Genomic DNA, 56,312 nt, shown 5'->3' on the forward strand with positions numbered 1-56,312 from the left:
AACATCCGCCGGGCGTCGGTTTCATTGAAGCCGATGCGCACGCCAATCTGGCCGGGAAAACGCAGGGCCAGTTCGCGCATGGCCTGTTCCTCTTCCGGCTCGCCGCGTCCGATGATGGCGATCTGGCCACCGTTCTGAACGATGTACTCGGAGACGGCTTCGGTCAGGTCGAGGCCTTTTTGATAAACCAGCCGCGACACCACGGCAAACAGCGGGCCTTCCGAGTCTTTCAGACCAAACAACTCACGTACGTGGGCGGCGTTGACGGCCTTGCCTTCCCAGTCGCCGATGGCAAACGGCGCGAACAGGTGCGGATCGGTGGCGGCGTCCCAGCTCTCGTCGATACCGTTGGGGATGCCGCTGAGCAAACCTTGCTGGGTCTTGGCGGCGAGAAAGCCGTCGAGGCCGCAGCCGAAATCAGGGGTGGTGATTTCCTGCGCGTAGGTGGCGCTGACCGTGGTGATGTGGCTCGAATAGGCCATGCCGGCCTTGAGGAACGACATCTTGCCGTAGAACTCCATGCCTTCCTGCTGCAGGGCATGGGCGGGAATCCCGAGTTCCGGGCACGAGCCGAGGCTGGTCACGCCTTGATAGGCGAGGTTGTGAATGGTGAACAGGGTCGGCGTGCGTTGCCCGCGCCAGTGCATGTAGGCAGGCGCCAGACCGGCCGGCCAGTCATGGGCGTGCACCAGATCCGGGCACCAGTGGATTTGTGCGAGGTTGGCGGCGATATCGGCGGCGGCCAGGCCCAGACGGGCGAAGCGGATGTGGTTGTCCGGCCAGTCACGGCCGTTGTTGGCGCCATAAGGGCCGCCGTCGCGTGCGTAGAGTTCAGGGCAGATCAACACATAAATGACCAGGCCGTCAGGCATGTCCATGCGCCCGATCTTGCACGGTGGCAGCGCGGCGTGGCCGCCCAGTTCGCCGATGATGTGGATCGGATTTTCACTGTTCATCACTTGCGGGTAACCGGGGATCAGCACCCGGACATCATGCAGATGCGCCATCGCGCGGGGCAGGGCGGCAGAAACGTCACCAAGACCGCCGGTCTTCACCAGATCGGCGATTTCCGAGGTCACGAACAACACTTTCTTCTTGTTGGGATTCTGACTGGCTACCGGTGTCAGCGTCTTGGTGCCCGGGACGTTGATCGACCGGCTGCCGGGAACGCTCACGGTGCTCGATTCGCCGACCGGCTGATGAGCACGCTCTCCCTGAATATCCAATGCCGCACTGATCATATGAATCTCCCGTTTTGTTGATCTGATTCTTGTCTTGAACAAGCGATGTCCATGGCCAAATCCTGTGGCCGGGCGCAAACGCGCCACGCATCGGTGAGCAAACGCTACCCAACACGCGCAAGCAGAATGGGTGAAGAGGCCATTGCAAGGAATGAACCAGTCGCCTTGGCCTTGTCTTTCAGATGACCCGTCGCGATCAGCAAAAGTTTCGACAAAATTTCCACATTGTGACCGACCGGTTTCGCCCCGCGAAAACCAGTCTAGGCCAGATCCTAGAGCGGGCCAGGGCAATCGGACGAATTGTTCGACAATCTGTTGCAGGCTCACGGAAACCGTGGCTTTGAGCGGGGGATCGCACCGACGAAGTGCATGTTTGAAGGGGTGGACGGTGCAAAACGGTGACCAGTCGGTCACGTTTTTGGGCGCGAGGAAAGTGCGTGTGCACTGTTGCGGTGCGGACAGTTGTGTTGGCGTGCGGTCAGTGGGTGCTGATTCGCGGGCAGGGGCTGCCCGCGAATTGGAGGAAAGTCAGTTCAGCAGACGAATCGGTTCTCCCGCGGACCAGGCCTGAATGTCCTCGATCATCTGCGAAAAGAACTGCTGATAGTTCTGTCGGCTGACGTATCCGACATGAGGCGTGGCCAGCACATTGTCCAGCGTGCGAAACGGATGCAGCGCCGGCAACGGTTCTTCATCGAACACATCCAGGGCTGCGCCACCGATGCGCTGTTTCTGCAAGGCCTTGATCAGCGCGGCTTCGTCGACAATCGGCCCGCGCGCCGTGTTGACCAGCAGGGCGGTTGGCTTCATCCAGTCCAGCGCCTGAGCATCGACCAGGCCACGACTGCGGTCGCTGAGCACCAGGTGCACCGACAAAACGTCAGCCTGTTCGAACAATTGCTGCTTGCTGACATAGGTGACACCGGCCTGTTCGGCGCGCTCGGCGGTCAGGTTCTCGCTCCAGGCGATCACCCGCATGCCGAACACCTGACCGAACTGCGCCACCCGTTGGCCGATACTGCCGAGCCCGAGAATGCCCAGGGTCTTGCCGTGCAGGTCACCGCCCAGACCCTGTTGCCACTGGCCGGCACGCAGGGCGTTGGCCTCGTTCACCAGGTTGCGGGTGGCGGCCATGATCAGCGCCCAGGTCAGTTCCGGCGCTGCATGCTTATAGCTGTCGGTGCCGCAGACCTTGATCCCGAGCCGGGCAGCGGCCGGCATGTCCAGCGCTGCGTTGCGCATGCCGCCGGTGACCAGCAGCTTGAGGTTCGGCAAACGCTTGAGCAGGTCTTCATCGAAGCGCGTGCGTTCGCGCATCACGCAAATCACCTGGAACCGCCCGAGGCGTTCGGCCAGCGTGGCGTTGTCCGCCGGGTAATCATGGACGAAGGTCACTTCGCCGAGACTGTCGAGCACCGACCAGTCGACTACGCCCCGCGCGACGTCCTGCCAGTCATCGATCACTGCAATCTGCACCGCCATCAGCCTTGACTCCTCAACGAACGGGATTGGTTTTGTTCAGCCAGCCGAGCAGTGCCTGGTGGAACTGCGCCGGTTCTTCCATCTGCGGGGCATGGCCCATGCCGGGGAATTCCACCAGCGTGGACTGCGGAATCAGCTTGGCGACCTGCTTGCCCAGCACCTCGTAATGGCCGATTTTCGCTTTCACCTCGGGCGGCGCAATGTCCTTGCCGATGGCCGTGGTGTCGGAGGTGCCGATCAGCAACAGGGTCGGCATTTTCAGATCCTTGAACTCGTAGTACACCGGCTGGGTGAAGATCATGTCGTAGATCAGCGCCGAGTTCCATGCGACCAGAGTCTTGCCCGGCCCATTGCTCAGGCCCGCGAGCATGTCTACCCAACGGTCGAATTCGGGTTTCCAGCGACCGCCGTAATAGGTGCTGCGCTCGTAGTCGCGAATGCCTTGGGCGGTGACTTTCAGTTCGCGCTGATACCACTGGTCAACGCTGCGATACGGTACGCCAAGGGCTTTCCAGTCTTCGAGACCGATCGGGTTGACCAGCGCCAGTTGCTCGACCTGATCCGGGTATTGCAGGGCGTAACGGGTGGCGAGCATGCCGCCGGTGGAGTGGCCGAGCAGGGTGGCCTTCTGGATGCCCAGCGCCTTGAGCAATTGCTGGGTGTTGGCCGCCAGTTGCTGGAAGGTGTACTGGTAGTGATCGGGTTTGCTGGAGGTGCAGAAGCCGATCTGATCTGGCGCAACCACCCGGTAACCGGCCTCGCTCAGGGCCTGGATCGAACTGTCCCAGGTGGCGCCGCAAAAATTCTTGCCGTGCATCAGCACCACGGTGCGCCCGTTGGCCTTGCCGTGGGCGGCGACGTCCATGTAACCCATCTGCAATGATTTGCCCTGGGACTGAAAGGCAAAATGCTTGAGGGTGTAGGGATAGTCGAAACCTTGCAGTTCCGGGCCGTATTGCGGGCCTTCGGCGTGAGCAAACAGGGGCAGGGCAACGGTCAGCAACAGGCCGGGCAGCCAGCGGGTCAGCGACACAGACATGGGACAACTCCACAGGAAATCGGCCGATGCTGGAACGGCCGGATTAGGGCGACGTTAAACACAGGCAATGCCCGCGCCTGATCGTTCAATCGAGCCAACCCAGCGTGAGCATCGCCAGCACCGCATAACGGGCGCCTTTGGCCAGGGTGACGATCAACAGGAATCGCCCGAGCGGTTCACGCATGACCCCGGCGATCAGCGTCAGGGGATCACCGATGATCGGCAACCAGCTGAGCAGCAGTGACCAGTGCCCATAACGTTGATAGTGAACGCGGGCGCGGTCCATGTGCTTCGGGCTGACCGGAAACCAGCGCCGACCCTGAAACCGCTCCAGTCCTCGCCCCAGCCACCAGTTGACCAGCGAACCGAGGACATTGCCCAGCGTCGCCACCGCCAGCAGCCCCCACAGCCAATAGCGATCGCTGACCAGCAGCCCGACCAGCACCGCTTCCGATTGCAGCGGCAGCAGTGTGGCCGCGCCAAACGCGGCGAAGAACAGCCCGATGTAACCCGCCGTCATCAATGGGCCGGGTAATCCGCCACCACCACATCAGCCCCATCCTTTTTCAGGCCGATGACTTGATAGGCATCGCTCATGCCGTCCATTTCCATGCCCGGCGAGCCCATCGGCATCCCCGGTGCCGCCACGCCAAGCAGATCGTCACGCTTGCTCAGCGCCAGCACTTGTTCGGCGGGGACGTGACCTTCGACGAATTTGCCGTTGATGATTGCGGTGTGGCAGGACGCCAGACGCGGTGGTACGCCGTGTTGTTGCTTGAAGCTGCTCATGTCGGCTTCAACGTGATCCTCGACCTTGAAACCGTTGGCTTCCAGGTGGCTGATCCACTTTTTGCAGCAGCCGCAGTTGGCGTCGCGGTGGACTTCGATCGGGATGAGGTCGGCGGCTTGCGCCAGGGAGGAGATGAATAGCGCGCTCAGGGCGGCCAGACGCAGGTGGTTTCGCATGGAGGGCTCTCGGCTCGGGGTAAAAAAAACGCATTTTGACCGGAATTTTCCGCCCGGCATCAACGGAGTGTTTCCAAGTAATACAAGGCGGGTTGCCAGCATGATCGTAGATCAAGGCTGACAGCCCGCTGAGCGAGAGATGACAGATCTGTCAGGATCAGCGCACCTTGAACCGGCCCATGATCGCGCCGACCCGGCTGTTGGCTTCCAGCAACTGTCGGGTGTTGAGCTCGCTGGCCTGACCACTTTGCACCAGTTCATCGACCATGTGACGGATCTGCACCATGCTGCGGTTGATCTCTTCGGTGACGGCGCTTTGCTGTTCGGCGGCGGTGGCGATCTGCGTGCTGAGGCTGTTGATGTGGCTGACCGAGCCGGCCATCTCGTCGAGGCCGCTGTTGACTCGCGCCGTGGCGTCGGCGGCCGACTGGCAACTGGCCTGGGTGTTTTCCATGGCGCTGACCGACGAACTCACGCCCTGGGTCAGGCGGGTCAACATTTCGTTGATTTCCGAAGTGCTGGCTTGGGTGCGAGCGGCGAGGGCGCGCACTTCGTCGGCCACCACCGCGAAGCCGCGTCCCTGCTCACCGGCGCGGGCGGCTTCGATGGCGGCGTTCAGCGCCAGCAGGTTGGTCTGGCCGGCAATGGCGCCAATCACCCCGAGAATCTCGGTGATGCGCTGCGCGTCCTGTTGCATGCTTTCGACCTTGTGCGTGGCGCTGGCCACTTCGTCGATCAGCGCGACCACGCTGCTCGACGCTTCGCCGACCACCACCCGCGAACGGTCGGCGTTTTCGTTGGCGCGCTGGGTGAAGGCGGCGGTTTCGGCGGCATTCTGCGCGACGCTTTCAGCGGTCGAACTCATCTCGTTGATCGCGGTGACGGTCTGGTCGGTTTCCGAGGCGTGGCGCAGCAGAATCTGACTGGTGTGCGCCGACGTACGTTGCAGGTTGTCGAGGCTCGAAGCCATGGCGCCGGTAGCCTGGGTGACTTCGCCGATCATGTTTTGCAGGTAGGCAATGAAGGTGTTGACCGAGTGACCGATCGCGCCGAGTTCGTCTTCGGCGCGGATGGTGATGCGGCGTGTCAGGTCGGCATCGCCGCTGGACAGCAGATCGATGTTGGCTTTCAGGGCCTTCATGCGCTGGATCAATTGGCGGATCGCATAGACCTGCCACAGCACCAGCAGGATCACCAGCGGGATCTGCAACAGGCTCAGGGTGCTGAGCACGTCATCGCGCTGGGCGGTGATCAACTTGGTCGGCAGGGCGGTGGCGAGGAACCAAGGCGTGCCTTCGATCGGGCGCATGAAGAAGGTGCTGGCCTCGCCGTTGTTGTCGAACTCGACGCGCTGGGCCTGATCACGTTGCTGCAAGCCAGCCTTTACCTGACTCGCGAAAGGTGAACTGCCAGCCAGCTCGCTGATGTTTTTCAGCACGATCGGGCCATTGATGCGCGAACTGTTGCTGATGATTTTGCCGTCGGCCTCGACGATCAGCATTTCGGCGCTGAGGTCTTTTTCCTTGCGCGCCACCAGGTCGTTGAAGAAGCCCAGCGTCACGTCGATGGTCGATACACCCCAGGTCGTGCCGTTCTTCTGGATGGCCATGGCGCAGTTGGTGCGTGGCTCGGCGCTGGCATCGTCTTTATAGGCGGCGGCCCAGGCGCATTGGCCGCGCGGGGTCTGCAGGCCGCCCTTGTACCAGCTCTGGTCGTAATAGTTGGGCGCTGCGTCGCTGTTCCAGAAGGTGTTCACGGCGAGTTTGCCGGAGCTGTCGCGATGCCAGAAGGTGCTGAACTTGTTGCGTCCCGCCTCACGCTGACCGGGCAGTGGCCAGATACCACCGCCAAATACTTTCAATTCACCGTACTGGTCCACCAGCCCCGGCAGCACCGTATCGATGGCGGCACTGTCGAGCAGCGGGATGGTCTGGGTGATGCTGCGTTGCTGCGATTGAACCTTGTTCAGTTCGCCCTGGATCTGCTCGGCGACCTCGGCAATGCGGTTGAGCACCACCTGCTCTTCGGTATGACGCAGTTTCGGCGCGACCAACTGGCTGATGCCTACCACGGTCAGGACCGACAGCAACAGGATAAATAGAACCAGAAACAGCGTGTAGCGAGCCTGAATGGTACGGAATGCGGGCATGGAGACCGGTCCTTGAGCAGCGTTTCTTATTAGGGGCGAGGAGTAAAACAGTAGGGGTATCCCTTACGTATCGTCGCGGCGCGAGGAAGCTTTAGGTACTCACGTGCTAAAAAGTTTTGAAACGCTGACCGGCAAGTAACAGATCCGACACATGCAAACTAACCAGCCCGTTCGTTAGAGTAAAAAGCCGATTTTCGCCGGACTGGCCAAGCGGCTCTGGCTCAATATCTGCGGGGCTTGCAGTGCTTTGTATCGAGAATGTACAAAATTTGTAAAAAAGTGAAAAACAGATTGGTGACATCAGTTTGCCGGCCGATACTCCGGGCAACTCAAGACGTTCCACAAGGATATTTTCATGTTCTTTTCGCAAGGAGCACGCTCATGACCGTTGGTTATACCGGCGCGTGGCAGCCCAAGGCAGGTTTGCTGGTTCGAGATGCAGGGAGCTCGGGCAAACCGGTTTCTCAAAGCGTGAAGGTCAAGCAGATGCTGGCCCTGGTCGGCAACGACCCCACCGTTCTCAACACGGCGGAAATGGACAAGCAGCGTTTGCACAAGAACATCAAGGGGTTCGATCCGGAAAACGTCACTCCCAAGCAATTGGGCAAACTGACTGACTTCCTGCGCAGCCGGGGCCTCATTTCCGAAGTGACCTCGATGACGCTGCTCAATGCCGGTGACAAGTTCGATCGCTTCGGCATTCAGAAAGACCCGGATGCCAAGTTCAATGCGCTGGAATATTTCGCCACGCAACTGGACACCATCAACAACAACAGCCTCAAGGGCAACAAGTACGCCAATACGTTGATCCCGGAGTACAAGAAAGCCATTTATGTGCTGCAGAGCCTGAAAACCTACGGACAGGGCGGTGAACGTCCGCCTCCGACCGACAAAGGCGTCAGCGCCAAGGCTTGATCGCGTAAAACCAGGCCCTCCGATGCGCAGGGCCTGGGCATTCTTGCGTTACACGGACGATGATGGCTTGGCAATGAGCGATTGCAGGTCGTCATGCAGCCGCTGCATCTGCGGGCAAATCAGCGTCAACGCCGGTGGCCTGGCGCCACGATGAAACAACGCCAGCCAGCCAGCTCCTCTCTCATCCGGCACCAGCCCGGTGAACACGAATCCTGCCGTCGTCAGCAAGTGAAAAGCGCTTGCGAATTCCTTTGCCAGCCTGAGCCTGACTGAAATGAGCCAATGCGCCGGCAGTTCCTGCAACTGCTTGAGCAAGCCGCCATCGATCTCTTTGAAAATGCCTTCATACCGGTTCAATTGTTGTTCCAGCTGTACCGGTTCGCCCACCCAGGGCGCGGCCTTGTCCTGTGTTCCGAACACGCTGCACATCTGCCTCATGAAATCCCGGCAGCTTTCGGGCCACGGCTGGGTCGGGAGCGGACGTCGGTTATCGTCGACAGGCGTGTAACCGATGACCAGCGATTCCCGCGCCGAGGCATTAAATGGAGACGGGACATGGTCGGGCAGCCATCCGACACTCTGAAAGCCGAGACTGGCTGCCATGCGCTGTGTGTAGGGATGGCCGGTGACCTGTTTGATCGTCACGCCCCGGTATCCCAACGCTTGCGCATGAATCAACAGCTGCCGTCCCAGGCGAGTAGCAATGTTCTGACCTCGGGTTTCGGGGGCAACCACGCTCAATGCCAGCTCGGCGATGTGCGATCCCTTGGCACGAATCAAGGTCGCGTGTCCCAGCATTTGATCTTCGGCGACGGCGACCAGAGAGTGCCAGCGACCCAGCGCATGGTTGCGATCGATCATGCAGGGCAGATAGACGTGAGGCTGGGCGTAAAGATCGCCGTAGGTTTTTCGGAACAGATTGCTCACGGCAGGAGCGTCGCTGTTGCGGTAACTGCGCAGGGTGACTGTTTCCATCAGCGCTGTTCCATGGGCAGTCTGTCGTAGACGCGCAGATCCAGCACGCGCTGGCGTTTGCCGGAGCGCGGATGGCGTGACAGTTCCTGAACCGTGCAGCAGTGAATCACCACGTCCAGCAAGTGATCGGCATTGAGTTGTTCGATCAACGGGTAGTGTTCAATCAACGCGTGGTGCAGCCTCCGGTCGGTGTCTGCCGAAGCAGGTTGCACAGCGTCCGGAGCCCATTTCAGGCGCAGGATATCTTTCGTTCCGGCCTGTTCGATCACCAGTTGCCAATCGTCACTGCCGGTGAGGCGTTGCACCGTATCGCCGATTTCATCGGGCAGCAGTGTCAGGACTCCCACTCTGACTCGCTGGCTGTCGGCGCTGCGGCCCATCAGCGCGAATTTGCGCGCGGGCGTTCGCTCGAGTTCTCGCCAACAGGCGCGGTCGCCGACCGGATAACGAATCAGCGGCATCAACCGCCGGGTGAGATTGGTCATCACCAGGCGGCCTGTGCGATCGCATTCTTCGATTACCTCACCGGTCTGTTCGTCGAGGATTTCCAGCACGCTGTGGCCCTGCGCCATCCGGTGTTCACCCAAGGCGCAGTCGCGATGACTGGCGCCGATAAAGCCGGCATCGACGCTGGCGTACCCCATGGAGGCGACGCGTACATTGGGGAACACCCGGCCGAGCAGTTGCAACTGCACCGGGAACAGGCTTTCACCGCCGTAGAGCAGGCATTCGATGCACTCCAGCCGGCGTCCCTGATGTTCCAGCCACGCGGCGAAGGTCAACAAATGGGCCGGTAAACCGGCCAGTACATTGATCCGATGCCGGGAAATCGAATCGGCCAGCACGGTCGACTCGACATGGCCGGTGAAAGGGAACTCCACGACGCCCGGCTGAACGTGGGCCAGGGCATCGTGAGTGAAGATGAAACTGGCATACAGGTCGCCGACAAAAAACAGGTTGGCGACCCGGTCGCCCTTGTTCAGTTGCCCGGTGAGGCTGCGACCGAAATCCTCCACCAGCGTTTGCCATTCCCGCCGCTCGAAGACCGACAGTTTGCCATCGCTGGTGGTCCCTCCGGTTTTGAACACCAGTGCGTTGCCCAGGCTTGCGGTCAATACCGGCCAGCGGTCAAGGTCCTGGCTGCCTTTCCAGTAGTGCGCGGGGTCAATCACGGGTAAATCGGTCAGTGCCGTTACCTGCTCGGGGACGCCGGCAAAGTGGCTGGCGTAAAAGCTTGAATGCTTGCGCGCAAAAGCGACCAGCTCCTGCAATTCAATCCTTGGGATCATGGTGTGCTCCTTGCAGAACGGAGGAGGCGCGGGCTCCTCGGTTATCGATCAGCAGTGGCGTCTTGCCGCTGTGCTTGTTTCGGGTGAACCGGTCGATGGCGCAGACCTGCGCGTCCACTGTCAGCAGCCCGGTCTGCACAAGGGTTGCCAGCGTCGGGTAACCCAGCAGTCGACGATGCACGTCCTGGGGTTCGAGCGCACTTAGAAATTTCATGCATTCCAGTCCGTCGGGGGCATGTTCAAGGATCACCTGAAACTCGGTCTGCAGGTGCTGCGCCAGTTCCGAGAGGCAGATGAAATCGGTGCCGATGCGCACCAGCCTGCCGTGGCGCTGAAGCAGTTCGAAGCGCGGCGTCTGCAGACCACAGCCACACCGTCCGGGCACCCAGCGGCCGCTGTCGCCGACGTCATAACGCTGAACGTCCTGACCTTCTCGAGCGAGGGAGGTGAACACCAGGCGACCGGTCTCGTTGTCACGCACTGGCTGGTCGGTTTCGAACGCGACAATTTCCAGGTGCTGGATATCGCTCAAAAGATGAAACACACCGTCGCCGGTGGCTGAACAGGCGTGACCGAGCGGTCCGGCGTCGACGCTGCCGTAGATCGCCGAGCGGATCAGGCTGACGCCGCAGTCTTGCAGCAACTGGCGACTCTGTTCGCCGAGGTGTTCGCCGCCGAGAAATACTTTTTCGACCCCGCCATAGGTGCGCAGACGCGTTTGTTCGTTGAGGAACAAACGGTGCAGGGTGCTTGGCATGCCGATCAGCGTGTTCACCTGCTGATCGACGATCAATTGCGCAATCTCCCGGTAGTCATCATCGGCCGGGGCACCCATCGGCAGGTGAGTGACGTCCAGTTGCTCCAGTACTTTGGAGAAACTGAAAAAACCGCCATACAGACCGCCACTGAAAAACAGGTTCATCACCCGGTCCCGACGTGGATCGAGACCCGCTGCAAACAGACCATCGGCTGTAGCGCGCATCTGTTGGCGAAAGTCCCGATAACTGAAACCAGACAAGGCCGGCACGCCGCTGCTGCCGCCGGAACGGAAATACAGTTGGGCCGAAGCGTTGATCGGGCGGGCGATGAACGCTTCCTTGCTCATGATCGGCAGGTTCATCACACAGGGCGCAATGCCTGAGCCATTGAGCGTGGCGTGGGAGGGCAGTTTTGTCGGCGACAGACTGACCGAGACTCGCCGGCTCAGGCGTTGCAGGGCATAGACGCCGTCGTGAGGTTCGCCGTTGTAGCCATCGTGAATCGCTTCCGTCGGAGCAACCCGGGTGACGCCGGCGGTGATCAGCAGCTGTGAAAGCTCTGCAATCTGCTGCTCCGGGCAGATCTGGGCGCAGCTTTGCAGCACGTTTCGCCATGGCATCAGGGTCTCGATCACCCGTGTGCGCGGCAGTGGCTTGAGCAGCAGGCTGCGAAACAGTGGCGAAGGCTTCAATGGTCGGTCATGGGTCCAGATCACCCGCCAGCCCGGTGCTGTCCAGACCTCGCCAGCCACTTCGGCGAAACTGTGTGCGAGCCTGGCCATGGCGGTGTCGGTGGTGATTTGCGAGGCTTCCTGAATCGTTGGCAGCAATGTCGGCCATTGTCCGGCGCGGCGTTCGAATGCTTTGGCCAGACCCTCACCGATACCGCGTAGTACGGTCTCATCGTCGCTGTCCACCAACAACCATTGCGGGCTCGAGCACGCTTGCTGATCGAGTCGGCAGACTTCGTCCACCACGGCGTCCAGCGCCTGAGGTGAGGCGGCGTCTGGTGTCAGATAAACGAAGCTGATGCGATGTCCCCAATCGATCCAGCGGCATCCGGCGGGGATTTGCTGGCGAATCGCTTGGAGTGCCGATTCGCCGCCCCAGGCCGAGACGCCATTGGCCCATTGGCACAGCTGGCCGATTTGCGCGGTGGTCGCCGGAACGACAGCGACATGTCCTGCGAGTTGGCCGCTTGGGTCGCATTGCGTCAGCGCGAGGAGCAATTGCGCGGTCAGCCCCTGATCGCTGCTGCTGGGGCGCAGCCAGTTGACGTTGCCGGCCAGCAGACTTTCGATCACTGCGCAGAACGCCAGAAGTGCCGCGTTGCCGGGGGTGATGTGGACCACCAGGCCCAGCGGGCTCCAGCGCTCGAAACGTGGTTGGCGATAGTCGAAGCGTCGCAGTGTAGCGGGTTGATCGCCAAGCTCCCGTTCGAGTTTGCGCCGCAAACCTTGAGGCTGGCAGAACTCGAACAGTGACTCGCGTTGTTCGGCGTCGAGCGGCAGGGTCAGGCTGATGTCGCCCAACCGAAGGGCGAGCGTGGCCGCCGCATGGATGACCGTCTCGCTGTGCAGAGGCGAGCTCAGGCGTTGGGGCAGGGCCTGACGCAACTGATCCATGGCGGTATCGAATCCGATGTCCGCGTGAAGTTGTCCATTGATCAGGTACATATCAGTGCCTCCCCAAGAGTTCGGACGCCGCCATCGCGCAGCTTCTGCCAGCGGTGGTGGCGGCGCGGCCATGCAGTTCGAACCAGTCGCTGTCCAGACCGCAGCCGCAGCTTGCGCCGGGGTGCAGGGTGGCGAGGTCGCTCATGACCACCGCATGGGCGGGGCTCGAAGAAATGTAGGGCGAGACCGCACTCAGTAACCCCGGCCGACCATAGGGCAGGACCGTGAAATCGGTTGGGCTACGCACAAATACCTTCGAATAGACCGGCACATGGAAGTGATGGTGAGCGCATTCGAGGTAGGGCACCGGATGCTCGACCGCACCGTAGCCGTCGCGGCAGCGGGACACGTCGATCCCGAGTTGCCGGTTGATGCGCTCGTACAACTGCTGGCGGGGGACCTCCTGCGCGGCGTTGGTTTTCCAGCCGCCGCCAAACAGCGTCAATGAATCCGCTGCCAGTTGCAGGTCGGCCACGCCAGTGGTCTGCATGCGTTGCAGGGTTTGCCAGAGAAATGCAGGAAACCCGAAGATTCGCACCGGCAAGCCTTCTTCGGCAAAGGACTGCAACGCCGAGATGACGCCAAAGCCATCGAACTCGTGACCGCCACCGGTCCGGCGCAAGGCATACGCCACGCGGTTGACCGGAGCGAACCGGCACAGGAACTGGTCGGTGAACGACGTTCCCAGGGTAATGCTGGCTTCGGGCTCGTAGCTCAGGAGCAAGTAGTTGCACGGCGTTTGCGGACTGTCCCAGCCATAGTGGTGGAAGATCCGTTCGACCATGTATTGGGCGGCGGCCAGACTGCGTTCGTCATAGCGCATGCGGCTTTTCTCGCCGCTGGTGCCTGACGATGTCAGTTCCAGTGCGTCTGCACCGGTCGGGCTGAGCAATTGTTGCTGTTTGAAGAAACTGGCGAAGATCGGTGGCAGTCGCGACCAGTCGTCGAGGCTGTCCAGGTCCGTCACGGTCAGTCCGTTGGCGTTCAACCAGTGTTCATACCCGGGCGTATGCTCACTGTGAAACCGGCTGATTTCGGCCATGGCCTGATCGAAAAGCCCCGCCGGCAAGGAATCCGGGCAATAGGGTTGCGTCAACGCACAGAGCGCGTTGCTATGGGGGAAATGGAACATCAGGCGTCCTTATTGATGTGTCGAGGAAGCGGTTTCTGCCGGAGGTTCACGCAGAAACCGGTACAAGAGAGGCAGGCTCAGCAGCCCGCCCAGTGCAGCCCAAAGGGCGAAGGACTCGAGGCGGGCACCGCCGACGATTACCGCGATGAGCGAACCGCCGGTGCCCATCACTGCAATCGAGATCATGCCCACCGCGGCAGAGACCAGGCCTTTGCTGTCATCGCTGGAAAACAGCGCCAGTCGATACAGTGCGGCATTGCTCATGCCCAGCCCCACGGCGTACAGCGCGAGGCCTGAAATCAACAAACCAAGGGGCAGGTCTGTCAGAGCACCCGCCAGCAGGGTCAAGAGCCCGAGGCAAAACGGCCAGAGCGCCAGGCGAATCAATTGCACCAGTTCGCGCGAGGTCAGCAAACGGTCGAGAATCAGATTGCCGACGATGACCGCCGAAAAGATCGGTATCTGCCACAAGGCGTATTCACGCGTGGACAAGCCAAGCCGCTGGATCAACAGCAGGGGCGAGAGCCCGATCCACGCTATCAACGGCAGGCTCATCAGCCCGAGCGCGAGGCTCGCACCGAGGAATCTCGGGTTGCGCAGCAGGGCCAGGTATTGACGAAATGTCTGTCGCCAGGACAACGGAAGCGGCGCCTGCTGGCCGCCGTCTCGGCGAACGACCCCGATGGTTTCCGGCATGCAGACGTAGACCCCGGCCCACGCGATGGCAGCGACCAGGCCCAGGGCCAGGAACAGTTCGCGCCAGCTCAGCCATTCCAGCAACAGGCTGCCCAACAACGGGCCAAGAAGCGGCGACAGCAGCGCAACGTTGCCCAGCAGCGCCATGAGCCGCACGGCATCTGCCTCACAGAACACTTCCTGGAGCGCGGGATAGCTGACAGCCACCACGAATCCCAGTCCCATGCCTTGCAGAAGCCGTAATGCATTGAAGGCTTCAATGCCGGGCGTGGCGATTGCAGCCAGACAGGTCATCGCAAAGAGCGCACAACCGATGAGCAACAAGGGGCGTCGGCCAAACCGGTCGGACAATGGCCCGATCAGCCATTGCAGGCAGACGCCTCCGATCAGGTACAGATTGAACGCAGTGGGGATATGCCGTGGGTCGGCGCCGAAGTCTTCGGTGACGGTGATCATGGCCGGCATGATCATGTCGCTGGCCATGTAGGTCAGCCACTCGAACAGCGTGATGGCCAGACAGAAGCCAAGCGTTTTTAGTGGCGGGATATCGATGAGTGTTCTTTGCATGCGCTTCCATGGCCTTCAAGTGGGAACGCAAAGGCTAGAGGCGAGGGGGCGGGTGTTCTATGTCATTGGTGTGACCACGCATGTCACGGTTTAGCGAAACATTGCAAAAAGAAGATTTGTTACCGCCCAGAGGCGAAACGTCCGACATTTTAATGGGTAGCCCTACGGAAAATGCCCACATACTCGTGGGCATTTTTTACGGCTATTTAATCAATTGTTGCATTTGAAGAAGTGGATATCAGTGTCGTTCAAATCTCGGGTTTACCGATGTTGGTAGTAGCCTGGTCCGGGCGCGCCATAATAGCGATGGTCGCCATGCCAGCCGCCGTGGGGGAAAATGATACAGCCGCTCAGCGTGAGCAGCGCCAATACAGGAATCAGCCAGGTGATTCGACGCAGCATTTCAAAAGTCCTCATGGTTAACGCCGCATGGAGCCAAAGCTCTTCATCGGCTGTAACATGAGACCCCGTTTGCAGCGCCGCATCCCCGTGACACGGTATGCCCATGGCATGAAAGCCGATACAAACCCGATACATTTCAAAGTTTCAGGAATTCGCAATGACTCAGTCGCAACGTTTGAAATACTCGATTCTGATCGCCCTCACCGTACTGGCGATCATGTTCGGTCTGTCCTGGTTGCAGAACGCCGGGATGATCAGCGAAAAAGTGTTCCAGTACATCGCCATTGGCGTGGCGGTGGTCGTGGTGGTGATCAACGGGGTGATGCGCCGCAAGGTCAAACCCTGACGGCGCTCCAGAAGGGGCTCAATCGCTATTGAGGACGGCGGCAGCCTGTGGATGCAGGCTGTAGCTCTTGTCGGCGTTGAAGGTGATCACGCCTTCGGCGCACAGGCGCTTCAACACTTCGCGCACGCTGAGAAAAGACAGCGGAATGCCCAGTTCCAGCAATTGGCTGTGGACACCGCGCACACCCAGACTGCGCTCGCTCTGGGCGGCGACCAGCAGGGCATCGATGACTTTCAGGCGAATCAGGCTGGTGCGCAGGCCGAAACTCTTGAGCAGCAGTCGAATACGTTCATTGCCGTGGCGCTCGACTCGTTGTCCGAATACGCCGGCGTGCGAACCCATGGAAGCTCCTTGTGGTGCCTGGCTACCGTCCGATGGTAGTTGCGGGTTGTACATGCGATTACTCCTTTTCAGAGCCTGATCAGGAAAGGTGTCTGGTGCTCTCTCTAAACAAGACGTTTCAGCCCGACAAATCATGAAGCGAAAAATGTAGAAAATTTGTCGTTGATTCGTCCTTTCTCCGTGATCCGGGCTCGAAACGGGCTTGTGACTGACTAAATTTTTCCCCCCGGCTTCGTTTTCTGGAAAGGCTCATTGCGCGTGGGCGTGTGGGTGATTTCAGGGCGTAGCCGCTGCGCACGTATTCGAACAGGGTGCGCGGCTGCGCTCTTGGGTATTTCGATCAGGAGCGAGCGTGATTATTTCCAGGCAGTTAACCGGACTGACCCTAGCCGGCATGTTTCTCGGGCTGAGTCTGTCGGCGCATGCGTTCAGTCCTTCCACCCAGGCCGGGGCCGACATCCGTCGCACGAGTTTTGGTGTGCCGCATATCCGCGCGGAAAACGAGCGTGGCCTCGGATTCGGCATCGGTTATGCCTATGCGCAGGACAATCTGTGCCTGCTGGCCAACGAAATAGTGACCGTCAACGGTGAACGCTCGCGGTACTTCGGGCCGGATCAGTTCACCGTCGAAGAGCGCGAAAACCGCGTCAGTGACGTGTTCTTCCAGTGGCTCAATACTCCGCAAGCGGTGAATGCCTTCTGGCAGGCGCAGCCGGTCGAAGTCCGTGATCTGGTGCAAGGTTATGCCGCCGGCTACAACCGTTATCTGGTCGAGCGCCGCCAGCAGGGTTTGCCGCAACAGTGCCAGGGTGAATGGGTGCGCGATATCACGGCCGAAGACCTGGTGAAGCTGACGCGTCGCTTGCTGGTCGAGGGCGGCGTCGGTCAGTTCGCCGAAGCACTGGCCGGCGCCACGCCGCCACAAGCCACTGCGCAAAACGACAGCCACGCCCGCGCTTATGACCTCGCCGCCGCACGCCTGCAACGCTTCGCCCTGGACCGTGGCAGCAACGCGGTGGCGGTGGGCAGCGAGCGTTCCTTCAACGGCCGTGGAATGCTGCTGGCGAACCCGCATTTTCCGTGGGTCGGCGGCATGCGTTTCTATCAGATGCACCTGACCATTCCCGGCAAACTGGATGTGATGGGTGCCGCGCTGCCTGGCCTGCCGATGATCAACATCGGTTTCAACCAGCACCTGGCCTGGACCCACACGGTCGACTCGTCCAAGCACTTCACTTTGTATCGCCTGCAACTCGATCCGAAAGATCCGACCCGCTATGTGCTCGATGGCCAATCGTTGCCGCTGACCAAGCAAACGGTGACGGTGCAGGTCAAGCAGGCGGACGGGCAGGTGACGCCGGTATCGCGCGATATCTACAGTTCGCAATTCGGCCCGATCGTGCAGTGGCCGGGCAAGCTCGACTGGGACAATCAGTACGCCTACAGCCTGCGCGATGCCAACCTCGACAACGACCGGGTGTTGACGCAGTGGTACGCGATGAACCGCGCCGACAACCTCAAGGATCTGCAGGATTCGGTGCACAAGATCCAGGGCATTCCGTGGGTCAACACCCTGGCGGTGGATGACAAAGGTCAGACGCTGTACATGAACCTGTCGGTGGTGCCGAACGTCAGTGCCGACAAACTGGCCAAGTGCAGCGATCCGCGTATCGGCCTGAAAATGATCGTGCTCGACGGCGCCAACAGCGCCTGCGCCTGGGACATCGATCCGCAAGCCGCGCAAAAAGGCATCTACGCGTCCAGCCAGCTACCGCAATTGCTGCGCAAGGATTTCGTCCAGCACTCCAACGATTCGGCGTGGCTGGCCAACCCGGCGCAACCGCTGACCGGATTCTCGCCGCTGATCAGCCAGGAGGGCCAGCCACTGGGGCTGCGCTCGCGTTTTGCACTGGATCGTCTGGCGACCCTGAGCAAAAAAGGTTCGGTGTCGGTGCAGGACCTGCAACACATGGTGATGGATGATCAGGTGTTTCTGGCCGCTCAGGTGCTGCCGGATCTGCTGAAGTTCTGCGCATCGCCAACCGGTGTCGAGGCTGCGTTGAAATCGGTGTGCAGCGGTCTCAAGGCCTGGGACGGTCGGGCGAATCTGGATTCGGGAATGGGCCTGGTGCATTTCCAGACCATCATGCAAGCCTTGCAGGAATCGCCGGATGTCTGGCGCGTGGCGTTCGATCCGAAGGATGCGCAGCACACCCCGCGCGGACTGGCGACTGAAAAGCCCGAAGTGGCCAAGGCATTGCGCGAAGCGATGCTGGCGTCAGTCGAATCGGCCAGCAAAATGGGCCTGACCGCACAAACCCGCTGGGGCGATGTCCAGGTGGTCAGCAGTGGTGGTCAGCAAACGCCGATCCATGGCGGGCCAGGGACATTGGGCATCTACAACGCAATCCAGAGCGTGCCGCGTGAAGACGGCAAGCTGGAAGTGGTCAGCGGCACCAGTTACCTGCAAGTGGTGACGTTCGATGACAAGGGGCCGCACGCTCAGGGCCTGCTCGCGTTCTCGCTGTCCAGCGATCCTGCGTCGAAATACTCGCGGGATCAGACAGAAGCGTTCTCGAAGAAACAGTGGAGTGCACTGCCTTTCACCGAACAGCAGATCAAGGCTGACCCGCAGTATCAGGTGCAAAGTGTGCGTGAAGAACTGGATAAAACGGGGAAAGTGGCGGCGCAGTAATCAGTCGTCAGGATGTTGCAATAACCATTGAAGGCCGCCCCCTAAAAGGGGGCGGCCTTCAGCTTTTTGGGGGTTGCTGTGGCATCGGGTTGATCACTGGATTGCCGTCCTTGTTACGGGTGATGAACACCGGCAGGACTTTGGGCATCGAGCCGGTGAAGCTGTTGAGCTCCTTGATGTTGTAGATACCACCGACCCGGATCGACCCCGTGGCGCTGTCGGCCAGCATCAGCGGTTTGTCCAGGTAACGGTTGATCAGCGGCAGGGCTTCGTTCAGCGCCAGATTGTCGAGAATCAACTTGCCGCTGCGCCAGGCCAGCGAGGTGTCGTTGGCGTAGGTCTGGCTGATTTGCGGCATGTAATCGCCGTGTTTGTAGCGAGCCTGCATCGAAGGACCGAGGCGCAGGCCATCGCCGGATAACTGAGTGTTGCTGGTGACCAGCACCGAACCTTCAACCAGGTTCACTTTCACCTGGTCTTCATACATCCAGACATTGAAGCGGGTGCCGGTGACGCGAATCTTGCCTTCGCCGGCCCTGACGATAAACGGATGGCTCAGGTCATGGCTGACTTCGAAAAAGGCTTCGCCCTTTTTCAGGGTGACACGGCGCTCGTCCTTGTAATTGCTGAAGGTCAGATCGGTATTGAGGTTCAGCTCGACCTGACTGCCATCGCCCAAGGTGACGTGGCGGACATTGTCGGTGGCCGCGAAATGCTGATAACTGTTGGGCAGCAGGCCAAGGTTCCATCCCGTCCAGGCTGCCAGTGGCAACGCCAGCGCGCAGACGGATGCCGCTACCGCATACTGCCGCCAGGTCCGGGCCGGTGGGCTGATCGGTACGATCACCGCTGGCTCCGGGCGCGGAAGGTGTTCGGCGACATCCCAGATTTCCAGCATGGCCTCGTATTCGAACGCGTGCAGCGGATGCGCATCGCGCCATTGCTCGAACGCCAGCCGTTCCTCGGCGGTACAGTCGACGGCGTGCAGGCGCATGCACCAATGCGCGGCGGCATCGGTGATCGCATCGTATTCGGCTTCGGAGAGGGTGTTCTGGGTCATTGACTCGTCCTGATTTGCTGCATTCTAACCTTGACGGGAAGGTGGCGAGAACCGTGGTCATGGCGATTTCCCATCAATGGGGCCATTTTCCCTGTCATCCCCCCTGAAACAGGGTGTATTGAGAACAGTATTCATAAACCGAGTGAAAAAATGATCAAAAGCGCACTGTTCGCATTTGCAGTCGCCAGAGACTGTTCTCAAGGAATGCGCGGGCATCGGGCCCGCGCATTTCCATTTCAAGGGGACTGAACCGGATCCAGCTGTCGGCCAATTTCGCAGATCAGGCGGGCGATGGAGTCGGCGTTGCGCAGGATGACGTCGATTCGCACGTCCGGTGTCTGCTGATCGAGAAAGGCGTTGCGAGCCTCCAGAATGGTTTTGCTTCCCGTCAGCTTGAGAACCTCATCACTGATGAGCTGCATGTCCGGGATGTTGTCGATACTGACCCAGGACTTGAGAGTCGTATTCCATTCCGCGAACAGTTGTGACCGGGGAGTGCTCAGTGACAATGCAGATGTCTGATCGAATTCCAGCTCCTGAAACAGCAGCGCACCGGCGGGGGTGATGGTCGAGATCAGGTCGCTGAACGGCTCCCGGGCTCTTAACGAGGCAATATCCAGCGCCTTGCTGTACTGGTGGGAAAACTCGTGAATCAGCGTAGAAGCCTGCGCATGGCCATCGACATCGAACGCCTCCAGCAAATGGTTTTTGAACGGACCCAGTTGCTGGTCGAAAAAATGTTCGGTGAAATGCACCAGTTTCTTCTCGTCGCCGTCCAGTACGAACGCAATCACATCGTGCATGAACCGGTTAGAGCCGACGACGAAGCGATCGGTATCCAGCAATTCATCGGCAGGATCCACCAGTGCCCGACAGATCGGCAGGATCGTGGCGCTGATCTTGGCAAGTAATTCCGTGGTGATGTGAGGTACATCAAAAAAACTCTCGAGGAAACGGCTCACCCGTGGATTGTCAGTGCTGTGACTGAGCGGTGTCAGGTTGTGCAGGCAGTAGAAGGCGTAGCGTCGGGCAAGGTCGATGGCGTTTACCAGCATTCTGGCCTTGTCCGGGTACTTCAGACGGATTTCGTCCATCCCGCGGGCTTCGATGTTCAGCATCGTGCGGCGTAGCCGGGAAATGGTGTTGCGCTCGGCCAGCTTTCTGAAGGCCTGTCCATAATGGACGGTCTGATGAGCCGGTACCTGCACCATGGCCAGACCGTTTTTCTGAAACAGGGGACTGTGTTTTCCTGCGCCTGCCAATTGCCAAGACGAGTCACGTTTTGTGACCTGATAGACCTTGCCGTTGATGGCAGCGTAATCGCGGTTTGTCGTGGGTTGGTGGTAGGTACCCGTCGTTGAACCGTACACAAGATCCTTGAGCGCGAGGTCATTGACCTCGAATGACTGCATCATGGTGCGTATGGGCGAAGTCGGTTCGACTTCGTTGATGTCGGGCGTCGCGACTTCTCCCGTTTCCTGTTCGACAGCCTCTGCATCGGCCGGTACTTCCGGCAACAGCGCCATCTGCACCATTTGCACGCCACCGGCAATAAAGGATTGCAAGGCCCGTTTCCAGTGATGGTCCTGCAAGGCTTCGGCCGAGTCTTTGAAGTCGTCGTAGGCGCGCCAGAGAAAGGGCACAAAAGCCAGTTTGCCCTGCAGTGTTGTCGAGACCTGTTTGATACCTTGGCTGAACAGGGTCTTGGCAGTGTCCCAATCGGACTGTGCTTCGCGCTCGGGCTGTGATTCAAGCTGCTGCTGCAAAAGCTTGAGGTTATCGTTGTACAACTGCTCCAGCAGGTTGCCTTCGATCGGACGGCTGGCAAGCGTCATTTCGCTGGTCTGGCCAGTCGTGGCCGCCAGCAGACTGCGAAAGATGGCTTGTCGTCCGGCAGGCAAGCGCCGAAGCAACAGATTCTGGAGAGGTCCGGGCGTGTTCAGAGCCGCGATCAGTGCCTCTTCGTCCTTGAACTCACGAAACACCTGTTCGGCATACGGTGCGTAAAGCACCAACGGCCCCACGTGCCCCTGACCCGGCGCGAAAACGTAAAGCCCCGATGCGGTTTCTGCATTCGCGCCCGCCGTCTTGACCAGCGCCAGCGGGCTGACGACCGTGTGGGCGCCGGGCACGGTGGCGCGGGCGTATCCATCGGGCATGTCCAGCCCCTGGCAGACTTGCGTATAGGCGCCGGCAGACAGGTGCTGCTGCAGTTTCAAGGCATGGGCGTGTTGCATCAGTTGCCAAGGGATCTGGCGGAAAAAACGCTGCTTGCGCTCGCGCCCCTCCACCGTGTCCGTCGAGAGTGCCGCCGCGATCTTGCGTCCATAGGTGGTCGGAATCTCCAGCGACAGCAGCAATTGATCGACGGCTCTGCGATCCAGACCGGGAGGCAAGGTTTCGGCGGTTTTCGATACCACCCTGTACCCCGTGCCCTGGAGTACGTTGACGTGATTCAGGGCAAACTCGACCAGGTCGCGGGGCGGGCCGGCGAGTGCCAGATTGGGGATGACCTCGATCTGCCGGGGATCGAGATGCTCGTTCGGAAAACGAAGGCCGAGCGAGGCCTTCAATGCTTGTTCGACATGGTCGGCCAGCGGCGAAACACCTGTCAGGTAATCCCTGTCGTCGATGACATTCTGATTCTACCGCTCAAGCAGTTCGACGTGCCGTTTCTGGTCTTTGACCGGGGCCATGCTCAGCCACGCAGGAAACGTCTGTTGGTTCTCGATGGCCTTGGCATGCTCGCTCGCCAGGCGCAGGTTGGTCGGGGGCAGTATCTTGCGTAGCGCTGACAAAGCCTTCTCCCGCTTCACCCCTTTATCCATGCGCTGACGCACTTGTTCGCAACGTGCCAGATAGTGCTCGATGCCCGATTGCATACGCTCCTGCATTACGTTGCGATGGATGATGCGCAACCGTCCGAGGGTGTAGCGCTGATGAGGCTGGTACTGATCGGGAACGATATTCTCCAGCAGTGACAGACGTTGAACGTCGTCGACCAGCCGCCGACTCAGTATCTGCCGGGCAATGGCGACGTTCTCGAACACCTCCAGCCCCAGGGCCGGGGTCCATAGCACGGTACGTCCGGAGTGTTGTGGGTCGAGACCTCCGCGTTCGGTCATGAGTATGCAATGGGCCAGAAGCCAGACCGTCCTGCCGTCGGGAGACTCGAGCGTCAGGTCATAGGCATCGGGCCGGAAGCCTTCGAGCCCAAGACGTTCCATGCGGCTCGGCCGATCGGCATTGATGACGGTTTCGACGACCGCTCGCGCCCAGGCAGGCAGACTGCCGCTCAATGCCCTGAGCCGGGCTTCGCCGTTCACGCCGACGAACCAGGCGTGGGCCAGATCCGCTTTCATGGTCTCAAGCCAGGCGCGCTGGGCCTTGCGGGTTGTCATGGGCTGATTGTCGAGACTCTCCAGAAGTGGAGAATCGACGGCATGGAACGTCTTGATGGCGGTGCGGGCCTTGTCGGCCAGAAGCAGCGAAGGCTGCTGACTGCCGGACCAGACCGGTTGTGTGCTCCAGCGTCCCTGCGCGTCGAGTTGTTGCAAACGCTCGTGAATCATCGAACGAATATCCAGACTCTTGTCGAACAGCGCGTGGAGGTTCACTGCTCCGTCGCTGAGACGAAACACTTGCAGGGCATACTCGATGTTCTGTCGTTGCTTGGTGATGATCGATTCACACAGGAACCGGAACACTTCGCCGGCCACCCGTTCTCCCGAAACCTGAGGCTGATCGAAGCCCAGGAAGCGGCTGCGCTCGTCCTGGCTGAGCAGAGCATAGAGTTCGTCTTCGTGACCTTCTGCGATGAATTTGGCTTGCAGGGTCGCTTTCAGGTCCTGATAGTCCTTGAGCTGCTGCAAACTTTGAGAAGGCGTGTAGAGAAATGCATCGGGGCCACTGATCATCAGCGAGCCCGCCAGCTCTACATAATTGGCCGGGTTTTCCCAGAGGCGTACGGTCTCGGCGATGGGGGCAGGACGACCATCGGCAACGGGTCGAATCAGCTTGTGCAGCATGTCGAACTGATTTGCATCGAGGATTCCGGCTTCGCGCTTGAGCATCCAGTCGACGCGGGCCTGGTCTTCCAGCACCCGGGCGAGAAATGTGCGGCGCGTCGATCCCAGGGCCGCCGCGCCGTTCCAGTAATGTTCCAGCTGCCGGAACAGCAGAGCCGGCAACATGCCGGACGCCTGGGTGACGGCATTTTTCCACTGCTCCTGATCGTGCGTACCCTGAGTCCTGCCGGGATGGGAAAACTCCGGCAGGCGAGCACTCGGCCAGCGCTGGTGACGGTAGTGCACCAGCACCGCTTCACTCAGACTCAGGGTGTCGACCATGGGGACAGCTTCGCTGGACGCCTGATCGCTTTCTCCGTCGCGGGTCTTGTAAACGTTGACCCGGGTGCTGCTTTGTTGCAACGCCCCGAAGTGAGGCTTGAGCAGTTCATCCAGTGCGCTGTCCAGCAATTGCGTGAGGGTCGGCAGTTTCTTCAGTTCGTCCAGCATGGCCTGGGCATTGAGCAACGGGCCTTGCCTGAGGGACGTATCGCGTTCCTCGAACACATCCTCCTCAATGATCGAAAACGTCACCGAAATGCGCTCGGCATCCTGTAGTTGTCGCTGCTGGGCCAACGGTAGTAATGCAAGCAAACTGTCCTGATCGTCGATAGTTTTGAGGCGCGATTCGAGCTGGGCCTTCAGGTTGGCGCGACTGTGGTATTTGCGGATGCCTTCGTACGGGGTATAGAGAATCTGGCCCTTGTCGTATGGCGTGTCACTCAGGACAAATGCGCCTGGCAGCGGTAAGGAGGGCTGGCTGTCGGCATTGAGCAGAATACGTTCGGCCAGCATCGGCGGCTTTTGCTGGCGCCGCAAGGTATCGGACGCGAGCCTGACATCAGCCAGCCATCTGAAATCCTTTTCTGCAAGGCCATGGATTCTGCCCAGTTCGGGCCACAGCCCCGGGGAGTCGAGGGCTTCGGGAAATAGCAATTTTGGTGTGGACATCTTGAGTCTCGAAAAGTGTGCGTTTGCACATGAATGGCGAGACGTGAGGTTAGGGACCGGGGAGCAGGCTCGGGTGGTATATGAATATTGCGCGCAAACATCGCCGCAGACATTGCAGGGTTGACAGGCCACCGGCTGCCCGTGGTTAATCCGGATGCGTTAGTTCGTACGCTGTTGTTCCCTCCAATAATTATTCTGGAGCTTCAGATGTCTGCGCCACACGATCATGCGGTCTCGTCCACGGTGTCCCTGGACGAGCTGACTCACTTGCTGGAAACGATCTTCATCCGTCACGGCACCTCGACCGAAGTCGCCAGAACACTGGCCGCCAATTGCGCCAATGCCGAGCGGGACGGTGCTCACAGCCATGGTGTATTCCGGATTCCCGGTTATGTCTCGACCCTCAACAGCGGCTGGGTCAACGGCAAGGCCGTGCCGAAAGTCGAGGACGTGGCCTCAGGGTTTGTCAGTGTCGATGCCGGCAACGGTTTTGCCCAACCTGCGCTGGCGGCGGCGCGTCCACTGTTGGTGGAGAAGGCCCGCAGCGCCGGGATCGCGATATTGGCAATCCGCAATTCCCATCACTTCGCCGCGCTGTGGCCGGACGTCGAGCCTTTCGCCGACGAAGGCCTGGTGGCGTTGAGCGTGGTCAACAGCATGACCTGCGTGGTACCCCACGGCGCCGACCGGCCGTTGTTCGGCACCAACCCGATCGCATTTGCCGCTCCGAGGGCCGACGGTGCGCCGATCGTATTTGACCTGGCCACCAGCGCTATTGCCCATGGCGACGTGCAGATCGCGGCGCGCAAGGGCGAGAAACTGCCGGCGGGCATGGGCGTGGACAGCCTCGGTCAGCCGACCTGTGATCCGAAGGCGATTCTTGAAGGCGGCGCGTTGCTGCCGTTTGGCGGACACAAGGGTTCGGCGCTGTCGATGATGGTCGAGCTGCTCGCCGCCGCGCTGACCGGTGGCAATTTCTCGTTTGAATTCGACTGGAAGAACCATCCCGGGGCCAAGACCCCATGGACCGGCCAGTTACTGATCGTGATCGACCCGAGCAAGACCGCCGGGCAGAGCTTCGCCGAACGCAGCCAGGAACTGGTCAGGCAGATGCATGGGGTAGGGCTCAAGCGTTTGCCGGGTGATCGGCGGCATTTGCAGCGGGCCAGGTCACTGGCCGAGGGCATCGTGCTGGATGGACAGACCCTGGTGCAGTTGCGAGAACTGGCGGGCGAGTGACGTTTTACCGGACATGAAAAAGGCGAGCCGCAGGGCTCGCCTTTTTTTTCGCTGCGCTCAGCGGCGGCCGAGCAACAGACCGACCACCAGACCGAAACCGGCGGAAATCGCCACGGTCTGCCACGGGTGGCCACCAATGTAGTTTTCGGTGGCGTCCACCGCCGGTTTGGTGCGGTCACGCACGCTGGACACAGAATCCAGCGCCTGCTGCAATTTCAGGGCGATTTGTCCGCGCAGGGTCTCCGCTTCTTCGCCGACCAGTGAGGCACTGCTTTTGAGCAGTTTGTCCGACTCTTCGATCAGAGCCTGGAGTTCGCTGAACGCTTGATCCTTGATTTGGTCTTCAGCGGCTTGAACGGCGCTTTTGCGGGCCATTGGGTGACTCCTTGCAGGTGAATGGACAGTGAACAATGGAGTGTGACGCGGCTTGAAAAGTTGCAGCGAATTTCTCTCAGGAAGAAAAACCAGCGCCGGAGATTTCCGTCCAGCGTGTAAGATGTCGCCATTTCATGCAGCAGGTAATTCCCCATGAGTTTCAATCTGGCCGACAAATCCCTCGCAGAGCGCGCTGCGCTGGAAGACGAGAAATCCCGACTGTTCGAACTCTGGCAGAACAATCTGGGCAAAGCCAAGGGCGAAGCCGCGCGATTGTTCGGCGAACGCTCCAAGCGCAAGGGCAAATGGGCCGAGTTCGTGCGCGCCGAGCTGGACGGCATGTCGCCGCCGGAATTCGCCAACATGGTGCGCAGTGAAGTCAACCGGCTGATGGCGGCCAACAAGTAATCATTCGGTCTTGAAACTGGCGACAATCGCTTCGCGAACCTTCAGCACCACCGGATCGATCTGGGTACTGGTGCGCCAGCCCAGTTCGATCGGATAGCGTGGCAGCGCCAGCGGGCAGGGCAGCAGTGCCAGCCCGCTGAGTGATGCAATCGCCTGCGCCGCATGGGTCGGAATGGTCGCCACACTGGCACTGCCCTTGAGCAGGTGCGGCAACGCCGCAAAATGCGTGGTCGAGGCGCAGACCCGGCGAGTCAGCCCCAGCGCCGCCAGCCCTTCATCGGTGATCCCGATAAAACCACCCGACGACACCAGAATGTGTTCTCGGGCGACAAATTCCTCCAGAGTGATCTGCTGCTGACCGGGCGCAAGGCTCGCCGGGTCCACCAGACACGCGTAACCCCCTTCACCCAACACCTGACGGCTGAGCAGCCGTTCGGCAAACCCGCCGGCGGTGATCGCCAGGTCGATGCTGCGCTCCATCAAGGCCCGGGCAACGATCTGGCTGTGGGTCTGGCGGAAAATCAGACGCAGTTTCGGCGCTCGGCGGGCGATCTCTTCGATCAGGCGTCGGCCGTAAGCAATCTCGAAATCATCCGACAGCCCCACGGTGACCGAGCGGCCGTCGTAATGATCGGCGGTCGGGTCGACCATCGCCAGGCTCTGCCGACACTTGTTCAGCGCATCACTGACCACCGGTTTCAACTGATTCGCCTTGAGCGTGGGCGCCAACCCTCGACCAGTGCGCACGAACAATTGATCGCCATAGACCTCGCGCAACCGGCGCAAAGCCGCGCTGACGGCCGATTGCGTCACGCCCAGACGCAACGCCGCGCGGCTGGCGCTGGACTCTTCATGCAGCGCTTCGAAGACTTTCAGCAGGTTGAGATCGACAGTGGCGATATTCATTGTGTTCATATCATTCAGCAGTGAGTCGGGCTTTATTCATGATCCCGTGGCGCCGGAGAATGAGCAACACCTGAACTTCACGGAGTGACCACCATGCCCAAATCAATCGTTGCCGCCCTGCAGATCGGCGCCTTGCCCGGCGGCAAGGCTGACACCCTGGAACAGATCCTGAGCTGGGAAGCCGCGATCATCGAATCCGGCGCAGCGCTGGTGGTGATGCCCGAAGCGTTGCTCGGCGGTTATCCGAAAGGCGAGGGCTTTGGTACGCAACTGGGTTATCGCCTGCCCGAAGGGCGTGAGGCCTACGCTCGTTATTTTGCCAACGCCATCGACGTGCCAGGCGCGGAAACCGAAGCGCTGGCCGGGCTGTCGGCGCGCACTGGCGCCAACCTGGTGATCGGCGTGATCGAACGGGCTGGCAGCACCTTGCACTGCACTGCGCTGTATTTCGACCCACAGGCCGGTCTGGTGGCCAAGCACCGCAAACTGATGCCCACCGGCACCGAGCGGTTGATCTGGGGCAAGGGCGACGGTTCGACGCTGCCGGTGCTCGACACCCAGGTTGGCAAGCTCGGCGCGGTGATCTGCTGGGAAAACATGATGCCGCTGCTGCGCACGGCGATGTACGCCAAGGGCATTGAGGTCTGGTGTGCCCCGACTGTGGATGAACGCGAGATGTGGCAGGTCAGCATGCGCCATATCGCCCATGAAGGGCGCTGCTTTGTGGTCAGCGCCTGTCAGGTCCAGGCTTCACCGAACGAACTGGGCGTACAGATCGCCAACTGGCCGGCGGACCGGCCGCTGATTGCCGGCGGCAGCGTGATCGTCGGGCCGATGGGTGATGTGCTCGCCGGGCCTCTGCGCGGCGAAGCCGGATTGCTCACCGCCGAGATCGACACCGAAGAACTGGTGCGGGCCCGCTACGACTACGACGTGGTCGGCCACTATGCACGGCCGGATGTGTTCGAGTTGAGCGTGGACGAGCGGGCGAAACCGGGCGTGCGCTTCACGGTTTGACGGACTGTCGGCGCCGCCATTCTTCACGGGTGATTTCCCAGATTTCCCGTGGGAAACGTCCGCCGACGAAGTTGTCCTCATCGGAGCGGATCAAGCGCATGCCGGTGCGCTCCGAGAGCTTTCGCGAACCAAGGTTCGGTGCGGCTTTCGGCGCGCGCAACAGCGATTGATCGAGGGTTTCGAACCAGTAGCGGGTCACGGCTTCGCTGGCTTCGGTCATCAAGCCCTGGCCCTGCCAGGCCGGGGCAAGCCAGAAGCCACGGTTGTCGTCCGGCCCGATCATCAGGCTGATGTTGCCGATCAATTGCGCCGGTGCCGACTTGAGGCGGATCGTCCAGTGCCACTCTTTGCCCGCCGCAATCGCCGGCAGCGCAATGTCACGCAGGTAGGTGAGGGCGCCGTCGTCCGGATACGGCCAGGGCACGAAGGCGTTCAGATAACGCACCACTTCCCAGTGGGGAAATTGCTGCTGGATGGCCTCGGCGTCCGCCAGTTCAAGCGGACGCAAGATCAGCCGTTCGGTGTACAGCGTGGGGGTGTCTTCCATAAACCTGCGGCTTCCCTGTTTCTGTCAGTGAGCCGTGCAGGCTACCGCATCTTTACCAGGTTGCGGCACTGGCCTTGGGCAGACTGAGCTTGCCGCTGTCGACAAAACGCATGGTGCCAAACACACCGCCGGCCAGTTTGCCGCGCAATACATAAGGCAGGTTGTCGAGGGTTTGGGTCTGGCTCAGGCCAAGAGTCTGGCGCAGCACCGAGAACGCCGAAATGCTCACCGGGACGCTGACGATGGCTTCGGAGAACCGTGGAATGGAACCGCTTTGATCGCTGACACCGGAAGCGAACGAATGACCGTTCACGTCAAGGTCCAGCGCAATGCCGTTGTAGTCGATGGCGGTTTCGTTGGGGTTCTGCACCCGCAGCTTGATGGCGAAGCGCACTTCCAGATCCTGGCTCGGCAGCGGTTCGACGCCGACCACGTTGATGTTCACTGGGTCGCGGTTGGGAAACAGCGCACAGGCGCTGAGGGAGAGCAGAAGCAGGGACAGGATGACGGCTTGGATGCGGCGCATTGATGCTCTCTCATTGAAAAAGGGCTGAGCCGTTGCCGGTATCAGCCCTTTTTTCATCGAGCGGACAGGATCAACGGTTCAACTGTGCGACAGCGGCCTTTGATGCGGGTTCACCTTTGGCCGGTACGTCCGGGTTTTCCATGACCTGAAGGATAGAGGCTTCCGGGTCGAAGTCATCTTCTTCCAGTTCGATGAATTCTTCCGGCAGGAAGATATTCAGCACAATCGCACACAGCGCGCCAACGGTGATCGGCGACTCGAAAATATTGCGCAGCGCCTGCGGCAGTTCGCGCAGCACTTCCGGCACGGCGGCGATGCCCAGGCCCATGCCGAGGGAAATGGCCACGATCAGCATGTTGCGACGATGCAGGCCGGCTTCGGCGAGGATCTTGATCCCGGCCACCGCCACGGTGCCGAACATCACCAGCTCTGCGCCGCCGAGCACCGGTTTCGGCATCAGTTGCAGCACGGCGCCAATCATCGGGAACAGGCCCAGCAACACCAGCAGACCGGCAATGAAGAACGCGACGTAACGGCTGGCCACTCCGGTGAGCTGAATCACCCCGTTGTTCTGGGCGAAGGTCACCATCGGCATGCTGTTGAACACCGCCGCCATGGCCGAGTTGAGGCCGTCGGCCAGCAGGCCGGACTTGATTCGGCGGATGTACAGCGGGCCTTTGACTGGCTGCCGGGAAATCATCGAGTTGGCGGTCAGGTCACCGGCAGCTTCGAGCGGCGACACCAGGAAAATCACCGCCACCGGCACAAACGCCACCCAGTCGAAGTTGAAGCCGTACTTGAACGGCACCGGCACGCTCACCACTGGCACTTCCGGCAGATTGGCGAAATCCACGGTGCCCATCAGCCACGCCACCACGTAGCCGAGGGTCAGGCCAATGACGATCGCGCCCAGACGCAGGAACGGCACGTCGACCCGGTTCAGCACCACGATGGTGCCAAGCACCAGCGCCGCCAGGAACACATGGCTGGCGGCGCCCAGATCCGCCGCGCCGAAGCCGCCGGCAATGTCGGTCATCGCCACCTTGATCAGCGACAGGCCCATCAGGGTGATGATGGTGCCGGTCACCACCGGGGTGATCAGCATGCGCAATTTGCCGATGAACTGGCTCAGTACCACTTCGATGAAGGCTGCAAAGAAGCACACGCCGAAGATCGTCGACAGGATCTCATCGGTGCCACCGCCCCGGGCCTTGACCATGAAGCCGGCGCTGAGAATCACGCTGATAAAGGAAAAACTCGTGCCTTGCAGGCACAGCAGTCCGGAGCCGACCGGGCCGAAACGCTTGGCCTGAACGAACGTGCCGAGACCGGAGACGAACAGCGCCATGCTGATCAGGTACGGGATTTCGCTTTGCAGGCCGAGGGCGCCGCCCATGATCAGGGTCGGGGTGATGATGCCGACGAAGCTGGCCAGCACGTGTTGCAGCGCGGCAAACACCGTGGCGGTGAAGTGCGGACGGTCGTTGAGGCCGTAGATCAAATCGTTGTTGCGCGGGGCTTTTTCAGAGACGGTCATGGTGGTTTGCGTGCCGCAATGCGGGGCCGGGTCGGAAAATGGGTGCGCAGGATGCCGCAAGCGGGGAGCGAGGGCAACGCATTAAAACTGCCCAAAAGGTCAGGTTCGAGCAAAGGCTGACAGTAGATCTTCCTCAAACGCCTTTTGCGCATCCCCCGGCACCTGCGCTCGATGGCGGGCCAGATGGAACGCCACTTCAAAGCTCAACTCACCTTCGCGCACCGCTCGCAACAGACCTTTGTCCTGCCATTGGCGCGCGTAATGGTTCGGCAGATAACCGACGTGTTTGCCGGACAGAATGAAGGCGAGGGTGCCTTCGACCTGCTCGGAGCGCGCCGAACACAGCTTGCCCTGAAACGGCTCGTCACTGCGCAGGAACCGATACGGGTGATCGACCCGGTCGCAGGCCAGCAGCGCTGCGTCATCGGGTGCATCGTCGGTGAACAGCGGATGGCCGGGCGCGCAATACAAATGCTGGGTTTCGCTGAACAGCTCGCGGTAATCAAAGGCGCTCTGCACCTGGGAGAAATAACCGATGGCCAGGTCCAGCCGCTGTTGCAGCAGCAGGCGCTCCATTTCGCCGGGCATGGCGCTGATCAGCTCGATGCGCACCGATTCGTCCCGTTCGCGAAAACGCCGGATCGCCTCAGCCACCCGTTGCAGCACCGATTGATCGACCGCTTCCGACAGGCCCAGGCGCACTTCACCGATCAGGCGCCCGGCGACGCCGTTGGATTGATGGCGGAAGGTTTCGATCGAATCGAACAGACTGCGCGCGGCAATCAGCAGTTGTTCGCCCTTGGGCGTCAGGCTGAAACCGCCCTTGCCACGGTTGCACACCCGATAGCCGAGACGGGTTTCCAGCTTGGCCATTTGCTGGCTGATGCTTGACTGGCTCAGTCCCAGTTCACCCTGGGCCGCGCTGAAACCATTGGACTCGACCACCCCGAGAAACAGGCGCAGCAGTTGCAAATCGACATCGTGGAGTTGACCGAGCATCACATTAGCCTTGGATAAAGTCAGGTTAACAAACTTGATATTTCTGGAATGTATCCGACGGCGCATCCTGAGACCACTTCCTCCGGTCAGGTGTTTCGTCATGGCTCCCTTGTTCAAGCTGTGTTTACCCGCGCTGTTGCTCTCTGTCTCCATCGCCGCCCAGGCCGAGGACAAGACGCTCAACCTCTACAGCTGGGCCGATTACGTGGCGCCGGAAACCCTGCAGCGCTTCGAAAAGGAAACCGGCATTCACGTGCGCTACGACACCTTCGATACCTCCGAAGTACTGGAGACCAAGCTGCTTACCGGCGGCAGCGGCTACGACGTGGTGGTGCCGTCATCCAGCGTGCTGGCACGGGGGCTCGCTGCCGGCGCGTTGAAGGAAATCCCTCACGACGGGCTCAAGGGTTACGCCAATCTCGATCCGGACCTGCTGGAAAAACTCGCGGCCGTCGACCCGGGCAATCGCTATGGCGTGCCGTACACCTGGGGCACCCTCGGTCTGGGCATGAACGTCGAAGCGCTTAAGCAGCGACTGCCGGATGTGCCGCTCAACAGCCTCGATCTGCTGTTCAAGCCCGAATACGCCAGCAAGCTCAAGGATTGCGGGATCGCCATTCTCGATTCGCCGCAGGAAGTGATCGGCCTGGCGCTGCACTACCTCGGCAAGGATCCCTACAGCACCGACAAGAACGATCTGGCCGCCGCCGAAGCCTTGTTGCAGAAGTTGCAGCCCTCGGTGCTCTACGTCGCCACCGGCCGGCAGATCAGTGATCTGGCCAACGGCAGCGTGTGCCTGGCGCTGACCTACAACGGTGACGCAAGCATGGCCGCCGATCAGGCGCGCAAGGCCAACAAGCCGTTTGAAGTCGCTTACCGGATCCCGAAAGAAGGCACGCTGGTGTGGCAGGACAACCTGGCCATCCCCAAAGACGCGCCGCACCCGGAGGCCGCTCGGGCCTTCATCGAGTTCATGTTGCGCCCCGAATCCGTGGCGGCGCTGACCAATACGCTGTTCTTCGCCACCGCCAACCAGGCCGCCACGCCGCTGGTGGACGAAGCGGTGCGCAACGATCCGGACATTTACCCGAAACCCGAAGTGCGCGAACGGCTGTACGCCGACCGCAGCATGAGCCTCAAGGACATGCGTCAGCGCACGCGCTTGTGGACCACTTTCCGTAGCCATCAATAACGCTGGATAAAAACCAAAGGAGCACACCGATGGACGTGCCAATGCAGAACGATCAGGCCCTGACCCGTGACAGCCTCTACGGCACCGCTGCCGAAAGCACCTACGCCGGGATCACCAGTTTCATGCGCCGGCGCTACAGCCGGGACTTGCGCGGTGTCGACGTGGCCGTCAGCGGCGTGCCGTTCGACACCGCCACCAGCAACCGTCCGGGCGCCCGTTTCGGGCCTCGCGGGATTCGTGCGGCGTCCACCGGGATTGCCTGGGAACGGCACTGGCCCTGGGCGTTCGACCCGTTCGATCATCTGGCGGTCATCGATTACGGCGATTGCGACTTCGATTACGGCTCGCCGCACACCATTCCGGAAAGCATCGAGGCCCACGCCGAGCACATCCTGAGCTCCGGCAGCGCCATGCTCACCTTTGGTGGCGATCACTTCATCAGCTACCCGCTGCTCAAGGCTCATGCGCGCAAGCACGGCACGTTGTCGCTGATCCACTTCGATGCCCACAGCGACACCTGGCCGGACGAGGGCGGCAAACGGGTCGATCACGGCACCATGTTCTGGCACGCGGCGCGGGAAGGGCTGGTGGATCCGGCGCGCTCGGTGCAGATCGGTTTGCGCACCACCAATGACGATCATCAGGGCTTTCAGGTGCTGGACGCGCGGCAGGTACATCGCCGGGGCTGCGAAGCGATTGTCGAGGCGATTCGTGCGCGGGTCGGGGACAACCCGGTCTACCTGACGTTCGACATCGACTGCCTGGATCCGGCCTTCGCTCCGGGCACCGGGACACCGGTCTGCGGCGGGTTGAGCACGGTGCAGGCACTGGAAATCCTTGGTGGTTTGCGTGGGATCAATCTGGTGGGCATGGACGTGGTGGAAGTGGCCCCGGCCTACGACCACGCAGACGTGACGTCGCTGGCGGCGGCGACGCTGGCCATGGAGATGCTGTGTCTGTACGCGGCAAGGCACAAAGTCGACGCGTGATCGGCTCTGAGCCTGGTGAAAGCTCCTGACAATTTCTGACACCAGGCTCTGCTAAGCTCCGGCAAAATTCCGCACAGAGCCTCACGCCGTGTCACGAACCACTCGTCTACTGACTTTGCTGCAAGTGCTTCGCGGCAAGAAACGCCCGGTCACTGCGGCGACGCTGGCGTCCGAGCTGGAAATCTCCGAGCGCACCCTCTATCGCGACATCGCCGAATTGACGGCGCTCGGCGCGCCGATCCACGGAGAGGCGGGCATTGGTTATGTCTTGCGCAGCGGCCTGTTTCTGCCGCCGCTGATGCTCAACGCCGACGAGACCGAAGCCATCGTCCTGGGCCTGCGCTATGTCGATCAGCGTGGCGACGAGGTCCTGAGCAAAGCCGCAGCGGATGCGCTGGCAAAAATTGCGGCGGTGCTGGATCCCCAGGCCCAGGAGGCGATGCGCAATCCGACGGTCATGCCCGGGCCGCCCGGTTACGGCTTTCCGCAGAACGCTGTGCCGTTGAATGTGTTTCGTCAGGCGATCCGCGATCAGGCCAAGCTGCACATCGATTACGCCGACGCACAACAGGTGCCGAGCCAGCGCTTGATCTGGCCGTTGGCGCTGGGGTTTCTCAACGAGGTGCGGATCATTGTGGCGTGGTGCGAGTTGCGCAGCGCGTATCGCACGTTCCGAACCGACCGGATCTCAGCGGCCAGTCTGCAGGGCGAGCGATATCCAGGACGTCGCAGCGACCTGCTGCGCACCTGGCAGCGGCAGATGCAACTGGACGAAAACGGACGCTTCACTCCTGACAAAAACTGACGCAGGGCTGTTCTAGGATGGCGACAGAACCCGAAAACAGGAGCTGCACTCATGTTCCATCCCACCTCGATACTCGCCCCGGCCATCGTTGAGTACATCAACGCCGCCAACGCTCGCGATACGACCCGGGTCGGCAGTTTTTTTGCCGAGGATGCCCACGTGTTCGATGAAGGCAATCATCAGGTCGGCCCGCAGGCCATCGCCCACTGGATGCAAGACACCGCCCGACGCTATCAGCCACGAGTCGAAGTGCTGGGCGTCCAGCAGCGCACCGGCAAAGTGCTGGTGCAAGGGCTGATCTCCGGGACGTTCCCCGGTAGCCCGCTGGAATTGCGTTACACCTTTCGCCTCAACGAGCAGGGCAAAATCGCACGGCTGGATATTTCCGTGTAGCCATCGTGGCATACTGCCGCGCATGACTTTCGACTCCCCCCTAAGCGCCTGGCAACATGCCGTCGAGCACAAGGGCTTCATCCAGGATGAAGCCCAGGAGCACGCGGTCTGGGCGTTGCAAAAATGCCATGAAGCCCTGCACGCCGGTGCCCGTTCGGTCACCGGCGTTTATCTGTGGGGGCCGGTCGGGCGCGGCAAGACCTGGCTGATGGACCAGTTCCATCAAAGCCTGCGGGTGCCGGCCCGGCGTCAGCACTTTCATCACTTCATGGGCTGGGTCCATCAGCGCTCGTTTCAACTGACCGGCATCGCCGATCCGCTGCGGGCATTGGCCCGGGAACTGGCGGCCGAAGTGCGGGTGCTGTGCTTCGATGAGTTGTTCGTCAATGACATTGGCGACGCGATCATCCTCGGCCGGTTGTTCCAGGTGATGTTTGACGAAGGCGTGGTGGTGGTCTGCACCTCCAACCTGCCGCCGGATCAGTTGTATGCCGACGGATTCAACCGTGACCGCTTCCTGCCGGCGATCACGGCGATCAAGCAGCATATGCAGGTGGTCGCGGTGAACGGCGCCGAGGACCATCGGTTGCATCCGGGCGCCCTCGAGCAACGCTACTGGGTGGCGGCGCCGGAGCAGGATTGCGCGCTGGCCGGGGTGTTCGATGCGTTGGCGGGCGGGCAGGGCGCCAGCTCCGAACCGGTGCCGGTCGGCTACCGCGCGTTGAATGTCGTGAAGGCCAGCGAGTCGGTGTTGTGGTGCCGTTACGCCGATCTGTGTGAACAACCGTTCGCGGCCATGGACTTCATCGCGCTGTGCGACAGCTACCGGGCTATTCTGTTGAGCGAGGTGCCGAACCTGAGCGCGCAAAAGCGTGAAGGGCGGATCGCCCGTGGCACCGAAGACGGTGCGGAGCGGGTGGTGGCCGGCGATCGCGAGTTGCCGCAACTGTCAGTGCACGATGACGGCGTACGGCGCTTCATCGCGCTGGTCGACGAGTGCTACGACCGCAAGGTGCCGCTGTACATCGAGGCCGATGTGCCGATGGACGCGCTGTACACCGAGGGTTATCTGGAATTCCCGTTCCGCCGGACCCTCAGCCGCTTGCAGGAGATGCAGTTGCAACGCTTTGCCGACACTTGATGCACGGAGGGTGCGACATGACTCAGCCACTGTCCCATCACTTGCTGACCCAGGCTTATCAGAACGCCTGGGCCAACCATCGACTGGCCAAGGCCTGGCTGCAACTCGACGATGCACAACTGGCGGCGCCCAGGGTGAGTTTCTTCCCGAGCCTTCTCCTGACCCTCAATCACATCCTCACCTGCGACTGGTTCTACGTCGATGCGCTGGAACGCGAGTTGCGCGGTGATGAGCCGCATCCCGATTGCTATGTGTTTTTCAACGTGGATGAACCCTTCACCGAGGCGCAGGCCTTGCGCCGTGAGCAGGCCCATGTCGATCGCCGCTTGATCGCTTATTGCGAGCAGCTGCGCGATGCCGATCTGGGGCGCATCGTCACCATCGCCCGCGACACGCCGCAGCACGACAGCCGTCTGCGGATGATTTCGCACCTGTTCGAACACCAGATCCACCATCGTGGTCAGGTCCACGCCATGCTCAGCGGCACACCGGTGAAACCGCCGCAACTGGATGAGTTCTTCTGTGTCGGCGAGTCCGGTTTGCGGGCCGAGGATTTCGCCGAACTGGGCTGGACGGAAGAACTGATCTGGGGCCACTGAAACGGCCGGGTTGTGGCCGGGGGCCGCCTCGCGCTAAGGTCGGACAGCCTATCAGTGCGTATCAAACGTGCCGGGGCCCCGTGCGATCGAGGAAGGAAATGGATTCCGCAGAGATTCTTGTGCTTCAAGCCAGCTATACCAATCCGGTGCATGCCGAGGCCATCGGTGTGGTGCTCAATCATTACGCCGAAGACCCGATGGGCGGCGGCCATCCGATTGCCCCTGAACTGCTGCAGCAACTGCCCGCAGAACTGGCCAAACGGCCTCACGCGTTCAGTGTCCTGGCCTTTGTCGGCGGCGAACCGGCAGGGCTGGTGAACTGCTTTGAAGGGTTTTCGACCTTTGCCTGCAAGCCGCTGGTCAACGTCCATGACGTGTCGGTGGTGACGAAGTTTCGAGGCCTGGGGCTGAGCCAGAAAATGCTGCGCAAGGTCGAGGACATCGCCCGTCAGCGCGGATGCTGCAAGATCACCCTGGAAGTGCTCGAAGGTAACGCCGTGGCCCAGGGTTCCTACGCCAAATTCGGTTTTGCTCCGGGCATGTTCGACCCGAGTCACGGGCGCATGCTGTTCTGGATCAAGGAATTGCAGGCATAAAAAAAGGCGCCCGAAAAGGGCGCCCAACTGTCATCTGCGAAGCCAGAGCGGAGCCATCGCAGGTCCATCGGTAAACCTGTCTACATCAAGGACGGTAGTGCTCGGTGACCTGTGCGGTCTGGTCGTCCGGGACGCGAAGCTCGTTGGCTTTCGTGTCTGTCTGCTGGCTTTGTTCGGTGTGGACCGGGAAGCTCTCCCAGTGATATCGCATCCGCTCGGCACCGCCCTCGGCGAAAGCGCTGGCGGATGCAATAGCGAATAGACCGGCAAGGATTGCAGTCGTGATTTTCATGGTGTCTCCTACGAAAAATGTCGGAGCCGTTCATCCATGAATCAAACCCTCGAGGCGCAGTGTCTGGTGAGGGCATTAACCAAGGGTTAACGCGCGTTCCGTGCAGGTTTTACCGATTGTTTCCAGGGTGGCGGACGAAGGCTGCACGCGCCGCTGACGCGTGCAGATCGCAGGGAAGGGCGTCAGAGTTTCCAGTCGAGGCTCAACGTCACCGTGCGCGGATCGCCCCAGAACACGCCGTTGTAGAAGCCGACGTTGTCGTAATACTTCTTGTCAAACAGGTTGTCGACGTTCAGCGATGCCGACAGGTGTTTGTCGAACTCATAACGCGACATCAGCTTGACCACCGAGTAGGCGCCCTGACTGATTCGTGTCCGTTCGGTGATGACCCGGCCATTGGCACCGCGTCCGACCGGGCGGTTGGAATTGCCGTAGACGTCACTCTGCCAGTTCACCGCGCCACCCACGGTCAGGGCGCTCCAGTCGCCGGGCAAGCGATACGCGGTGGAGACGCGAAGCATGTTCAGCGGCTGGTTGGTGTTGGTGCGGTTTTTCTCGCCATTGAGCGCGTGGGTGTAGGTGTAGCCGGCGGTCATGTTCCAGCCGTCATGGATTTCACCCGAGAGCTCGGCCTCGAAACCGTTGACCTTGTTGCCTTTGCCGCCGCTCTTGTAGAACTCCTCACCGGTGACCGGATCCGGTGGTACCGAGTCGTCGAGCTCGGCGACGTTGTCCTGCTTGCTCCAGAACACGGCCGTGGCCAGGTTCAGGCGCTCGTCCAGCAGGCTGCCCTTGAGGCCTATTTCATAGTTGCTGCCGACCACCGGCTCAAGGAATTTGCGATTGGCGTCGCGGTATTCCTGAGGGTTGAAGATGTCGGTGTAGCTGGCATACACGGTGTATTCGGGCGTCAGGTCGTAGAGCAGCCCCGCGTACGGCGTCCACATATCGTTGTGTTGCTGGCGGCTGGCGTCGACCGCGCTCACTTGCCGATTGTCGTCATACGTATTGTCGGCTTTTGACGCCTTCCAGCTGCCGTAACGACTGCCGAGTACCGCATGCAAGTCATCGGTGAAACTCAGGCGAGTGGCCAGATAGCCGGCTTTCTGGCGGGTGCTGGAGGTGGAGCCGGTCAAACTTGTGACGGTGTCAGGAAATTTGGCGATATCGCCCATGTATTTCCAGTCGCGAATCCGCCCGTAACCCGGTGGAAACGTGCCGTCGATCGTATAAGGGGAGCGCTCGCTGCGCTCGGCCTCGCCATAACCGAACATCATTTCGTGTTCGCGGCCAAACAGCGCATAGGGGCCCGACACGTTGAAGTCATAGGTCTTCATTTTTTGCGTGCCGATCATGTGTGATATGTAGGCCGCCATCCCGCTGCGGTCGTCTGCGGGAAAACCGGTTCCGCCGTAGTAGACCTTGCCGTCGGTATCGCTCTGGCGATGGGTGTAGGCCGCTTTCAAGTGCCAGCCGCCCGCCAGTGCCTGATCGAGGGTGGCGAAAGCGGTCTTGTCCTCGATCGGCCATGAACTCCATGACGTTGCCATGTTGGTCGAGCGGCCCAGACCGGCCTTGCCGCCGTCGGCATTCCAGTAGGGCACCGTGCCCCATGAGCTGCCTTGTACGTGCTTGTTCTGATAGTCATAGCCGACCGCGAGCACGGTCGATTCCGTCAGGTCGCCTTCGAGAATGCCGTAGCCGACTTCCCGTTGCAGCGCGTAATGGTCGCGAATTGACTGGCTGTCGCGATACGCCAGCACGCTGCGTCCGCGCAAACGGCCGTCGAAAGCAAGCGGGCCGCCCACGTCCACGTAGCTGTAGTAATCGTCGTAGCTGCCGCCGCTGACCCCGGCCAGCGCCTGCAATTGCGCGGTAGGGCGCTTGCGTACCATGTTGATGGTGGCCGAAGGATCACCTGCGCCGGTGGTCAGGCCGGTGGCACCCCGTACCACTTCGATACGGTCGTAAATGATCGTGTCGGAATCGGACTTCATCCGGCTGAAGGTGTTGAGCATCCCGTCGATCTGGAAGTTGTTGATCGAGTAGCCGCGAGACGAATAGTTGACCCGGTCTGAATCGTAATGCTGAACCACAACGCCCGTGGTCTGGCTCATGGCTTCGGACAATGTACCGAGCTTGAAATCATCCATCTGCTGGCGGGTCACCACGGACACCGATTGCGGGGTTTCCTTGATCGACAGGTTCAACCGCGTGGCCGTGCTCATGGCGCCGGTGGTGTAGGAAGCGGTGTCTTCAGTCGTACTGCCCAAGCCTTGGGCGGTGACGTTGGTGGAGGCCAGTTCGAGTGCCGGAGCGGCGGCCTCAGGCTGTTTTTCGGCGTCGGTTTCAGCCAGCAGATCCGGGCTCAATGCAGCACTGCACAGGCCCAGGGTGAGGGTCATGGAACGGGTGATGGGCGCGAACATCGCAGCCGACTCCTTGTCTTCGAGAGAAAATTTCCTTTGGTTCAAAGACGAAGAGGGGGAGTGCGATTTAGTAACAAACGAGAAATATTGTCATTTCGAGGTATTGCGACAGCATGAAAAAAGGGCCGTTTCCGGCCCTTTTCAGGTTATTGCTTGACGACTTCCTTCGGCGCTTCGTCGGGCTTTTTCGGCTTCATCAGGCTGAAGTCGATCAAGGCTCGCTGCTCACGTTCGTAAGGGTTGCCGATCAGCAGCGGACGCTGTTTGAAGCTGTCGCTGACCACGCTTTTGCTGCGGTCCAGTTCATCGAAGCTCAAACCCGCCAGGTCTGCCCAGGTGTGGATCAGGTGCGCACTGCTGTAAGGCCGGCTCAAGTCAGCGGCGAAACTCCAGTCGTGGTTTTCACGCCACTTCGGCGATGCCCACGCCATGAACGGAATGGTGTACATCGGCGCGGTCGGTTTGTTTTCGTTACGGCCCAGGGTGTTGTGGCCCACCGAGTCGAACACGTCTTCACCGTGGTCGGAGAGGTACAGCAGGAAGCCGTTCGGATCGGACTTGGCGTAGTCCTTGATCAGGCTCGAGACCACGAAGTCGTTGTACAGGACTGCGTTGTCATAGCTGTTGTAGGTCGGCACTTGGTCGTCACGCACACCGGCCGGCACGCCGTTGCGGTCCTGGAACTTGTCGAAGGTCGGTGGATAACGGTACTGGTAGCTCATGTGCGTGCCGAGCAGGTGCACAACGATCAGCTTGCGCGGTGCCGGATCGGTCAGAGCCTTGTTGAACGGCTCGATCACATCACCGTCGTATTGCGCGGCGTTCTGGTTGCGGTTGTTGTTCAGGTACACCTGCTCGTCGGCCTGTTCGGAGAAGGTCGTGAGCATGGTGTTGCGCTTGGTCATGGTCTGCTGGTTGGTGATCCAGAACGTCTTGTAGCCGGCCTGTTTCATCATGCTGACCAGCGACGGCGTGGACAGGTACAGATCCGGGTTCTCTTCGTCGGCGAAGGTCAACACCTGCTGCAGCGCCTCGATGGTGTATGGGCGCGGGGTGACGACGTTATCGAAGACCGAGAGTTGATCCTTGAGCTTGTCCAGTTCCGGTGTGGTCTTGCGCTGATAGCCATAGAGGCTCATGCGCTGACGGTTGGTCGACTCGCCGATCACCAGCACCAGGGTCGCAGGCTGATTGGCGCCAGCGTCCTTGAGGTTGTGCAGCGGCGGGATCTTGCTCGCGCTGTCGAGCATGCCCTGCATTTCGCCCAGGGTCTCGAGGTAACGGTGGTAGGCCACGGCCATCTGCCAAGGCACGGCCGGTTCGATGCGGGTTTCGAACTTCTCGAAACCGCCGGCGAAGCTGCCGGTGCGCTGGGTCTGCTTGATCAGCGGATAACCGACCACCGCGATCAGAATCGCCATGGCTGCCACGAAGGCCCGGCCACGCGGCATGTAGACCGGACGCAGGCGGGTCCACAGGAAGTAGGCGAACGCCGTGTGAGCGAGGAACGCAGGGATCATCCACCAGGCAAAGTACTGGGTCATGTACTCGCCGGCTTCCGACACGTTCGACTCGAACATGATGAAGATGACGCTCTGGGAGAACTCCTGCTGATAAATGAAGAAGTAACCCAGACTGGCCATCGAGCAGGCCCACAACACCACGCCGATCAAAGCGGCGAGCAGACGGGTGCGTTTGGGGAACAGCAGCATCGGTGCCAGCCACACCGCGCTCATCACAAACGCCTGGCGGAAGCCGGAGAATCCGGAGGTGCCGGTCAGCTGGATCAGCAGTTGAGTGATACCGGAGAAGTACCAGAAGAAAACAAACAGCCAGAGGAACCCGGCCCAGTCAAAACCTGCCGCAGCAGTTTTGCTGCGTTTGAACAATGCCATTCAGCACTCCAACTCGATCACCATTACCACCGCCGGGACGTTTCATGAACCAGAGCATGAAAACCGACGAACGGAAGCCGCGCGCAGACACGCACGACAGAATGGGCCGGAGTATCAACAAGCGAATGTGAAAACTTCGTTAGTTGCCGCAAATGGCAGAGAGCGGATCATGTCGGGAACAGCAGGGCAGCGGTTCCCGGATCAGGCGGGCGGTCAGGCGTGCGGGGAACGCTGTACGCGGGGCAGGGACTGCGGCTCAAGGCCCTGGGTCATCAGGCGCAATTGCGCCAACTCTTGTTTAAGCTGGTCGCGTTCGTCTTTCAACTGACGCAGTTCATCGCGACGGATCGTGACATACAGGGTTTGTGGCGGCATTGCTGTGTGTACTGTGCCCATTGCTCACCTCGCAAATGGCGTGTCTCAACTGCAGGTCAGCCCCGGTTTCGAGCCTTGGCCTGCTATCGGCGCCGATTTTGGTTTCTTTTGCCCGCGAATGGAACTTTTTTATTTTTCATGGTCGTTGTGTCTTCGGCACGTTTCCCGACGTTATCAGTCTGGATCGGGCACAATGCCCGGAAACTTCACACCGACGCTCTGGACTAACCTCCATGAGAGCGTTGGGCTATAACCTTTGACACACTTTTATTTGTAGTAAGGAGCATCAGCACATGCAACTCGGGATTATTGGACTGGGCCGCATGGGCGGCAATATTGCACGGCGTCTGATGCTCAACGGTCACACCACCGTTGTTTACGACCGCAATACCGCCTTTGTCGACACCCTGGCCGCCGAGGGCTCTACCGGAGTCGCCGATCTTCCTGCACTGGTCGCAGGCCTGGCCAAGCCGCGTGCCGTGTGGGTCATGCTGCCGGCCGGCGCGCCGACCGAAGACACCATCGAAACCCTGAGCACTCTGCTCGAGGCGGGCGACACCATCATCGATGGTGGCAACACCAACTATAAGGACGACATCCGCCGGGCCAAGACCCTGGCCGAGAAAGGCCTGCACTACATCGACGTCGGCACCTCCGGCGGCGTCTGGGGCCTGGAGCGTGGCTACTGCATGATGATCGGCGGCGATGCCGAGACCGTTAAGCGTCTGGACCCACTGTTCGCCGCTCTGGCGCCAGGCATGGGCGACATCCCGCGCACCAAGGACCGCAAGTCCGATGACTCGCGTGCCGAGCACGGCTACATCCATGCCGGTCCTGCCGGCGCCGGTCACTTCGTGAAGATGATCCACAACGGTATCGAGTACGGCATGATGGCGGCCTTCGCCGAAGGCTTCGACATCCTCAAGACCAAGTCCAGCGAGCGCCTGCCGGAAGATCAGCGTTTCGACCTGAACGTGGCCGACATCGCCGAAGTCTGGCGTCGTGGCAGCGTGGTGTCGTCGTGGTTGCTCGACCTGACCGCCGACGCCCTGGCCAGCGACCCGAAACTCGACGGTTTCTCGGGCTCCGTGGCTGACAGCGGCGAAGGCCAATGGACCATCGAAGCTGCAATGGAACAAGCGGTGCCGGTCCCGGTGCTGTCCAACTCGCTGTTCTCGCGCTACCGCTCCCGCGGCCAGGGCACCTTCGGCGACAAGATCCTCTCGGCCCAGCGTTTCGGCTTCGGTGGCCACGTGGAGACGCCTAAGAAATGACCCATACGATCCGCAGGAAATCCAAGGCAGACCCCGCGCCACCGACCACGCTGTTTCTGTTCGGCGCCCACGGTGATCTGGTCAAGCGCCTGCTCATGCCGGCGCTGTACAACCTGAGTCGCGACGGCCTGCTGGATGATGGCCTGCGGATCGTCGGCGTTGACCACAACGCCATCACGGATGAAGCCTTCGCCAAAAAGCTCGAAGACTTCATCCGCACCGAAGTGGCGGCGAAGGTCGGCAAGGGCGATCAGATACTTGATCCGGCCTTGTGGGCCAAGCTCGCCAAAGGTATCAGCTACGTCCAGGGCGACTTCCTGGACGACAGCACTTATTCCGCGCTGGCGGCGAAAATCGCCGACAGCGGCACCGGCAACGCGGTGTTCTATCTGGCCACCGCGCCGCGTTTCTTCAGCGAAGTGGTGCGCCGTCTCGGCAGCGCCGGTTTGCTGGAAGAAAACCCCGAAGCATTCAGAAGGGTGGTGATCGAAAAACCGTTCGGCTCCGACCTGCAGACCGCCGAGGCGTTGAACGCCTGCCTGCTCAAGGTCATGTCGGAAAAGCAGATCTACCGGATCGATCACTATCTGGGCAAGGAAACCGTGCAGAACATTCTGGTCAGCCGGTTCTCCAACAGCCTGTTCGAAGCGTTCTGGAACAATCACTACATCGACCACGTGCAGATCACCGCCGCCGAAACCGTTGGCGTCGAGACCCGTGGCAGTTTTTACGAACACACCGGCGCCTTGCGGGACATGGTGCCCAATCACCTGTTCCAGTTGCTGGCGATGGTGGCAATGGAGCCACCGGCCGCGTTCGGCGCCGATGCGGTGCGGGGCGAGAAGGCCAAGGTGGTCGGGGCGATCCGCCCGTGGACCACTGAAGAGGCGCGGGCCAACTCGGTGCGCGGTCAGTACAGCGCTGGCGAGATCGACGGCAAGCCGCTGGCCGGCTATCGCGAAGAAGCCAACGTCTCGCCTGAAAGCAGCACCGAAACCTACGTGGCGCTCAAGGTGATGATCGACAACTGGCGCTGGGTGGGCGTGCCGTTCTACCTGCGCACCGGCAAGCGCATGAGCGTGCGCGACACCGAGATCGTCATCTGCTTCAAACCGGCGCCGTATGCGCAGTTCCGTGACACCGAGGTCGACGAGTTGCAGCCGACCTACCTGCGCATCCAGATCCAGCCCAACGAAGGCATGTGGTTCGACCTGCTGGCCAAACGGCCGGGGCCGGCGCTGAACATGGCCAACATCGAGCTGGGTTTCGCCTACAAGGATTTCTTCGAAATGCAGCCGTCCACCGGCTACGAAACCCTGATCTACGACTGCCTGACCGGTGACCAGACGCTGTTCCAGCGCGCCGACAACATCGAGAACGGCTGGCGTGCGGTGCAACCGTTCCTCGATGCCTGGCAACAGGACGCGAGCGTGCAGAGTTATGCCGCGGGCGAAGACGGGCCTCAGGCTGCCGATGATCTGCTGACTCGCGATGGTCGCGTCTGGCATGGTCTCGGATGAGTGAGCCGATCCGTTTTCTGTTGAGCGACATGGACGGCACGCTGTTGCTGCCCGATCACAGTCTGAGCCAGCGCACCATTGATGCCGTTCGTGCGCTGCGTGAGGCGGGCGTGTTGTTCAGCCTCGCCACCGGGCGCCCGCCCAAAGCCATGTTGCAGCAGATCGAAGCCTTGGGCGTCGATCTGCCGACCGCCGCCTTCAACGGCGGCACGATCGTCAACCCGGACGGCAGCATTCTGGTCGCACATTACCTGCCAGCCACAGCGGCACTTACGGCACTGGCGTTGTTTGCCGATCAGCCGGAGGTCGAGATCTGGGTGTTCAGTGGTGGTGACTGGCTGCTCAAGGATCCGCACGGGCCGATGGTTCCTCGCGAACAGCATGGCCTCGGTTATCCGCCGGTGGTGGTCGACAGTTTCGAGCCGTATCTGGAGCGCATCGACAAGATCGTGGCGACCAGCAACAACACCGGACTGTTGATCGAACTGGAGGCACGTTTGCTGGCGAAGGTCGAGGGCATGGCGCAGGTGTCGCGTTCGCAACCGGTGTATCTGGACGTGACGGCACTCGACGCCAACAAGGGCGCGGCTCTGGCAACTATTGCTGCCCATCTGGGCGTTCCGCTGGCGCAGACTGCAGTGATTGGCGATGGCGGCAACGATCCGGCGATGTTCCATGTCGCCGGTCTGTCGATCGCCATGGGTCAGGCAGAGGATGCGGTGAAGCGTCAGGCGGACGTGGTGACCGGGCCGAACACCGAGGACGGTGTGGCGCAGGCCATCGAGAAATACATGTTGCCGCGCTGATCGATGCATAAAAAAAACGGGAGCCCAAGGGCTCCCGTTGTTGTTTCTACAGCCAGTAACTCACGGCATACCAGCCCAGCAAACCCATCACCACGGTGTAGGGCAACGCCATCCACACCATTCGCCCGTAGGACAACCGCACCAGCGGTGCAATCGCCGACGTCAGCAGAAACAGAAACGCAGCCTGACCATTGGGCGTCGCCACGCTCGGCAGATTGGTGCCGGTGTTGATCGCGATGGCCAGCGTCTCGAAGTGTTCACGGCTCATATGGCCGGACAGGAACGCCTGTTTGACCTCGGTGATGTAGATCGTCGCCACGAACACGTTGTCACTGATCGCCGACAACAGACCGTTGGCGATGAACAGCATCCCCGGTTGCTGCTCGGCGGGCAATGCCAGCACCCACTGAATCAGCGGCACGAACAGTTGCTGATCATGGATCACCGCCACCACGGCAAAAAACACCACCAGCAAGGCTGTAAACGGCATGGCGTCCTTGAACGCGCTGCCCAGTCGATGCTCGTCAGTGATGCCGGTGAAAGCGGTGATCAGCACAATGACCATCAAACCGATCAGGCCCACTTCGGCGATGTGGAACGCCAGCCCGGCAATCAGGATCAATGCGGCTACGCCCTGTACCAGCAGCGCGGCACGTTGACGCGGCGTCCGCTCGGCGTCGTCTTCGCTTGCGTAGTTGGCGAGAACGGCGCGGACGTTGTCCGGCAGCAAGGTGCCGTAGCCGAACCAGCGCAGCTTCTCCAGCAACATACAGGTCAACAGACCGGCCACCAGCACTGGCAGGGAAACCGGCGCGACCTTGAGGAAAAACTCGGCGAAGTGCCAACCCATCTCATGGCCGATCAGCAGGTTCTGCGGCTCGCCAACCAGCGTGCAGACGCCGCCCAGCGCAGTGCCGACGGCGCCATGCATCAGCAGACTGCGCAGGAACGCGCGAAATTGCTCCAGATCTTCGTGATGCAGCTTGGGCAGGTGTTGGTCGTCGCTGAATTCGCTGTCCTGACGCGGATCGTTGCCGGAGGCGACCCGGTGGTAGACCGAATAGAAACCGACGGCGGCGCTGATGATCACGGCGGTCACGGTCAGTGCGTCGAGAAAGGCCGAAAGAAACGCCGACAAGAAGCAGAACATCAGCGCCAGCAGCATCTTCGAACGCACGCCGAGCAGCAGGCGCGAGAACAGAAACAGCAGCAGATCCTTCATGAAGTAGATGCCGGCGACCATGAACATCAGCAGCAGAATCACCGGAAAATTGTGCTGCAACTCTTCGTACAGCGCCTGGGGCGTGGTCATCTTCAACAGCAGCGCTTCGATCAGCAGCAAGCCGCCAGGCATCAGCGGATAGCACTTGAGCGCCATGGCCAGGGTGAAAATGAATTCGATCACCAACAGCCAGCCTGCGGCGACAGGACCTGCCGACCACAGCACCACGGCGTTGAGAATCAGGAACCCGACGATGCACGCCTTGTACCAGCGGGGCGAATGCCCGAGAAAGTTGTGCGCGAACGCCTGGGCCATCGAACCGGACATCGGTTGCTCCTTGCTTTAAGAAGCGCGCAAGTTGCCGTAAGCGTTGAGCAAGATCAAGCGCAGGAGGTTTCGATTTCCGGATTTGCCGTTTTATGGGTTCAGATAACGCACCACCACGGCGCGGTAGTTGCCATCCAGTGAATAACCGCCGACCAGAATTCCACCGTGCGGTTGCAGTGCCAGCGATGTGGCGGTGTCGAGACTGCGGCCCAGTCGCGTACGCAGCCAGCCGTGACCGGCACCGAAACTTTGGTCGAGACGACCGTCGGTCAGATAGCGGGCGACGATGAAATCAGCCTCGACCCCGCCAATCGTCGCGCCTGCCGCGATGAGTCGACCGTCCGGCATGTGTTGCGCAGCACTCCACTGGCAACCGCTGGGACCGATGTCCAGCAGGTTGGGCTGACCGTTGTTGCAGTGCAGGTCTGGGCGACCATTGCTGTGGATTGACAGCGCCATGCACCGGATCGGGTCGCGGCTGCTGCCAAAGCAATGCAAACGGTCCATGGACTGGATGACCTGATTGACCAGTGCACTGTGCCCCTGGGCCTTGAAGGCCAGGAATCCGTCCAGTGCAAAGCGTTCGTCGAGCTGCCCGTCCGGCAGGTAACGTGCGAGCAGGCCTTCCTGGGGGAAGTCGATCGCACCGGCCACCACGATTCGCCCGTCTTCCTGCAGCAACAAGCCCCCCAGCCAGGTGTTGAGCAGCAGGTGCCGGACCATCACAAAACCTCGACCATTGAAGGTTTCGTCAAGATTACCGGTGGGCGTGACGCGGATCAGCATGCCGACATGGTCGGCCAAAGAGCAGTGGTGGTTGGCAATCAACAGAATATGTCCATCATTCTGGACGGCGAAATCGCAGGCTTCTGCCCCCGGAACGCCAGGCGGCAGCCAGGTGTCGCGGGTGCCCATGGACAGATCGCCGGGCAGGCGAATGATTTTTCGGCCGTTGTCACCGAAGTCCAGGGCGGGTCGGCCGTGCGCATCGAACAGCGCCAGGGCGGGCAACGTGCGATGTTCGGATTCGTAATGCAGACCTGCCAGCAGGATTCGCCCGTCAGGCAAGACCTGGAGCTTGCTGCCCGTGGCTTCGAAGCCGGAGGTGAACTGGCCGATCACGCTGCCCTGAAAGCCGAAGCCAAGATCCGCTGAGCCATCATCCAGTAGACGCGCCAGGCCGAAACGGCTGCCTTGAGGGGTGACGACCTTGGCGGCGACCAGGATGCGACCTTGCGGGTCGAGCGCTACGTGTTGAGTCAGGCTGGACGTGCTGCCGGCAAAATAAACCTGAGCCACGCCGTTATTGGCAAATGTCTTGTCGAGTTGTCCGGCGTTATTCGCTAGCGCCGGGAGCGCAATAGCGGTCTGGGTTGACATGCATGCTTCTCCTTGCGAGTTGACCGATACCCGGGAGCCGGGTTGGCAACTGCATGAGCGAAACATTCAATCCCTGTAGACGCACAAGTACAACTGACAGAACTAACAGGTGGAGGGTCGTACTGTGCCAGAACAGTGTCTTTTGGAACCAGTCGCAAGCCTGCCAAGCATTCAGGTGCGAAAGTATTTGGGGAAGTTGTACGCGCAGGCTGAAGTTTAAAAAGATTCAGCAACTAACAGAAAAGGGCGGATGGCTCGAAAACCATCCGCATCGCCCTCGAATCAGTGCGGCATCGACCAGGATTGCAGTGCGTAACCCTCGTCGCTCAGTTCAGCGCGAGCCTGTTGCAACAGGTATTCAAGTTGAGCTGGATCGGAATAGGCACTGCTTGGAATGCGGGTGCGACCAATCTGCGAGTTGGTGCGGTCGATAACGGTCAGGCTCAGTTCGCCATTGCCGTCTTGTGGGGCCCAGGCCACGCATTGGAAAGGTTTAAATGCGTGGTTGGCAATCAAAAGAGCTTCGTTGATACGGAGCGGGGCGGTCATGGGGTCTTCTCTCTATAGTGCCCAATCAAGTGATGTGCCGTCGGTTGGGCTTACCGTTCGGCGAGTTACTTGTACTGATGCACGCAACCCGCTGGCGGGTCACACCGAATTTGAAGAAATTTCGACTTTCTTACATACAATCAGTCATCCGACAGTTTTTGAAAGCCTGGTGAAAGATTCAAGTCGATAGCTAACTAATAAAGCAGCTTCTTATAACTGCTTCCCTTGTACATCTATAAGCAATCGATACAAGGCGCCGTCAAATTCTTGCTAATGTTACAGCCAGGTCTGCCAAATGACTGTTTTTACAATCATTTCCTATAATTTGGCGCCAAGGAACAGTCATGAGCGAAGCGCCTGCATTACGACGTTTATTGGTCGTCGACCCTTGTGACGACTGTCACCGATTACTGCCCGGTTTACGCGCTGTCGGCTGGGACGTAGACAGTTGCAGCCTGGAAAATGCCGCCGACCGCAGTTGCGATGTCGGCCTGCTGCGCTTGCAACCTTTTCACCTGGAACGTCCCGAGGCGGTCAAGGAACTGATCAGCCGCAGCGGCACCGAATGGATCGCCGTACTGAATCAGGAAGTGCTGCGCCTGCAGAATGTCGGGGATTTTGTCTGCGAATGGTTTTTCGACTTTCATACCTTGCCGTTCGACGTGTCGCGGGTGCAGGTCACCCTCGGCCGGGCGTTCGGCATGGCGCGCCTGCGTGGCCAGGGCACGATTCACGTTGATCAGCCGGAACACGAGTTGCTGGGTGACAGCAAACCGATTCGCGAGCTGCGCAAACTGCTGAGCAAACTCGCACCCACCGAGTCGCCGGTGCTGATTCGCGGCGAAAGCGGTACCGGTAAAGAACTGGTCGCCCGCACCTTGCATCGGCAATCGCAACGGCACAGCAAACCGTTCGTGGCCATCAACTGCGGGGCGATTCCCGAACATCTGATACAGTCCGAGCTGTTCGGCCACGAAAAAGGCGCGTTCACCGGCGCCCATCAGCGCAAGGTCGGACGCATCGAGGCCGCCAACGGCGGCACCCTGTTTCTGGACGAAATCGGTGATTTGCCGCTGGAACTGCAAGCCAATCTGCTGCGCTTCCTCCAGGAAAAACACATCGAGCGAGTCGGCGGCAGCCAGCCAATCCCGGTGGATGTCCGGGTATTGGCGGCCACCCACGTCGACCTGGAAGCCGCGATCGAGAAAAAACGCTTCCGTGAGGACTTGTACTACCGGCTGAATGTGCTGCAAGTCGTGACCGCGCCATTACGTGAGCGCCATGGCGACCTGTCGATGCTGGCCAACCACTTTTCCCATTTCTACAGCCATGAAACCGGCCGTCGTCCGCGCAGTTTCAGCGAAGACGCCTTGATCGCCATGGGTAAACACGACTGGCCGGGCAATGTCCGTGAGCTGGCCAACCGTGTACGCCGGGGCTTGGTGCTGGCCGAAGGGCGGCAGATCGAGGCCCGTGACCTGGGGCTGATCAGCCAACAGTCGATTGCCACACCGATGGGCACCCTCGAAGACTACAAGACCCGGGCCGAACGCCAGGCGTTGTGCGATGTGTTGAACCGGCACAGCGACAACCTCAGCGTGGCCGCCAAAGTGCTGGGGGTTTCACGGCCGACGTTCTACCGCTTGCTGCATAAACACCAGATCCGCTAGGGCGCGGTGCTTCTTCCGGCAAGAAGCTGAAAAGGCCCGCTGCGATGCAAGTCGCAGCGGGCCTTTTCATAGTGTCGCGGTTTAGAAGTAGTACGGGAATTTCAGGCTGAAGGAAAAGTCCGGGGCATCGTCGGTCATGCCGATGGACAGGTTGGGTACGATGGTCAGGTTGTCGGTGGCCGCAATGGTCATGCCGACGTTGAAGTAACCGGCGTTGGCGTCACTGGACACCACAGATTCCCAGTCCGCGCCATCCTGTTTCAACTTGCTCTTGCGTTGTACAAGGTCAGAGACCGAGAACGACATACTCATTTTTTCGTTCAGTGCGAAGGCTATGCCTGCGCCGATCTGGAAGCTGTCGCCGATACGGACCTTGCCCGGGGTTTTCTGGTTGACCGTGGAACTGATGTCGTCAAACGATTCCTCCAGGTTGTGGGTGTAGGACAAGCTGCCGAACAACACGGCCGGGTCAAACGTCTTGACCAGCGAAACCCCCGGGGTGATCGACCAGACGCCGTTGCCGGTCGGCAGGGTGTCAGGCACGAACAGGTTGGTGTTGGCGTCGGTCTGACGCAGCTTGATACCGAACGGGTCCTTGCCGGTCGGGGCTTTCACCCGCAGGGTGACCACCGCGTCCGGGGTGTTGGCCGACTCGTCCAGGAACTTGTAGGCGATGCCGAAGTTGACGTCGCCAATGGTCGGATCCCGCGAAACATCCTGTTCCGTGGTGACGTTGGCTGCGCCCTGATTGCCGCCGCCCGACTGATAAGTCGAATCGCGATACACGACCGGCACGTTCACGTCGAACTGCCAGCGGTTATCGAAGTTGTAGCGGCCCGTCAGGTCGAGGGTCCAGGTATCGGCCTTGATCCGGTCGAGGTTGATGTTGCCCAGAAAGATCGAGTCCAGTGCCAGGAAGCCGTTGAGAATCAGCTGGCGAGTGTCATAACGCGAATAGGTTATGCCGGTTTCAAAGCTGAACTTGCCGCCGCCAAAGAAGCCGCTGGCCTCGTCGTACAGGTTGGACACACTCTGTGCAGGTTGCGAATCGTCGGCAAGCGACTGGCCGTAAGAAGCGCCACTGCCCCCGGCGGCGCCCCCCGACGCTGCTGCGGCCCCGGTACCGGTGGCCACTTTCGGATTGCCTTTCATGTCGGCTGGCGATTTGGCCAGGCGTTTCGGTGGTGGGGAAGCTGGTTGATCTTCGACCTGGCGGACCCGTTGCTCGAGTACCGCCAGGGCTTTTTGTTGTACTTCGTATCGTTGCTTCAGCTCCAGAAGTTCCTGTTTCAGGGTCTCCACATCCGCATCGGGTGCTGCTTGCAGCATCGCCGCGGGTAGAAGAGTACTCAAACATACAGCGGCACGCAGTGATACTGATCGATACATGAATAAGCCGTCCCTTTAAGCCCAATGATCGAGACTCAGCGTAGTTCAATATCCGATATTGCGTAGTGCTCTGAGTTGACTCAAATTGCAGTCAAGTGCGCCGGCACTCATGCCGTTATTGCTAAGGACAACATTGAGTTGCGTCAGGTTGTTGACGACGTTTGCGTTACCGAGCAAACGGGTGTTTTGCAGCAGCCCGCCCTGGGCTACCTGTTGCAGGGCTGTGCCCTGATTGCCTGCGGCCTGGATGGCCATTTGCACGCCACCACCGGTGGCCGAAACGGCGACGCTGCCGGCGGCATTACTGCCGGAAATCGTTTGTCCGGCCATCAAGGCTTGCCCTTGAGCCGGTATCAGCGCCGGTGCCTGGTTGGCTTCCGAAACGTTGATCGCAACGTTGTTGTAGGCCGAGTTGCCGTCGCCGGCGGCGCGAACGCTTTGTGTCACGCCTTGGGAACTGTTGAGTCCTGCGCCACCAATGACTGAGCCGGTACCCGTTTGCAGGGTGCTGCCGTTACCGGTTTCCTTGATGGTCGAGACATAGAATTCGGGTTTTACGGTTGCTGCCTGTAGTTGCATCGCGGTTGAGGCCCCGATCAGATCTCCGCTGGCGTTGCGCCAGGTACTGCTCATGACGATGCCGAAGCTGATGATTCGCCCCGGCATGACATAACGACCGCGAAGCTGTGACAGCTCCGAGTCCTGGATTTCGATGGGTTTGAATCCTGCATTGGCATAGCCTGAAGCACTCGCTGCCAGGCAGGCAGCGGCCAGCCAGTATGAGGTTTTCATCTGCTGCTCCCGGGACATCCAGCCCCATTCTTTATAATCGGCGATTAAAAGAAGTCGCTCTGTATGAACCCGAAGTCCATCAATTCAGCATCTTTGACGGGGTTGAAGTTATCCAGCTTGTTCTTGGCGGTCAGCGGTGCCGGAGGACTGCGTAATGCATTGGTCTTGTCGTATCCGGGGCCGACGATGGCAAAGACAATGCCGTTCCAACCTTTGACAAAGTCATCATGTTTGTAGCGTTTATGGCCGAGAACCGGGTCTCCGATGTAAACCCAATCCTTGTCCGCTCGCTGCAGCACGACGAAATGCTTGTAGCCGCGAATTTCCATCAGTACCACCACCGGGATAGTGACCGCGTCGAGTTTTTCCGGTGGGATCTTGTAGCCCCTGGCGCGCATGCCGATGCTTTCTATGTAGCGCTTCATGTCCAGCATGGAAAAACCTTGAGTACGGACAAGGTCCTGGTCAGCGTTGACCAGCATGCCTTTGATGATGTGCTCTTCATCGACGTCGAGCCAATAAGCCTGGCGCAGTACCGTAGCCAGTGCGGCGGCGCCGCAGCTGAAATCGGTTTTTTGTTCGACGATGTCGGAAAACTTGCGCTCACGAATGCTTTGCACGTTTTTGTAGACCAGTACGCCACCGGGCAGGGCAGCCACGGGCATCTGGGCAGCCTGGGTCAGACCAGAGAGGCAAAGCAGGGCGAGGAGGGCAGTCTTACGCATGATCGATACGCCTTTGCGGACTGAGGAAAAGCCCCGTTTCCGGGGCTTTCGTTTCGATCGCGATTACATGCAGGCTTTGCAACCTGCAGCGATGGACAGCGAGTTGCTTTGTTGGTTGCCAACGCCAGCAGCGTTGTTGAAGCCACCGTTACCCGACCAGCCATTGCCAACGTTGGTCATGCTGGCATTGTTGGTGACAGGGTTTTTCCAGCCGTCTGGGGTCATCACTTGTTGAGTGGTTACGCCAGCCAGACCGAAGACACCCACGGCAACGAAGTCAGATTTCTGATCTTTGCCGCCGCCGTTGCCGCCATGGCCACGGTCGTCGTTGCCATAACCGCCGTGACCATGACCATGATCATCGTCTTTGGTGGTTGCGGTGCCTGCAGCTACGAATACGCCGCCTGCGGTAAATGTGCCAGTAAGCGTATCTTTTTTGTAGGTCTGGGTGCCGTTGTTGGCCACTTGCAGACCGGTGGTGCTTTGGTTGGCGGCGGCAGCGGCTTGCGCTACACGACCACCGGACACAGCGATTGCCAGGTTGTTTTTCTGTTGGTTGAAGTTGCCGGCAGCGTTGTTCACGCCAATGTTACCCGAGCCGCTGTTGCCGACGTTGTTCAGGCCGGCGTTGGCAGTGCTGGAGTAGTTGGCGACACCGTTGTTGGTGTTGACTTGAGTCGCGCTGGAGGCGGATACGGCGGAGCCGAAGATGAAGCTTTCGTCAGCGGTTGCCAGAGCAGCGGCGTTGTCTTGTTGGTTGCCATCGCCAGCGGCGTTGTTCACCCCGATGTTGCCGTTGGCGCCATTGACGGCATTACTCACGCCAGCGTTGTTTTGGGTGCCCTGGTTCAACACGGTGTTACCGCTGTTGTTTTGCACATCAAGCACTGCGGCACCGGCGCCTGCGCCGATTTGCAGCAGTTCTTCCAGGGTTGGGCCTTTTGGATCATGGTCATGACCATGTCCATTGCCGTGCCCGTTACCATGACCGTGATTGTCATCATCACGACCGCCTGCCTGTGCTGCGATTGCCATCACTGCTGCGAGAGCGAAAACCAGTGGTTTGAGGGCCATTGTAGGTTTCATGGTGTTTCTCCGTGCTTATTAGTTGGTTAAGTGTTGGTACTTTCTAATTGCACTGCTTTTTATTTGGGTCAGTCAGCGACCCGGATGCTCAGGGTGTTAGCCATTCGGTTCCCCACCCCGGCACTCTGGTTCACCTGGATTACCCCTCGGCTGCCGGTGAAGGCCTGATCACTTGTCGTGACCTGGCGACTGCCGGGTGAGGTACCAGTTGCTCCTGAGCTCGGTAACAACGCCACGTTCTGTTGCGAAAGGGCGCTATCGTCAACGCTCTGCGGCGCAGCACTGATGCTGATGCGCATGGCGTTGGCCATCTGGTTGTTGGCCCCGGAACCCTGGTTCACGCCCAGTGCACCGTTGCCGTTACTGAATGAGGTGCCGCCGATGGTGGAACTCGCGTTGATCGAGCGGTCGGCGGGGGTATCGAGTTTCTGGTGAATGGTGGTGGTGGCGCTGGCCGACGTGCCGATGGCAATCGACTTGACGTTGGTCTGTTGCTGTTGGTCGCCGGCGGCCTGGTTGACGTTGAAGTTGCCGTTGTACTGCACGCCGGAGTTCTGAATGTTG

General features: G+C 60.3%; 51 protein-coding genes (2 of these 51 running past the window's edge). 17 read left to right on the plus strand and 34 right to left on the minus strand.

All coding sequences use genetic code 11. The features are described from left to right. The 6 genes from glgA to IF199_RS14120 form a co-directional block, all read right to left on the minus strand. On the minus strand, positions 1-1,241 hold the 5' portion of the coding sequence (glgA, locus tag IF199_RS14095) for a glycogen synthase GlgA (protein WP_096820276.1). It extends 346 nt beyond the left edge of the window; only the first 1,241 of its 1,587 coding nucleotides appear in the window; the start codon lies at positions 1,239-1,241; the stop codon falls past the left edge of the window. Positions 1,242-1,769: 528 nt separating this feature from the next. Beyond that, the gene (locus IF199_RS14100) at positions 1,770-2,723 is read right to left on the minus strand and encodes a D-2-hydroxyacid dehydrogenase family protein (protein WP_192560805.1); all 954 of its coding nucleotides are present in this window, start codon (positions 2,721-2,723) and stop codon (positions 1,770-1,772) included. 13 nt (positions 2,724-2,736) lie between these two features. Beyond that, a complete protein-coding gene (locus IF199_RS14105) occupies positions 2,737-3,762 on the minus strand; it encodes an alpha/beta fold hydrolase (protein WP_192560806.1) in 1,026 nt (341 codons plus the stop codon). 85 nt (positions 3,763-3,847) lie between these two features. Then, positions 3,848-4,282 carry a YqaA family protein gene (locus IF199_RS14110; RefSeq protein WP_192560807.1) on the minus strand — a complete coding sequence of 145 codons (435 nt, stop codon included), beginning with the start codon at positions 4,280-4,282 and terminating at the stop codon, positions 3,848-3,850. Continuing rightward, positions 4,282-4,728, minus strand: a complete 447-nt coding sequence (locus tag IF199_RS14115; protein WP_096820280.1) for a DUF411 domain-containing protein — start codon at positions 4,726-4,728, stop codon at positions 4,282-4,284. The genes IF199_RS14110 and IF199_RS14115 overlap by 1 nt, the downstream gene beginning before the upstream one ends. Before the next feature lie 157 nt (positions 4,729-4,885). Further along, positions 4,886-6,877: a methyl-accepting chemotaxis protein gene (locus IF199_RS14120; protein WP_096820281.1), complete on the minus strand. Its 1,992-nt coding sequence runs from the start codon at positions 6,875-6,877 to the stop codon at positions 4,886-4,888. A 381-nt stretch (positions 6,878-7,258) separates the two neighbouring features. On the opposite strand from IF199_RS14120, the gene IF199_RS14125 reads away from it, so the two are divergent. After that, positions 7,259-7,792, plus strand: a complete 534-nt coding sequence (locus IF199_RS14125) for a hypothetical protein (protein ID WP_096820282.1) — start codon at positions 7,259-7,261, stop codon at positions 7,790-7,792. 48 nt (positions 7,793-7,840) lie between these two features. Here IF199_RS14125 and IF199_RS14130 read toward each other — a convergent pair whose 3' ends face one another. The 6 genes from IF199_RS14130 to IF199_RS14155 form a co-directional block, all read right to left on the minus strand. Then, positions 7,841-8,767, minus strand: coding sequence for a GNAT family N-acetyltransferase (locus IF199_RS14130; RefSeq protein WP_192560808.1), 927 nt, complete (start codon positions 8,765-8,767; stop codon positions 7,841-7,843). Beyond that, positions 8,767-10,056, minus strand: coding sequence for a phenylacetate--CoA ligase family protein (locus IF199_RS14135; RefSeq protein WP_192560809.1), 1,290 nt, complete (start codon positions 10,054-10,056; stop codon positions 8,767-8,769). Before IF199_RS14135 ends, IF199_RS14130 begins: the two co-directional genes overlap by 1 nt. Continuing rightward, the gene (locus tag IF199_RS14140; RefSeq protein WP_192560810.1) at positions 10,040-12,490 is read right to left on the minus strand and encodes an aldehyde dehydrogenase family protein; all 2,451 of its coding nucleotides are present in this window, start codon (positions 12,488-12,490) and stop codon (positions 10,040-10,042) included. Before IF199_RS14140 ends, IF199_RS14135 begins: the two co-directional genes overlap by 17 nt. 1 nt (position 12,491) lies before the next feature. After that, the gene (locus IF199_RS14145) at positions 12,492-13,622 is read right to left on the minus strand and encodes a LuxE/PaaK family acyltransferase (RefSeq protein ID WP_192560811.1); all 1,131 of its coding nucleotides are present in this window, start codon (positions 13,620-13,622) and stop codon (positions 12,492-12,494) included. A gap of 9 nt (positions 13,623-13,631) precedes the next feature. After that, positions 13,632-14,885 (minus strand): MFS transporter, encoded by a 1,254-nt coding sequence (locus tag IF199_RS14150; RefSeq protein WP_192560812.1) that lies wholly within the window; start codon positions 14,883-14,885, stop codon positions 13,632-13,634. A 261-nt stretch (positions 14,886-15,146) separates the two neighbouring features. Next, positions 15,147-15,287, minus strand: coding sequence for a hypothetical protein (locus IF199_RS14155; protein ID WP_170929569.1), 141 nt, complete (start codon positions 15,285-15,287; stop codon positions 15,147-15,149). A gap of 157 nt (positions 15,288-15,444) precedes the next feature. On the opposite strand from IF199_RS14155, the gene IF199_RS14160 reads away from it, so the two are divergent. Continuing rightward, the gene (locus IF199_RS14160) at positions 15,445-15,633 is read left to right on the plus strand and encodes a hypothetical protein (RefSeq protein ID WP_085731114.1); all 189 of its coding nucleotides are present in this window, start codon (positions 15,445-15,447) and stop codon (positions 15,631-15,633) included. Positions 15,634-15,651: 18 nt separating this feature from the next. Here the strand turns inward: IF199_RS14160 and IF199_RS14165 are convergent, their stop codons facing one another. Further along, positions 15,652-16,029, minus strand: a complete 378-nt coding sequence (locus IF199_RS14165; RefSeq protein ID WP_192560813.1) for a fe2+ zn2+ uptake regulation protein — start codon at positions 16,027-16,029, stop codon at positions 15,652-15,654. A 298-nt stretch (positions 16,030-16,327) separates the two neighbouring features. Here IF199_RS14165 and pvdQ point away from each other — a divergent pair, with 298 nt between their 5' ends. Next, entirely contained in the window at positions 16,328-18,670 is a 2,343-nt protein-coding gene (gene pvdQ, locus IF199_RS14170) for a bifunctional acylase PvdQ (RefSeq protein ID WP_192560814.1), read from the plus strand. Between the two features lie 58 nt (positions 18,671-18,728). On the opposite strand, the gene IF199_RS14175 is transcribed toward pvdQ, so the two are convergent. The 3 genes from IF199_RS14175 to IF199_RS30495 all read right to left on the minus strand — a co-directional run bounded on the left by IF199_RS14175 (position 18,729) and on the right by IF199_RS30495 (position 24,748). After that, a complete protein-coding gene (locus IF199_RS14175) occupies positions 18,729-19,730 on the minus strand; it encodes a FecR family protein (protein ID WP_192560815.1) in 1,002 nt (333 codons plus the stop codon). A gap of 236 nt (positions 19,731-19,966) precedes the next feature. Continuing rightward, on the minus strand, positions 19,967-22,303 hold the full coding sequence (locus tag IF199_RS30490; protein ID WP_482082705.1) for a dermonecrotic toxin domain-containing protein: 2,337 nt from the start codon (positions 22,301-22,303) through the stop codon (positions 19,967-19,969). A gap of 72 nt (positions 22,304-22,375) precedes the next feature. Then, on the minus strand, positions 22,376-24,748 hold the full coding sequence (locus IF199_RS30495) for a hypothetical protein (protein ID WP_341807741.1): 2,373 nt from the start codon (positions 24,746-24,748) through the stop codon (positions 22,376-22,378). Positions 24,749-24,955: 207 nt separating this feature from the next. Between IF199_RS30495 and IF199_RS14185 the strand changes: the two genes are divergently transcribed. After that, positions 24,956-25,987, plus strand: a complete 1,032-nt coding sequence (locus IF199_RS14185; RefSeq protein ID WP_192560816.1) for an Ldh family oxidoreductase — start codon at positions 24,956-24,958, stop codon at positions 25,985-25,987. 57 nt (positions 25,988-26,044) lie between these two features. Here the strand turns inward: IF199_RS14185 and IF199_RS14190 are convergent, their stop codons facing one another. Beyond that, positions 26,045-26,362, minus strand: coding sequence for an ElaB/YgaM/YqjD family protein (locus IF199_RS14190; protein WP_096820293.1), 318 nt, complete (start codon positions 26,360-26,362; stop codon positions 26,045-26,047). A 153-nt stretch (positions 26,363-26,515) separates the two neighbouring features. On the opposite strand from IF199_RS14190, the gene IF199_RS14195 reads away from it, so the two are divergent. After that, positions 26,516-26,770, plus strand: a complete 255-nt coding sequence (locus tag IF199_RS14195; RefSeq protein WP_007957535.1) for a hypothetical protein — start codon at positions 26,516-26,518, stop codon at positions 26,768-26,770. On the opposite strand, the gene IF199_RS14200 is transcribed toward IF199_RS14195, so the two are convergent. Further along, positions 26,771-27,685: a LysR family transcriptional regulator gene (locus IF199_RS14200; protein ID WP_192560817.1), complete on the minus strand. Its 915-nt coding sequence runs from the start codon at positions 27,683-27,685 to the stop codon at positions 26,771-26,773. A gap of 84 nt (positions 27,686-27,769) precedes the next feature. Between IF199_RS14200 and IF199_RS14205 the strand changes: the two genes are divergently transcribed. Beyond that, the gene (locus IF199_RS14205) at positions 27,770-28,693 is read left to right on the plus strand and encodes a carbon-nitrogen hydrolase family protein (RefSeq protein ID WP_096820295.1); all 924 of its coding nucleotides are present in this window, start codon (positions 27,770-27,772) and stop codon (positions 28,691-28,693) included. Here IF199_RS14205 and IF199_RS14210 read toward each other — a convergent pair. The 4 genes from IF199_RS14210 to IF199_RS14225 form a co-directional block, all read right to left on the minus strand. Then, complete coding sequence (locus IF199_RS14210; RefSeq protein ID WP_192560818.1) at positions 28,683-29,240, minus strand: GNAT family N-acetyltransferase; 558 nt, start codon at positions 29,238-29,240, stop codon at positions 28,683-28,685. The genes IF199_RS14205 and IF199_RS14210 overlap by 11 nt on opposite strands. Before the next feature lie 52 nt (positions 29,241-29,292). Further along, positions 29,293-29,766, minus strand: coding sequence for an LEA/WHy family protein (locus IF199_RS14215; RefSeq protein WP_096820297.1), 474 nt, complete (start codon positions 29,764-29,766; stop codon positions 29,293-29,295). Between the two features lie 70 nt (positions 29,767-29,836). Next, positions 29,837-31,303, minus strand: a complete 1,467-nt coding sequence (locus IF199_RS14220) for a nucleobase:cation symporter-2 family protein (RefSeq protein WP_192560819.1) — start codon at positions 31,301-31,303, stop codon at positions 29,837-29,839. A 99-nt stretch (positions 31,304-31,402) separates the two neighbouring features. Then, entirely contained in the window at positions 31,403-32,302 is a 900-nt protein-coding gene (locus tag IF199_RS14225; RefSeq protein WP_192560820.1) for a LysR family transcriptional regulator, read from the minus strand. A gap of 100 nt (positions 32,303-32,402) precedes the next feature. Between IF199_RS14225 and IF199_RS14230 the strand changes: the two genes are divergently transcribed. From IF199_RS14230 to IF199_RS14260, 7 genes are all read left to right on the plus strand, one after another. After that, positions 32,403-33,494 carry a polyamine ABC transporter substrate-binding protein gene (locus tag IF199_RS14230; protein WP_096820300.1) on the plus strand — a complete coding sequence of 364 codons (1,092 nt, stop codon included), beginning with the start codon at positions 32,403-32,405 and terminating at the stop codon, positions 33,492-33,494. Between the two features lie 29 nt (positions 33,495-33,523). Beyond that, entirely contained in the window at positions 33,524-34,483 is a 960-nt protein-coding gene (gene speB, locus IF199_RS14235; protein WP_064381781.1) for an agmatinase, read from the plus strand. A gap of 88 nt (positions 34,484-34,571) precedes the next feature. Continuing rightward, positions 34,572-35,288 (plus strand): helix-turn-helix transcriptional regulator, encoded by a 717-nt coding sequence (locus tag IF199_RS14240; RefSeq protein WP_096820301.1) that lies wholly within the window; start codon positions 34,572-34,574, stop codon positions 35,286-35,288. A 51-nt stretch (positions 35,289-35,339) separates the two neighbouring features. Beyond that, a complete protein-coding gene (locus tag IF199_RS14245; RefSeq protein WP_096820302.1) occupies positions 35,340-35,681 on the plus strand; it encodes a nuclear transport factor 2 family protein in 342 nt (113 codons plus the stop codon). A 22-nt stretch (positions 35,682-35,703) separates the two neighbouring features. Beyond that, positions 35,704-36,822 carry a cell division protein ZapE gene (gene zapE / locus IF199_RS14250; RefSeq protein WP_192560821.1) on the plus strand — a complete coding sequence of 373 codons (1,119 nt, stop codon included), beginning with the start codon at positions 35,704-35,706 and terminating at the stop codon, positions 36,820-36,822. Positions 36,823-36,839: 17 nt separating this feature from the next. Continuing rightward, positions 36,840-37,421 carry a DinB family protein gene (locus IF199_RS14255; RefSeq protein ID WP_192560822.1) on the plus strand — a complete coding sequence of 194 codons (582 nt, stop codon included), beginning with the start codon at positions 36,840-36,842 and terminating at the stop codon, positions 37,419-37,421. Positions 37,422-37,519: 98 nt separating this feature from the next. Beyond that, complete coding sequence (locus IF199_RS14260) at positions 37,520-38,017, plus strand: GNAT family N-acetyltransferase (protein WP_096820305.1); 498 nt, start codon at positions 37,520-37,522, stop codon at positions 38,015-38,017. Between the two features lie 85 nt (positions 38,018-38,102). Here the strand turns inward: IF199_RS14260 and IF199_RS14265 are convergent, their stop codons facing one another. The 4 genes from IF199_RS14265 to IF199_RS14280 form a co-directional block, all read right to left on the minus strand. Beyond that, on the minus strand, positions 38,103-38,309 hold the full coding sequence (locus tag IF199_RS14265; RefSeq protein ID WP_192560823.1) for a hypothetical protein: 207 nt from the start codon (positions 38,307-38,309) through the stop codon (positions 38,103-38,105). A gap of 182 nt (positions 38,310-38,491) precedes the next feature. After that, complete coding sequence (locus IF199_RS14270) at positions 38,492-40,738, minus strand: TonB-dependent siderophore receptor (RefSeq protein WP_102621339.1); 2,247 nt, start codon at positions 40,736-40,738, stop codon at positions 38,492-38,494. A gap of 146 nt (positions 40,739-40,884) precedes the next feature. After that, complete coding sequence (locus tag IF199_RS14275; protein ID WP_192560824.1) at positions 40,885-42,633, minus strand: phosphoethanolamine transferase CptA; 1,749 nt, start codon at positions 42,631-42,633, stop codon at positions 40,885-40,887. A gap of 213 nt (positions 42,634-42,846) precedes the next feature. Continuing rightward, entirely contained in the window at positions 42,847-43,029 is a 183-nt protein-coding gene (locus IF199_RS14280) for a DUF6026 family protein (RefSeq protein ID WP_192560825.1), read from the minus strand. A gap of 272 nt (positions 43,030-43,301) precedes the next feature. Here IF199_RS14280 and gnd point away from each other — a divergent pair, with 272 nt between their 5' ends. The 3 genes from gnd to IF199_RS14295 are packed head-to-tail and all read left to right on the plus strand — an operon-like array spanning position 43,302 to position 46,608. Beyond that, positions 43,302-44,282, plus strand: a complete 981-nt coding sequence (gene gnd / locus IF199_RS14285) for a phosphogluconate dehydrogenase (NAD(+)-dependent, decarboxylating) (RefSeq protein WP_096820310.1) — start codon at positions 43,302-43,304, stop codon at positions 44,280-44,282. Further along, positions 44,279-45,802, plus strand: a complete 1,524-nt coding sequence (gene zwf, locus IF199_RS14290) for a glucose-6-phosphate dehydrogenase (protein ID WP_192560826.1) — start codon at positions 44,279-44,281, stop codon at positions 45,800-45,802. Before gnd ends, zwf begins: the two co-directional genes overlap by 4 nt. Then, a complete protein-coding gene (locus IF199_RS14295) occupies positions 45,799-46,608 on the plus strand; it encodes an HAD family hydrolase (RefSeq protein ID WP_192560827.1) in 810 nt (269 codons plus the stop codon). Before zwf ends, IF199_RS14295 begins: the two co-directional genes overlap by 4 nt. 46 nt (positions 46,609-46,654) lie before the next feature. On the opposite strand, the gene nhaB is transcribed toward IF199_RS14295, so the two are convergent. From nhaB to IF199_RS14310, 3 genes are all read right to left on the minus strand, one after another. Further along, the gene (nhaB, locus tag IF199_RS14300) at positions 46,655-48,157 is read right to left on the minus strand and encodes a sodium/proton antiporter NhaB (RefSeq protein WP_192560828.1); all 1,503 of its coding nucleotides are present in this window, start codon (positions 48,155-48,157) and stop codon (positions 46,655-46,657) included. Positions 48,158-48,247: 90 nt separating this feature from the next. Next, a complete protein-coding gene (locus IF199_RS14305) occupies positions 48,248-49,537 on the minus strand; it encodes a hypothetical protein (RefSeq protein ID WP_192560829.1) in 1,290 nt (429 codons plus the stop codon). 282 nt (positions 49,538-49,819) lie between these two features. Further along, positions 49,820-50,086 (minus strand): hypothetical protein, encoded by a 267-nt coding sequence (locus tag IF199_RS14310; RefSeq protein WP_096820315.1) that lies wholly within the window; start codon positions 50,084-50,086, stop codon positions 49,820-49,822. A 344-nt stretch (positions 50,087-50,430) separates the two neighbouring features. Here IF199_RS14310 and IF199_RS14315 point away from each other — a divergent pair, with 344 nt between their 5' ends. After that, a complete protein-coding gene (locus IF199_RS14315) occupies positions 50,431-51,756 on the plus strand; it encodes a sigma-54 dependent transcriptional regulator (RefSeq protein WP_096820316.1) in 1,326 nt (441 codons plus the stop codon). An 81-nt stretch (positions 51,757-51,837) separates the two neighbouring features. Here the strand turns inward: IF199_RS14315 and IF199_RS14320 are convergent, their stop codons facing one another. The 5 genes from IF199_RS14320 to IF199_RS14340 all read right to left on the minus strand — a co-directional run. Continuing rightward, entirely contained in the window at positions 51,838-53,145 is a 1,308-nt protein-coding gene (locus tag IF199_RS14320; protein ID WP_096820317.1) for a transporter, read from the minus strand. A 45-nt stretch (positions 53,146-53,190) separates the two neighbouring features. Beyond that, positions 53,191-53,937: a hypothetical protein gene (locus IF199_RS14325; RefSeq protein ID WP_096820318.1), complete on the minus strand. Its 747-nt coding sequence runs from the start codon at positions 53,935-53,937 to the stop codon at positions 53,191-53,193. Between the two features lie 44 nt (positions 53,938-53,981). After that, on the minus strand, positions 53,982-54,662 hold the full coding sequence (locus IF199_RS14330; RefSeq protein WP_096820319.1) for a C39 family peptidase: 681 nt from the start codon (positions 54,660-54,662) through the stop codon (positions 53,982-53,984). A gap of 63 nt (positions 54,663-54,725) precedes the next feature. Next, entirely contained in the window at positions 54,726-55,748 is a 1,023-nt protein-coding gene (locus tag IF199_RS14335) for a heme utilization protein (protein ID WP_192560830.1), read from the minus strand. 68 nt (positions 55,749-55,816) lie between these two features. After that, a protein-coding gene (locus IF199_RS14340) for an adhesin (RefSeq protein ID WP_096820321.1) crosses the window boundary here: on the minus strand, positions 55,817-56,312 show its 3' portion. 77 nt of this gene lie beyond the right edge of the window; only the last 496 of its 573 coding nucleotides appear in the window; its start codon lies beyond the right edge, outside the window; the stop codon is at positions 55,817-55,819.

This window comes from Pseudomonas allokribbensis, assembly GCF_014863605.1.
Classification (GTDB): domain Bacteria; phylum Pseudomonadota; class Gammaproteobacteria; order Pseudomonadales; family Pseudomonadaceae; genus Aquipseudomonas; species Aquipseudomonas allokribbensis.

What these genes read in the sequence shown, in the direction of transcription:
- IF199_RS14115 (WP_096820280.1), bottom strand. Translation starts at nt 4,728, where the DNA reads ATGCGAAACCACCTGCGTCTGGCCGCCCTGAGCGCGCTATTCATCTCC.
- IF199_RS14110 (WP_192560807.1), bottom strand. Translation starts at nt 4,282, where the DNA reads ATGACGGCGGGTTACATCGGGCTGTTCTTCGCCGCGTTTGGCGCGGCC.
- IF199_RS14105 (WP_192560806.1), bottom strand. Translation starts at nt 3,762, where the DNA reads ATGTCTGTGTCGCTGACCCGCTGGCTGCCCGGCCTGTTGCTGACCGTT.
- IF199_RS14225 (WP_192560820.1), bottom strand. Translation starts at nt 32,302, where the DNA reads ATGCTCGGTCAACTCCACGATGTCGATTTGCAACTGCTGCGCCTGTTT.
- IF199_RS14120 (WP_096820281.1), bottom strand. Translation starts at nt 6,877, where the DNA reads ATGCCCGCATTCCGTACCATTCAGGCTCGCTACACGCTGTTTCTGGTT.
- IF199_RS14335 (WP_192560830.1), bottom strand. Translation starts at nt 55,748, where the DNA reads ATGAAACCTACAATGGCCCTCAAACCACTGGTTTTCGCTCTCGCAGCA.
- IF199_RS30495 (WP_341807741.1), bottom strand. Translation starts at nt 24,748, where the DNA reads ATGTCCACACCAAAATTGCTATTTCCCGAAGCCCTCGACTCCCCGGGG.
- IF199_RS14205 (WP_096820295.1), top strand. Translation starts at nt 27,770, where the DNA reads ATGCCCAAATCAATCGTTGCCGCCCTGCAGATCGGCGCCTTGCCCGGC.
- IF199_RS14165 (WP_192560813.1), bottom strand. Translation starts at nt 16,029, where the DNA reads ATGTACAACCCGCAACTACCATCGGACGGTAGCCAGGCACCACAAGGA.
- IF199_RS14130 (WP_192560808.1), bottom strand. Translation starts at nt 8,767, where the DNA reads ATGGAAACAGTCACCCTGCGCAGTTACCGCAACAGCGACGCTCCTGCC.
- IF199_RS14310 (WP_096820315.1), bottom strand. Translation starts at nt 50,086, where the DNA reads ATGACCGCCCCGCTCCGTATCAACGAAGCTCTTTTGATTGCCAACCAC.
- IF199_RS14275 (WP_192560824.1), bottom strand. Translation starts at nt 42,633, where the DNA reads ATGGCATTGTTCAAACGCAGCAAAACTGCTGCGGCAGGTTTTGACTGG.
- speB (WP_064381781.1), top strand. Translation starts at nt 33,524, where the DNA reads ATGGACGTGCCAATGCAGAACGATCAGGCCCTGACCCGTGACAGCCTC.
- IF199_RS14135 (WP_192560809.1), bottom strand. Translation starts at nt 10,056, where the DNA reads ATGATCCCAAGGATTGAATTGCAGGAGCTGGTCGCTTTTGCGCGCAAG.
- IF199_RS14230 (WP_096820300.1), top strand. Translation starts at nt 32,403, where the DNA reads ATGGCTCCCTTGTTCAAGCTGTGTTTACCCGCGCTGTTGCTCTCTGTC.
- IF199_RS14330 (WP_096820319.1), bottom strand. Translation starts at nt 54,662, where the DNA reads ATGCGTAAGACTGCCCTCCTCGCCCTGCTTTGCCTCTCTGGTCTGACC.
- IF199_RS14190 (WP_096820293.1), bottom strand. Translation starts at nt 26,362, where the DNA reads ATGGCCCGCAAAAGCGCCGTTCAAGCCGCTGAAGACCAAATCAAGGAT.
- IF199_RS14280 (WP_192560825.1), bottom strand. Translation starts at nt 43,029, where the DNA reads ATGGGCACAGTACACACAGCAATGCCGCCACAAACCCTGTATGTCACG.
- IF199_RS14270 (WP_102621339.1), bottom strand. Translation starts at nt 40,738, where the DNA reads ATGTTCGCGCCCATCACCCGTTCCATGACCCTCACCCTGGGCCTGTGC.
- IF199_RS14195 (WP_007957535.1), top strand. Translation starts at nt 26,516, where the DNA reads ATGAGTTTCAATCTGGCCGACAAATCCCTCGCAGAGCGCGCTGCGCTG.
- nhaB (WP_192560828.1), bottom strand. Translation starts at nt 48,157, where the DNA reads ATGTCCGGTTCGATGGCCCAGGCGTTCGCGCACAACTTTCTCGGGCAT.
- IF199_RS14260 (WP_096820305.1), top strand. Translation starts at nt 37,520, where the DNA reads ATGGATTCCGCAGAGATTCTTGTGCTTCAAGCCAGCTATACCAATCCG.
- IF199_RS14175 (WP_192560815.1), bottom strand. Translation starts at nt 19,730, where the DNA reads ATGACCCAGAACACCCTCTCCGAAGCCGAATACGATGCGATCACCGAT.
- IF199_RS14215 (WP_096820297.1), bottom strand. Translation starts at nt 29,766, where the DNA reads ATGCGCCGCATCCAAGCCGTCATCCTGTCCCTGCTTCTGCTCTCCCTC.
- IF199_RS14320 (WP_096820317.1), bottom strand. Translation starts at nt 53,145, where the DNA reads ATGTATCGATCAGTATCACTGCGTGCCGCTGTATGTTTGAGTACTCTT.
- zapE (WP_192560821.1), top strand. Translation starts at nt 35,704, where the DNA reads ATGACTTTCGACTCCCCCCTAAGCGCCTGGCAACATGCCGTCGAGCAC.
- IF199_RS14140 (WP_192560810.1), bottom strand. Translation starts at nt 12,490, where the DNA reads ATGTACCTGATCAATGGACAACTTCACGCGGACATCGGATTCGATACC.
- IF199_RS14295 (WP_192560827.1), top strand. Translation starts at nt 45,799, where the DNA reads ATGAGTGAGCCGATCCGTTTTCTGTTGAGCGACATGGACGGCACGCTG.
- IF199_RS14100 (WP_192560805.1), bottom strand. Translation starts at nt 2,723, where the DNA reads ATGGCGGTGCAGATTGCAGTGATCGATGACTGGCAGGACGTCGCGCGG.
- IF199_RS14150 (WP_192560812.1), bottom strand. Translation starts at nt 14,885, where the DNA reads ATGCAAAGAACACTCATCGATATCCCGCCACTAAAAACGCTTGGCTTC.
- IF199_RS14325 (WP_096820318.1), bottom strand. Translation starts at nt 53,937, where the DNA reads ATGAAAACCTCATACTGGCTGGCCGCTGCCTGCCTGGCAGCGAGTGCT.
- IF199_RS14245 (WP_096820302.1), top strand. Translation starts at nt 35,340, where the DNA reads ATGTTCCATCCCACCTCGATACTCGCCCCGGCCATCGTTGAGTACATC.
- IF199_RS14210 (WP_192560818.1), bottom strand. Translation starts at nt 29,240, where the DNA reads ATGGAAGACACCCCCACGCTGTACACCGAACGGCTGATCTTGCGTCCG.
- IF199_RS14305 (WP_192560829.1), bottom strand. Translation starts at nt 49,537, where the DNA reads ATGTCAACCCAGACCGCTATTGCGCTCCCGGCGCTAGCGAATAACGCC.
- IF199_RS14315 (WP_096820316.1), top strand. Translation starts at nt 50,431, where the DNA reads ATGAGCGAAGCGCCTGCATTACGACGTTTATTGGTCGTCGACCCTTGT.
- IF199_RS14125 (WP_096820282.1), top strand. Translation starts at nt 7,259, where the DNA reads ATGACCGTTGGTTATACCGGCGCGTGGCAGCCCAAGGCAGGTTTGCTG.
- IF199_RS14155 (WP_170929569.1), bottom strand. Translation starts at nt 15,287, where the DNA reads ATGCTGCGTCGAATCACCTGGCTGATTCCTGTATTGGCGCTGCTCACG.
- zwf (WP_192560826.1), top strand. Translation starts at nt 44,279, where the DNA reads ATGACCCATACGATCCGCAGGAAATCCAAGGCAGACCCCGCGCCACCG.
- IF199_RS14220 (WP_192560819.1), bottom strand. Translation starts at nt 31,303, where the DNA reads ATGACCGTCTCTGAAAAAGCCCCGCGCAACAACGATTTGATCTACGGC.
- IF199_RS14185 (WP_192560816.1), top strand. Translation starts at nt 24,956, where the DNA reads ATGTCTGCGCCACACGATCATGCGGTCTCGTCCACGGTGTCCCTGGAC.
- IF199_RS14145 (WP_192560811.1), bottom strand. Translation starts at nt 13,622, where the DNA reads ATGTTCCATTTCCCCCATAGCAACGCGCTCTGTGCGTTGACGCAACCC.
- IF199_RS14255 (WP_192560822.1), top strand. Translation starts at nt 36,840, where the DNA reads ATGACTCAGCCACTGTCCCATCACTTGCTGACCCAGGCTTATCAGAAC.
- IF199_RS14265 (WP_192560823.1), bottom strand. Translation starts at nt 38,309, where the DNA reads ATGAAAATCACGACTGCAATCCTTGCCGGTCTATTCGCTATTGCATCC.
- IF199_RS14160 (WP_085731114.1), top strand. Translation starts at nt 15,445, where the DNA reads ATGACTCAGTCGCAACGTTTGAAATACTCGATTCTGATCGCCCTCACC.
- gnd (WP_096820310.1), top strand. Translation starts at nt 43,302, where the DNA reads ATGCAACTCGGGATTATTGGACTGGGCCGCATGGGCGGCAATATTGCA.
- IF199_RS14200 (WP_192560817.1), bottom strand. Translation starts at nt 27,685, where the DNA reads ATGAACACAATGAATATCGCCACTGTCGATCTCAACCTGCTGAAAGTC.